The sequence below is a fragment of the Pseudomonas sp. 10-1B genome, from assembly GCF_000935045.1.
GTDB lineage: Bacteria > Pseudomonadota > Gammaproteobacteria > Pseudomonadales > Pseudomonadaceae > Aquipseudomonas.
Genome location: NZ_JYKS01000005.1, coordinates 224,643 through 278,260 on the forward strand (window position 1 = coordinate 224,643; position 53,618 = coordinate 278,260).

At 60.0% G+C, this 53,618-nt stretch carries 47 protein-coding genes, 4 tRNA genes and 3 pseudogenes (1 of these 54 only partly in view); 23 read left to right on the plus strand and 31 right to left on the minus strand.

Features of this window, described 5'->3' with window-relative positions:
* From TZ03_RS04775 to TZ03_RS04785, 3 genes are all read left to right on the plus strand, one after another.
* Positions 1–353 carry the 3' portion of a MarR family winged helix-turn-helix transcriptional regulator gene (locus TZ03_RS04775; RefSeq protein WP_051096057.1) on the plus strand. It extends 214 nt beyond the left edge of the window, so 353 of the gene's 567 nt are visible here — the last part of the coding sequence; its start codon lies off the left edge, out of view; its stop codon occupies positions 351–353.
* Positions 350–1,051: an MOSC domain-containing protein gene (locus TZ03_RS04780; RefSeq protein ID WP_051096058.1), complete on the plus strand. Its 702-nt coding sequence runs from the start codon at positions 350–352 to the stop codon at positions 1,049–1,051. Before TZ03_RS04775 ends, TZ03_RS04780 begins: the two co-directional genes overlap by 4 nt.
* A gap of 130 nt (positions 1,052–1,181) precedes the next feature.
* On the plus strand, positions 1,182–2,138 hold the full coding sequence (locus tag TZ03_RS04785) for a helix-turn-helix domain-containing protein (protein ID WP_051096059.1): 957 nt from the start codon (positions 1,182–1,184) through the stop codon (positions 2,136–2,138).
* 22 nt (positions 2,139–2,160) lie between these two features.
* Here the strand turns inward: TZ03_RS04785 and TZ03_RS31920 are convergent.
* Positions 2,161–2,511: pseudogene (locus tag TZ03_RS31920) on the minus strand (helix-turn-helix domain-containing protein); the annotation flags it as partial.
* A 220-nt stretch (positions 2,512–2,731) separates the two neighbouring features.
* Here TZ03_RS31920 and TZ03_RS04790 point away from each other — a divergent pair.
* The 7 genes from TZ03_RS04790 (at position 2,732) to TZ03_RS04820 (ending at position 10,522) form a co-directional block, all read left to right on the plus strand.
* Positions 2,732–3,811: an SMP-30/gluconolactonase/LRE family protein gene (locus TZ03_RS04790; protein ID WP_152645371.1), complete on the plus strand. Its 1,080-nt coding sequence runs from the start codon at positions 2,732–2,734 to the stop codon at positions 3,809–3,811.
* A 155-nt stretch (positions 3,812–3,966) separates the two neighbouring features.
* Complete coding sequence (locus TZ03_RS04795) at positions 3,967–4,791, plus strand: alpha/beta fold hydrolase (RefSeq protein WP_051096061.1); 825 nt, start codon at positions 3,967–3,969, stop codon at positions 4,789–4,791.
* 53 nt (positions 4,792–4,844) lie between these two features.
* On the plus strand, positions 4,845–5,414 hold the full coding sequence (locus tag TZ03_RS04800; RefSeq protein WP_051096062.1) for a cysteine hydrolase family protein: 570 nt from the start codon (positions 4,845–4,847) through the stop codon (positions 5,412–5,414).
* Complete coding sequence (locus TZ03_RS04805; protein WP_053388402.1) at positions 5,411–6,148, plus strand: hypothetical protein; 738 nt, start codon at positions 5,411–5,413, stop codon at positions 6,146–6,148. Before TZ03_RS04800 ends, TZ03_RS04805 begins: the two co-directional genes overlap by 4 nt.
* A 52-nt stretch (positions 6,149–6,200) precedes the next feature.
* A complete protein-coding gene (locus TZ03_RS04810; RefSeq protein WP_051096134.1) occupies positions 6,201–6,812 on the plus strand; it encodes an isochorismatase family cysteine hydrolase in 612 nt (203 codons plus the stop codon).
* 12 nt (positions 6,813–6,824) lie between these two features.
* Entirely contained in the window at positions 6,825–8,267 is a 1,443-nt protein-coding gene (locus TZ03_RS04815) for a catalase (RefSeq protein WP_051096063.1), read from the plus strand.
* A 560-nt stretch (positions 8,268–8,827) separates the two neighbouring features.
* A complete protein-coding gene (locus TZ03_RS04820) occupies positions 8,828–10,522 on the plus strand; it encodes a DUF262 domain-containing protein (RefSeq protein WP_051096064.1) in 1,695 nt (564 codons plus the stop codon).
* 584 nt (positions 10,523–11,106) lie between these two features.
* On the opposite strand, the gene TZ03_RS04825 is transcribed toward TZ03_RS04820, so the two are convergent.
* Complete coding sequence (locus TZ03_RS04825) at positions 11,107–12,813, minus strand: ATP-binding protein (protein ID WP_051096065.1); 1,707 nt, start codon at positions 12,811–12,813, stop codon at positions 11,107–11,109.
* Positions 12,814–12,816: 3 nt separating this feature from the next.
* Positions 12,817–14,055, minus strand: coding sequence for an SIR2 family protein (locus TZ03_RS04830; protein WP_051096066.1), 1,239 nt, complete (start codon positions 14,053–14,055; stop codon positions 12,817–12,819).
* Positions 14,056–14,519: 464 nt separating this feature from the next.
* Between TZ03_RS04830 and TZ03_RS28340 the strand changes: the two are divergent.
* A pseudogene (locus TZ03_RS28340) lies at positions 14,520–14,747 on the plus strand (IS5/IS1182 family transposase); the annotation flags it as partial.
* Here the strand turns inward: TZ03_RS28340 and TZ03_RS29745 are convergent.
* Together TZ03_RS29745 and TZ03_RS04845 are read right to left on the minus strand one after the other, a co-directional pair.
* Positions 14,715–16,160 (minus strand): hypothetical protein, encoded by a 1,446-nt coding sequence (locus TZ03_RS29745; protein ID WP_051096068.1) that lies wholly within the window; start codon positions 16,158–16,160, stop codon positions 14,715–14,717. The pseudogene TZ03_RS28340 and the gene TZ03_RS29745 overlap by 33 nt on opposite strands.
* A 6-nt stretch (positions 16,161–16,166) precedes the next feature.
* Positions 16,167–17,240 carry a nucleoid-associated protein gene (locus TZ03_RS04845; RefSeq protein WP_051096069.1) on the minus strand — a complete coding sequence of 358 codons (1,074 nt, stop codon included), beginning with the start codon at positions 17,238–17,240 and terminating at the stop codon, positions 16,167–16,169.
* A gap of 371 nt (positions 17,241–17,611) precedes the next feature.
* Here TZ03_RS04845 and TZ03_RS04850 point away from each other — a divergent pair, with 371 nt between their 5' ends.
* Positions 17,612–19,192 (plus strand): recombinase family protein, encoded by a 1,581-nt coding sequence (locus TZ03_RS04850; RefSeq protein WP_051096070.1) that lies wholly within the window; start codon positions 17,612–17,614, stop codon positions 19,190–19,192.
* Between the two features lie 963 nt (positions 19,193–20,155).
* Here TZ03_RS04850 and TZ03_RS28345 read toward each other — a convergent pair.
* The 5 genes and pseudogenes from TZ03_RS28345 to TZ03_RS04870 form a co-directional block, all read right to left on the minus strand.
* Positions 20,156–20,440, minus strand: coding sequence for a hypothetical protein (locus TZ03_RS28345; RefSeq protein ID WP_082056543.1), 285 nt, complete (start codon positions 20,438–20,440; stop codon positions 20,156–20,158).
* Positions 20,437–21,417: an integrase domain-containing protein gene (locus tag TZ03_RS04855; protein ID WP_051096135.1), complete on the minus strand. Its 981-nt coding sequence runs from the start codon at positions 21,415–21,417 to the stop codon at positions 20,437–20,439. The genes TZ03_RS28345 and TZ03_RS04855 overlap by 4 nt, the downstream gene beginning before the upstream one ends.
* A 903-nt stretch (positions 21,418–22,320) precedes the next feature.
* Positions 22,321–23,645 (minus strand): annotated as a pseudogene (locus TZ03_RS04860) (tyrosine-type recombinase/integrase).
* A gap of 164 nt (positions 23,646–23,809) precedes the next feature.
* Positions 23,810–23,885: transfer RNA gene (locus TZ03_RS04865), tRNA-Thr, on the minus strand.
* Positions 23,886–23,955: 70 nt separating this feature from the next.
* On the minus strand, positions 23,956–24,366 hold the full coding sequence (locus tag TZ03_RS04870) for a pilin (protein ID WP_051096071.1): 411 nt from the start codon (positions 24,364–24,366) through the stop codon (positions 23,956–23,958).
* A gap of 214 nt (positions 24,367–24,580) precedes the next feature.
* Here TZ03_RS04870 and TZ03_RS04875 point away from each other — a divergent pair, with 214 nt between their 5' ends.
* The 4 genes from TZ03_RS04875 to yacG are packed head-to-tail and all read left to right on the plus strand — an operon-like array spanning position 24,581 to position 27,478.
* The gene (locus TZ03_RS04875; protein ID WP_051096072.1) at positions 24,581–25,789 is read left to right on the plus strand and encodes a type II secretion system F family protein; all 1,209 of its coding nucleotides are present in this window, start codon (positions 24,581–24,583) and stop codon (positions 25,787–25,789) included.
* A gap of 2 nt (positions 25,790–25,791) precedes the next feature.
* Positions 25,792–26,658, plus strand: coding sequence for a prepilin peptidase (locus TZ03_RS04880; protein WP_051096073.1), 867 nt, complete (start codon positions 25,792–25,794; stop codon positions 26,656–26,658).
* Complete coding sequence (gene coaE / locus TZ03_RS04885; RefSeq protein WP_051096074.1) at positions 26,658–27,281, plus strand: dephospho-CoA kinase; 624 nt, start codon at positions 26,658–26,660, stop codon at positions 27,279–27,281. Before TZ03_RS04880 ends, coaE begins: the two co-directional genes overlap by 1 nt.
* Positions 27,278–27,478 (plus strand): DNA gyrase inhibitor YacG, encoded by a 201-nt coding sequence (gene yacG, locus TZ03_RS04890; RefSeq protein ID WP_016484797.1) that lies wholly within the window; start codon positions 27,278–27,280, stop codon positions 27,476–27,478. Before coaE ends, yacG begins: the two co-directional genes overlap by 4 nt.
* Before the next feature lie 117 nt (positions 27,479–27,595).
* Here yacG and TZ03_RS04895 read toward each other — a convergent pair whose 3' ends face one another.
* Positions 27,596–28,279 (minus strand): energy-coupling factor ABC transporter permease, encoded by a 684-nt coding sequence (locus TZ03_RS04895; RefSeq protein WP_051096075.1) that lies wholly within the window; start codon positions 28,277–28,279, stop codon positions 27,596–27,598.
* A gap of 97 nt (positions 28,280–28,376) precedes the next feature.
* On the opposite strand from TZ03_RS04895, the gene TZ03_RS04900 reads away from it, so the two are divergent.
* The 3 genes from TZ03_RS04900 to TZ03_RS04910 all read left to right on the plus strand — a co-directional run bounded on the left by TZ03_RS04900 (position 28,377) and on the right by TZ03_RS04910 (position 30,692).
* Positions 28,377–29,006 (plus strand): DUF1780 domain-containing protein, encoded by a 630-nt coding sequence (locus TZ03_RS04900; RefSeq protein ID WP_013970766.1) that lies wholly within the window; start codon positions 28,377–28,379, stop codon positions 29,004–29,006.
* Positions 29,007–29,138: 132 nt separating this feature from the next.
* Entirely contained in the window at positions 29,139–29,312 is a 174-nt protein-coding gene (locus TZ03_RS04905) for a DUF3094 domain-containing protein (RefSeq protein WP_008091951.1), read from the plus strand.
* Positions 29,313–29,396: 84 nt separating this feature from the next.
* Entirely contained in the window at positions 29,397–30,692 is a 1,296-nt protein-coding gene (locus TZ03_RS04910) for an NAD(P)/FAD-dependent oxidoreductase (RefSeq protein WP_051096077.1), read from the plus strand.
* 234 nt (positions 30,693–30,926) lie between these two features.
* Here the strand turns inward: TZ03_RS04910 and TZ03_RS04915 are convergent.
* The 6 genes from TZ03_RS04915 to rluD form a co-directional block, all read right to left on the minus strand.
* Positions 30,927–31,002, minus strand: a tRNA-Lys gene (locus tag TZ03_RS04915).
* Between the two features lie 6 nt (positions 31,003–31,008).
* Positions 31,009–31,085: transfer RNA gene (locus tag TZ03_RS04920), tRNA-Pro, on the minus strand.
* A gap of 4 nt (positions 31,086–31,089) precedes the next feature.
* Positions 31,090–31,165: transfer RNA gene (locus tag TZ03_RS04925), tRNA-Asn, on the minus strand.
* A gap of 387 nt (positions 31,166–31,552) precedes the next feature.
* Positions 31,553–34,117 carry an ATP-dependent chaperone ClpB gene (clpB, locus tag TZ03_RS04930; protein ID WP_051096079.1) on the minus strand — a complete coding sequence of 855 codons (2,565 nt, stop codon included), beginning with the start codon at positions 34,115–34,117 and terminating at the stop codon, positions 31,553–31,555.
* Positions 34,118–34,368: 251 nt separating this feature from the next.
* Positions 34,369–35,109, minus strand: coding sequence for a peptidoglycan editing factor PgeF (pgeF, locus tag TZ03_RS04935; RefSeq protein ID WP_051096081.1), 741 nt, complete (start codon positions 35,107–35,109; stop codon positions 34,369–34,371).
* Positions 35,106–36,068, minus strand: coding sequence for a 23S rRNA pseudouridine(1911/1915/1917) synthase RluD (gene rluD / locus TZ03_RS04940; RefSeq protein WP_051096142.1), 963 nt, complete (start codon positions 36,066–36,068; stop codon positions 35,106–35,108). Before rluD ends, pgeF begins: the two co-directional genes overlap by 4 nt.
* Positions 36,069–36,215: 147 nt before the next feature.
* Between rluD and TZ03_RS04945 the strand changes: the two genes are divergently transcribed.
* A complete protein-coding gene (locus TZ03_RS04945; protein WP_051096083.1) occupies positions 36,216–37,235 on the plus strand; it encodes an outer membrane protein assembly factor BamD in 1,020 nt (339 codons plus the stop codon).
* A 94-nt stretch (positions 37,236–37,329) separates the two neighbouring features.
* A complete protein-coding gene (locus TZ03_RS04950; RefSeq protein ID WP_051096085.1) occupies positions 37,330–37,560 on the plus strand; it encodes a PP0621 family protein in 231 nt (76 codons plus the stop codon).
* 348 nt (positions 37,561–37,908) lie between these two features.
* On the opposite strand, the gene thiO is transcribed toward TZ03_RS04950, so the two are convergent.
* From thiO to TZ03_RS04975, 5 genes are read right to left on the minus strand one after another with little or no spacing between them, the layout of a single operon-like run.
* A complete protein-coding gene (gene thiO, locus TZ03_RS04955; protein ID WP_051096087.1) occupies positions 37,909–39,006 on the minus strand; it encodes a glycine oxidase ThiO in 1,098 nt (365 codons plus the stop codon).
* Positions 39,007–39,060: 54 nt separating this feature from the next.
* Entirely contained in the window at positions 39,061–39,450 is a 390-nt protein-coding gene (locus tag TZ03_RS04960; protein ID WP_051096089.1) for a type IV pilin protein, read from the minus strand.
* 1 nt (position 39,451) lies between these two features.
* Complete coding sequence (locus TZ03_RS04965) at positions 39,452–39,916, minus strand: hypothetical protein (protein ID WP_051096091.1); 465 nt, start codon at positions 39,914–39,916, stop codon at positions 39,452–39,454.
* Positions 39,913–40,557: a PilW family protein gene (locus TZ03_RS04970; RefSeq protein ID WP_051096093.1), complete on the minus strand. Its 645-nt coding sequence runs from the start codon at positions 40,555–40,557 to the stop codon at positions 39,913–39,915. Before TZ03_RS04970 ends, TZ03_RS04965 begins: the two co-directional genes overlap by 4 nt.
* On the minus strand, positions 40,554–40,736 hold the full coding sequence (locus tag TZ03_RS04975) for a prepilin-type N-terminal cleavage/methylation domain-containing protein (protein ID WP_051096095.1): 183 nt from the start codon (positions 40,734–40,736) through the stop codon (positions 40,554–40,556). The genes TZ03_RS04970 and TZ03_RS04975 overlap by 4 nt, the downstream gene beginning before the upstream one ends.
* A 109-nt stretch (positions 40,737–40,845) precedes the next feature.
* Here TZ03_RS04975 and TZ03_RS04980 point away from each other — a divergent pair, with 109 nt between their 5' ends.
* Positions 40,846–41,334 carry a GspH/FimT family protein gene (locus TZ03_RS04980; RefSeq protein WP_051096096.1) on the plus strand — a complete coding sequence of 163 codons (489 nt, stop codon included), beginning with the start codon at positions 40,846–40,848 and terminating at the stop codon, positions 41,332–41,334.
* 438 nt (positions 41,335–41,772) lie between these two features.
* Here the strand turns inward: TZ03_RS04980 and ispH are convergent, their stop codons facing one another.
* From ispH to murJ, 6 genes are all read right to left on the minus strand, one after another.
* Entirely contained in the window at positions 41,773–42,720 is a 948-nt protein-coding gene (ispH, locus tag TZ03_RS04985; protein ID WP_051096102.1) for a 4-hydroxy-3-methylbut-2-enyl diphosphate reductase, read from the minus strand.
* A 14-nt stretch (positions 42,721–42,734) separates the two neighbouring features.
* Positions 42,735–43,172 carry an FKBP-type peptidyl-prolyl cis-trans isomerase gene (fkpB, locus tag TZ03_RS04990; RefSeq protein WP_003247607.1) on the minus strand — a complete coding sequence of 146 codons (438 nt, stop codon included), beginning with the start codon at positions 43,170–43,172 and terminating at the stop codon, positions 42,735–42,737.
* Positions 43,165–43,680: a signal peptidase II gene (gene lspA, locus TZ03_RS04995; protein ID WP_051096104.1), complete on the minus strand. Its 516-nt coding sequence runs from the start codon at positions 43,678–43,680 to the stop codon at positions 43,165–43,167. Before lspA ends, fkpB begins: the two co-directional genes overlap by 8 nt.
* Positions 43,673–46,504: an isoleucine--tRNA ligase gene (ileS, locus tag TZ03_RS05000; RefSeq protein ID WP_051096106.1), complete on the minus strand. Its 2,832-nt coding sequence runs from the start codon at positions 46,502–46,504 to the stop codon at positions 43,673–43,675. Before ileS ends, lspA begins: the two co-directional genes overlap by 8 nt.
* Positions 46,501–47,451, minus strand: a complete 951-nt coding sequence (ribF, locus tag TZ03_RS05005) for a bifunctional riboflavin kinase/FAD synthetase (RefSeq protein WP_051096108.1) — start codon at positions 47,449–47,451, stop codon at positions 46,501–46,503. Before ribF ends, ileS begins: the two co-directional genes overlap by 4 nt.
* A 118-nt stretch (positions 47,452–47,569) precedes the next feature.
* Positions 47,570–49,108 carry a murein biosynthesis integral membrane protein MurJ gene (gene murJ, locus TZ03_RS05010; RefSeq protein WP_051096110.1) on the minus strand — a complete coding sequence of 513 codons (1,539 nt, stop codon included), beginning with the start codon at positions 49,106–49,108 and terminating at the stop codon, positions 47,570–47,572.
* 250 nt (positions 49,109–49,358) lie between these two features.
* Here murJ and rpsT point away from each other — a divergent pair, with 250 nt between their 5' ends.
* Entirely contained in the window at positions 49,359–49,637 is a 279-nt protein-coding gene (rpsT, locus tag TZ03_RS05015; RefSeq protein WP_003247625.1) for a 30S ribosomal protein S20, read from the plus strand.
* Positions 49,638–49,872: 235 nt separating this feature from the next.
* Here the strand turns inward: rpsT and TZ03_RS05020 are convergent, their stop codons facing one another.
* The 3 genes from TZ03_RS05020 to TZ03_RS05030 are packed head-to-tail and all read right to left on the minus strand — an operon-like array spanning position 49,873 to position 53,435.
* Positions 49,873–52,173 carry a PqiB family protein gene (locus tag TZ03_RS05020; protein ID WP_051096112.1) on the minus strand — a complete coding sequence of 767 codons (2,301 nt, stop codon included), beginning with the start codon at positions 52,171–52,173 and terminating at the stop codon, positions 49,873–49,875.
* Complete coding sequence (locus TZ03_RS05025) at positions 52,166–52,789, minus strand: paraquat-inducible protein A (protein WP_051096115.1); 624 nt, start codon at positions 52,787–52,789, stop codon at positions 52,166–52,168. The genes TZ03_RS05020 and TZ03_RS05025 overlap by 8 nt, the downstream gene beginning before the upstream one ends.
* The gene (locus TZ03_RS05030) at positions 52,776–53,435 is read right to left on the minus strand and encodes a paraquat-inducible protein A (RefSeq protein WP_051096116.1); all 660 of its coding nucleotides are present in this window, start codon (positions 53,433–53,435) and stop codon (positions 52,776–52,778) included. The genes TZ03_RS05025 and TZ03_RS05030 overlap by 14 nt, the downstream gene beginning before the upstream one ends.
* Between the last annotated feature and the right edge of the window lie 183 nt (positions 53,436–53,618).

Sequence of the window (53,618 nt, forward strand, 5' to 3'; positions counted from 1 at the left end):
TGGAGGCCAAGGGCCTGATCGAGAAGCGGCAAGACCCGCTGGATCGACGCAGCGTGCATTTGCAGCTGACCGCGCCGGCGCGGTCATTGCTGGAGGCGGTAGCGCCGCCGCAGTTCCTGACCACCGCACTGGCGGGCATGGGCGAGCGGGCGCAGGCGTTGGAGCTATTATTCGGTGACCTGTTGCGGCAGATCCAGCGTGACGAAGATGTGCCGGGGTTCGGCCTGTGCAAGACCTGCCGCTTTCACCAACAGCGCGATGGCCTGCCGTTCTGTGGTCTGACCCAGGAGCCGCTGCAGAGCAGCGATATTGAACTGATCTGCCGTGAACACCTTGCAACGGAGGCCACATGAATCTGCCCGTGCTTTACCTCGACACACTGCTCACCGGCCGCGCGCAAGACTTCACTCGCCCGGGTTCACGCAGTGCCATTGCCAAGTCGCCCCGTGAAGAAGAACTATGCATTACCGCCTTCGGACTGGCGGGCGATGAACAGGGTGATCTACGGGTGCATGGCGGCGTCGACAAGGCCATACATCATTACCCACGCGAACACTACGCGAACTGGGCCACCGAACTGGGCGAGCATCCTTTGCTCACAAGGGCGGGTGCCTTTGGCGAGAACTTCAGTACTACGGGCTGGACCGAGGAAGACGTGCACCTGGGTGATCGTATCCGCGCCGGCACGGCGCTGCTGGAGGTGTCCCAGGGACGCATGCCGTGCTGGAAACTCAGCGACCGCTTCGGCATCAAGGATCTGGCCCTGCGCGTGCAGCAGTCCGGGCGTACCGGGTGGTACTATCGGGTGTTGGAAGAGGGGAAGGTAGCAGCAGGCTGCAGGCTGCAACTGGTCGAACGCCTTCATGGCAACTGGTCGCTTGCGCGGCTGGCCGAGGTGCTGTTCGACAGACAGGTCGAGCCGGGCCTGTTGCGCGAGTGCTTGACCCTGCCGCTGACCCCGTCCTGGCGTCGCAACCTGGAGCGGCGATTGGATAAGAGCGAGGTCGAGGACTGGAATCCGCGCCTTCAAGGCAAGGACAGCTACCCTTAGCCGGAAGTGGCATACCAAAGTCGCATACCGGCCAACGGCTTTCTAAATAGCACAAATATGCAAGAGCTGAAGCGCAGAGCCGGCCACCGTCGATGCTCAACAATCACCTAGCCGGTTTTCCGGGGGTTCCATGAGCGGACTCATATGCCCTGATTTCGACGAATTTGAAGAGGCGCTGTATGGCGTGGCGGGCCGCTATGTACTCCGCACCCGACAACAACGCAACTGGCGCCTTGAGGTAGTTGACCTCGACGGCGTGGCGCTGATGTTTGGTTGTGAAGGAGCAGGCACTGTGTACAGCGGCATAGGTCTGAGTGGCTTCTTCAATATATTCCTGCCCCTGAGCCGACATGAGTCCACCGTGGTGGATGGCAAGCGCATGGACAGGCATCGGCTTGGCTGGATGGTGCCGGAGGCAATGTTCCACATCGATGCCATGCAACCGGGCAGCTGGATGACAGTGGCAATGTCTTGTGAGCTGGTTCTGGCATGGGCACAACTGCATGAGGACGAATTCGACCCAAGTATTCTCCTGCGAAATCTTGTGGTGGTTGCTCAGTACGATTTGAAGCCGCTGATCAGTCTGGCCCTGCGTCTACGCAGGATCGATCAGCAAGTGCCAGAGCAGCTTGATGCTCCGCAGGCGAAGCAGGCTGCCCGCCAAGAGATGCTTGATCTGGTTTTCCATAGCATGTTTCCGCTGAGGCGGGCACAGGCCAGCCAGGCCGGACACCAGCGGATCTTGAGGCAGGCGCTGGAACTATTGGAAATGGCGCAAGATTCTCCAATACACGTCAGCGATCTTTGCCGCGCCACTCATGCTTCGGAGCGTACTCTGCGCAATGTCTTTACCCGCTATCTCGGTGTCAGCCCGCATCGCTATCTGATGACTCATCGCCTCCAGGCTATACGCCGCGCCATGCTACGTGCCGCCCCGGACACCACCATCAGCGAAATATGCGGGATGTACGGTGTTTGGGACTTCGGCCGCTTTGCCGGCCTGTACCAGAACTACTTCGGCGAGCTGCCGTCGCAGACAAGGCGCCATCGCTATGCGCCACAAGCTGATGTGGCGCTTCCTGACTGATATTGCGCAGCAACGTGGTGCGCGGGGTTTCTCCAAACAACCTCCGATACTGAGCTGCCATCCGGCCACAGTCGCTGAAACCGAATGCGCGGGCGATTGAGGCAACAGTGTCAGTCTGCGGATCGGCTATCGACAATGCTGCCCGCAGCAGATGTAGCCGTCTCAGGGCCAGGTAGCGTGTGGGCGATACCCCAAGAACGCTTGTAAAAGCGTTGCGCAGCGTCCGCTGGCTTACCCCGACACGGCGGCTCAACTCACCGATTGAAAGCATTACCTCGTTACTTCTCGGCAACTCAGCTACTGCCTTCAGCCAAAGAGCCTTGTACTTGGCATGCAGAGTTAAACGGTTGGTGCGTATGGCTGGTTTAGACATGGCAGTAACCAGAGTCTGCTTTCATCGCACAGGTTCTACCGATGAAAGTGGAGGCGCTACGTAAATCAGGAAAATCGCGACGCCGTGAAAATTGCCGATTTTACGTAGCAGCTTGCCGACGCTGAGATCAGGATCTGCTCAGCGCTTTACTTACTCCGTCTGCGGCGTATCTGACGTAGCACCAAAGCGCATACGACGCGTCACTGCGAGCGGAGGCGTTATGGGGCTTATCAGGTATGTGGTAGTTGCGTTTATCTGCAGCGCAGGCGTGCTGCAGGCGCAGCCACTGGAAATGACGGTTCGGCACTTCGCGCTGTTGCCGCAAGATGTGCGCTACCCCGAAGGGCTCGCCGTAGCGCCGGATAGTGGCGAGGTGTATGTCGGCACCTTCGATGCGCGTATGCCTGCCGAGCAGCGCAACAATCAGGTCTTGCGTCTTTCTGCCGAGGGCAAGTTGCTCGCCCGCAAGCCCTTTGGTACCACGCCGCTGACCGGGTTGGCGGTGGCCGCAGGGCACCTGTACATCCTCAATTTTGGCGCAGGCAGCCTGCAGCGCTTGCCGCTCGATTTCGACTCGAACAGTACGGTCGAAACCGTGGTGACCTTTTCTGCCCTCAATCCGCCAGCTCCTGGCCCGCGACAGATAAACAATCCCGATGGTAGCCAGGACCACATCACATTCGGCGCCAGCGGTATGCCCGCGCCCAACGGCATGGTGTTCGACAGGGCAGGCAACCTCTATGTATCTGACTCGTTTCAGGGCGCAATCCTGCGCATCGCCAAGGCGACGCGCTGCCGGCCGTGCAAGGTGGAAGTGTTTATGCGCGATCCGTTGCTGGCCACCAGCGGCTTTCTGCCGTTCGGCGCCAATGGCCTGGCCTTCAATGCTGACGAGTCGCTGCTCTACATCAACAACGCTGGCGATGGCCGAGTGCTGCGCATGCGCATGCCGGACGGCGCTCCGAAAGTACTGGCGGAGAGCCTGCCCGGTGCTGACGGCCTGCTGTTTCACCAGGGGTTGTTATGGGTGACGGCCAACCAGGTCGACCAGGTGGTCGCGCTGAGCGAGCGTGGCCTGCCGCTGGTCAGGGTCGCCGGTTTCGCTGGCCTGGCCGCAGACGGCAGCCCGCGTGGCCTGCTGTTTCCCGCCAGCACGGCCATCCAGGGCAAGCGGATGCTGGTCACCAACCTGGCACTGCCGCTCACCGAGGCTTCCGGAGACGAGTGGGAAGAGCGCGTCACGCGCTGGAATCTCGTGCAATTCAGCCTGCCCACCGAGCTACCCGGAGAAGACCGATGACATCCAGACCAGACCAAAGCCCCGATCCGCAACGCAGGGCGCTGTTGATCGGCTCTGCAGCAACAGTTGTGGCGCTTGCGATACCGCTTGGTGGCTGCATGAGCAGCGAATCAGTGGCGACGGTTCCACCACCCGACGATGGAGAGAGAAAAACCATGGGCACCATTACTACGCGTGACGGCACGCAGATCTACTACAAGGACTGGGGCACAGGCCCGGTCGTGGTGCTCAGCCACGGCTGGCCGTTGAACTCGGACAGCTGGGAAGCGCAGATGCTATTTCTGGCCAGCAACGGCTATCGGGTGATCGCCCATGACCGGCGTGGTCACGGGCGCTCCAGCCAGCCGTGGAGCGGCAATGAGATGGATACCTACGCCGACGACCTGGCCCAATTGCTGGAGCACCTCGACGTGCGCGGCGCCTCGTTGTTCGGTTTCTCCACCGGCGGTGGCGAGGTGGCGCGCTACATCGGCCGCCACGGCACCTCGCGGGTGGCCAAGGCCGGCCTGATCGCCGCGGTGCCGCCACTGATGGTGCAGACCGAGGCCAATCCAGGCGGCCTACCGATCTCGGTGTTCGACGGCATTCGCGCGGCCTCCATCGCCGACCGTTCGCAGCTCTACAAGGACGTCGCCAGCGGCCCGTTCTTCGGCTACAACCGGCCGGGCGCCAAGCCTTCCCAAGGCGTGATCGACGCGTTCTGGATGCAGGGCATGCTGGCCGGACACAAGAACGCCTACGACTGCATCAAGGCGTTCTCCGAGACCGACTTCACCGCAGACTTGAAGAAGTTCGACGTGCCAACCCTGATCCTGCACGGCGACGACGATCAGATCGTGCCGGTGGACGCGGCGGCGCGTGCCTCTGCCAAGCTGGTACCGCACGCCAAGCTGGTGATCTACCCCGGCGCGCCGCACGGCATCACCGACACCCACAAGGAAAAACTCAGCGAAGACATGCTGGCGTTCCTGCGCAGCTAAGCACTCATGCGCCCGCCGAACTCTCGGCAGGCCACAGCGAAAGGAGAGACGAGATGAGCGGCAAGAAAGCATTGATCGTGGTGGACATTCAGAACGACTACTTCCCCGGCGGTTTGTGGACCCTGAGCCAAGTCGAGGCAGCTGCAGCCAAGGCCGCCGAGGTGATCGCGGCGTTTCGCGACAGCGGTGACCTGGTAGTGCATATCCGCCACGAGTTCACCAGTCAGGATGCCCCCTTCTTCCGTCCGGACAGTGAGGGGGCACAGATCCATCCCAGCGTGATCAACCAGCCGGGCGAGCCAGTGGTGCTGAAGCACTACATCAACTCGTTCCGCGAGACAGACCTGAAGCCGATCCTCGACCAGGCAGGAGTGAGCGAGGTGGTGGTGGTCGGCAACATGAGCCACATGTGCGTGGATGGCATCACCCGTGCCTCGGTCGACTTCGGCTACCAGACCACCGTGCTACACGACGCCTGTGCCACCCTCGACCTGGAGTTCGATGGCGTGAAGGTACCGGCGGCCCACGTGCATGCGGCCTTCATGGCGGCGTTGAAGTTCGGCTATGCGCCAGTGATCTCCACCGCCGAATACCTCGGCCAGCACGCGAGGGATACGATGTGAAGCGTACTCTGGTGTTCGCGCTTGTCGGCGCGTTCGCCACACCGGTTCTGGCCCACGAGCCCGGCGGCATCCATAGCGACCGGAGCGCGAAGGTCGAGGCGGCCTTCGATCTTGTGCGCACGCGGGTGTCGCGAGATGGCGAGATGCTGGTGTTCGAGCAACTGGTCGACGGCGCGGCCGGCAGCCGTATGCCGTCCCCCAAAGGCAGCTTCGCTGGCGCCGAGGTGTACAGCTACGTCTGGCCCTCCAGCCTGGACAGCGGCGCGGTCGGTTTCGAGCAGGCCTCGGGCATCCTCGCCCTGGCGCTGACCTCGCACCCGGATTTCGACGATACGCCGCAGCTCGACGAAAACGGTGACGGCAAGAAGGACAACGACGGTGGCCTGTGGCACTCGCACTGGATGGTACTGACCAAGGATGCGACCTGCGGCCCGTCTGGGCTCAAGGTGCGCGACATTCCCGAGGGCGCCAAGCCCAAGCTGCCGACGACCTGGCCCGGTGCGCCGATCTACATCGACTCGCCCGGCTACGACCTCAGCGTGAAGAAGAATGCCGCGCAGATCCGCGTGCCGCTGAAGGCCGTCGGCTTCCCCGAGAGCTTCAACTACGACGGGGTGACCGCCGCACTGCAGGTCAACGCCGACTTGCACAACCCGCTGCTATGCGTGTCCAGCGTGTGGGATGTGGCCTCGGGTGACCTGAGTCTACCGGCCACCTGGAAAGCCACAGACTAATGATCAGGTGCGCGGACCCACGGCGATGCTGCGCCCGATGGTGGAGAACGTCATGAGCTACTCGAAACAAGACACCGGCCTACTGCTGGTCGACCCCTACAACGACTTCCTCAGCGAGGGCGGCAAACTCACCGGGCTGGCTAAGCCGGTGGCCGACCGTCTCGGCACGCTGGCCAATCTGCGTGCGGTGGTGACTGCCGCGCGCCGGGCTGGCATCCGCGTATTCTATGTGCCGCATCACCGTGCGCGGCCCGATGATTTCCAGGCCTGGCTGCATCCCAGTCCTTATCAACTGGGTGCGGCACGGGCTCAGGTGTTCGCGCTCGGCAGCTGGGGAGGGGAATGGCACCCTGACTTCAAGCCCCAGGCTGGGGATGTGCTGGTGCAAGAGCACTGGGGCGGTAGCGGCTTCGCCAATACCGACCTGGACCTGCAGCTCAAACAGCACGGAGTGCGCCAGGTCATCATCATTGGCCTGCTGGCCAACACTTGTATAGAGGCTACTTCGCGCTTCGCCGCCGAGTTGGGTTACCACGTGACGCTGGTACGCGATGCCACCGCAGCCTTCTCCGAGGAAGCGCTACATGCCGCCCATGAAATCAATGGGCCAACCTTTGCGCACGCCATTATCACCACCGCCGAGCTGCTCGGCGAACTGGTTTGAGGAGCAACCGTGATGTCCGAGAAAAAACTGACCAACGCCGTCGGCGCCCCCGTCGTCGACAACAACAATACCCAGACCGCCGGCCCGCGCGGCCCAGCCCTGCTGCAGGACGTGTGGTTCCTGGAGAAGCTTGCCCACTTCGACCGCGAGGTGATCCCCGAGCGGCGCATGCACGCCAAAGGTTCCGGCGCCTACGGTAGCTTCACCGTCACCCATGACATCAGCCGCTACACCAAGGCAGCGCTGTTCTCCCAGGTGGGCAAGCAGACCGACATCTTCGTGCGATTTTCCACCGTCGCTGGCGAGCGCGGCGCGGCGGATGCCGAACGCGATATCCGCGGCTTCGCCGTGAAGTTCTATACCGAACAGGGCAACTGGGATCTGGTGGGCAACAACACCCCGGTGTTTTTCCTGCGCGACCCGCTGAATTTTCCTGACCTCAACCACGCCGTGAAGCGCGACCCGCGCACCGGTATGCGCAGCGCGCAGAACAATTGGGACTTCTGGACCAACCTGCCAGAGGCCCTGCACCAGGTCACCATCGTCATGAGCGACCGTGGCGTGCCGGATGGCTACCGGCACATGCATGGCTTTGGCAGCCACACCTTCAGCTTTATCAACGCCGCCAACGAACGGTACTGGGTGAAATTCACCTGGAAGACCCAGCAGGGCATCCGCAACCTCAGCGATGCCGAGGCCGGCCAGATAGTGGCCGCCGACCGCGAGAGTAGCCAACGCGATTTGTACGACAACATTGAGCAGGGCAATTTCCCGCGTTGGACCTTCTATGTCCAGATCATGCCGGAGAATGAAGCAGGTCAATACCACATCAACCCCTTCGACCTGACCAAGGTGTGGCCGCACAAGGACTACCCGCTGATTGAGGTCGGCGTGCTGGAGCTCAACCGCAACCCGGAGAACGTCTTCGCCGAGGTCGAGCAGGCTGCGTTCAATCCGGCCCACGTGGTGCCAGGCATCGGTTTCTCGCCGGACAAGATGCTGCAGGGGCGGCTGTTCTCCTACGGCGATGCGCAGCGCTATCGGCTCGGCGTCAACCACACGCACATCCCGGTCAATGCGCCGCGCTGCCCGTTCCACAGCTACCACCGTGACGGCCAGATGCGCGTCGATGGCAATCAGGGCTCACGCCTCGCCTACCAGCCCAACAGCTACGGCGAGTGGACCGAGCAACCGGAGCACGCGGAACCGCCGCTGACCCTGGAAGGCGCTGCCGACCACTGGAATCACCGGGTCGATGATGACTACTACTCGCAGCCCGGCGCGCTTTTCCGGCTGATGTCGCCAGCGCAGCAGCAGGCGTTGTTCGATAACACGGCGCGAGCAATCAGGGGGGCTAATCAAGAGGTTATCGAGCGGCATATTAGCAATTGCAGCAAAGCTGATCCGGCTTATGGGGCTGGCGTTGCAGTCGCAGTCGAACGTCTCGGCCGTTGAGGCCGTTACTTTTTTGCAATGCAGCGGTCCGGACAGCCACTCCCGGGCTCGGGGAACAGTAATACGAGCCATAAGGGTAAACCTCTTTGTCGAATCGGATTAATCGCCAACGACCCGCTAAAACGGCTGGCAGCTGTCGGATTTCGACGGCCCCCCCGTAAAACCCGGCAGAAGGCGGGTTTTACGGGGGTTCCAGAGATTTTGGTAGCCTTCGCTGGAACCTGAACTGGTGCGGAGACAGACGGACGGTTGTTGGTAGTGAGGGCTCGGTTTTAGTAGGGCTGGAATTTGGTGGATTTTTCGATGTACCTCAAAGGTTATCTATAAAAAAATCAGCTATTTATGGCTTTCGGTGGAATCGAATCGGGAATTTTTGGGCTGTTTAAATTGGTACACAGCGAGAGCAGGAGATTGCATACCGCTTGGCCATTGAGCCCTAACCGCGAAGCCCTGGGGATGCTGATGGGGCCAAGCAAAATAAATGTAGTGCCCAAGCATGCAAAAAAGCACCACTCAAGCGATGATGAGGCAAAACGCCACCACCCATAAGGACATACCTCTTGGAAGCCTCTTCAACCATTCGCAACATGCTGGCCAACAACCGCATCGTCGTGCCCACATATCAACGCGCTTATGCCTGGGATACGCCAGCTGAAGGTTCAACCCGCGTCAGTCAGACAGCGGTATTTCTATCCGACCTGGAAGCCTATCGCAGCAGCAACTCCCGCAGCCCTTATTACTTTGGCCATTTCCTATTTGAGCAGACACAGGGAGAGTACCGGGTAATTGACGGCCAGCAGCGCCTGACCACGATCACGCTGTTTCTAGCTGCATTGTTCGCATGCCTACAAGCCAAGCGCGCACTCACCGAAGATGAGCAGGACTGCTACAAAGACATGATCAAGCGGGAAAGTCAGATCCGCTTCAAGACGGTCGGTTACGACAACCAGACCTTTGTCGATTATGTGATCAACCAGTCCAGAACCGTCGCCCCTGCTTCGCTGACCACATCTGCCCAGCGGCTCATCAATGCTTTCGACTTCTTCAAAAAGAAGCTGGGTTCTCAGCCTGAAGCCTTCCTGACCGACATGCTGCGAATCGTGTCCCAGGCATCATGCAGTACACACCCAGTGCGGGACGAGGCTGAAGCCATCCAGATGTTCATCTTCCAGAACAACCGCGGCAAGCGCCCATCCAACCTTGAGGTGGTTAAGGCGCAGTTCATGTATGCCATCCATCTTCACAGCGAAGATCAAGAAGCGCGGGACAACCTGATCGAAGAGATCCAGAACCGCTTCGAAACCATCTACAAGTCGATCTCGGCAATTGATTACCGCATCAATGAAGACGACGTGCTGCAGCACACCTTGCGCGTTCACTTCAATTCGCTGTGGGAAAGCGGTGCGCTGGACCGGATTGAGAAAATGCTTACAGCAGAGTCGCCTCTTGAGTTTGTGAAAGACTTCACCAGCTCACTGGCCATCAGTTTCGAACATTTAACGGCATTTTTCGGCGCTGACGAGCGAAGCAGTTTTCCGATTCACTCACTGGTGAGCTTGGGCGGAATCGGGATTGTACTGCCATTTATTCTCAAGGCCTACCGCTTTGGTCTTCCTCTCCCGGACAAGAACCAGCTTTGTGTTGTCTTTGAAAGCCTGATCATCCGACATCGCCTGATTGGCACTCGTGCGGATATCACATCCCGCATTAATGATACTTACGAGGCATTTACCAGTGACGCACCGGCGATAGGGCCTATCCTTGAGAACATCGAGCGTCTCAAGACTGTAGGCAGTGGGTGGTGGGCATATTGGAACAATGAAAAACTGGCAGAGGCTCTAGAATGGGGTATCAGACACTCCACCGCTAGGCACCTGCTATGGAAATACGAAGTACACCTGGAAGGACAAGGTCAGCGCGGTTATGAGCCGCGGCGTAATGACGACATCAAGCGTCCAGAACTGGAGCACATCGCCCCAACCACCGAGCCCACAGCTAGTCCTCATGGTTACGGCGCCTACGACGAAACCTTCAAGAGCGAATACCTGAACTGCCTCGGCAATTACCTTCTGGTGTCAAAGTCCCACAACTGCGCAGTGGGAAACATTCCATTTTCCGAAAAGTTGGAAACATACCAGCACAACTTCCAACAACGGGAAATAGCAAAATTTGTCAGCGCAGGTAGTATTTGGGACCAAAATGCAATCCAGATCCGGCACGATAAAATCGTCGCAACACTGATGGCTGAGCTTTAAGTAAACTAAACTCTGCCCTCAGTCATAAAAATCATGACTGAGGGCATGTCATGGTGGAAAGACACCGCCCCCAAACACACCCCTGATTAATGGGGATTTTGTTGGTTTCCGACAGAGGCTTATGGAAATGAAAAACCGGCTAGAAGGCCGGTTTAGAGTATTTCCAAAATATTCAGCGGAATGCAGTGGAGTTGGATGTGGTGCGGAGACAGCGGACGGTTGTTGGCCGTGAGGGCCCGGTTTCCGTGGGGCTGGAATTTGGTGGATTTTTTGGTGTGTCTCATAGGATATCTACAAGCCAATCAGCTACTTATGGCTTTCAGTGGAATCGAATCGGAACTTGCAGAGGATCCAATGAGAGCTACGCCCACCCGCTTTGAAAGATAGGTGAGGAACGACAGAAAACGACCCATTGCTGCCCTTCAGGAAGGGCAGCTAACGGCCAAAAGCGGACGTTTACTTAGGCCCGATTTTGGGTTACCGAGGCATCTACGAAGCCTGGGACGATTCAGGTTGGTGCTCCACCACTCAAAGCTCCAGCGCTTCCTAGCCGACGGCGGGGAATCCTACAGTGCCTGGCTCGATTACCACAGATCTTGGAAGCTGGGCCCATCGGACATTGGTGGTTGAGAGGGTCGACCAATTTGAATGGTCACCGGAATCGGAAAATCTACCCCCACCATTGCAACTTCACCCTGCTTTAGGTTTGGCAGGAATGCAGCCGCTGAACGATCGATCTCCCCACATGCACGCTCGACAACTTCTCTATCTCGATCATTGGTCAGTCGATGCACTAGAAGAGTGCCCATCTGGCTCAATACACCTTCGGTAATGTCCCTAGGTCGTTGAGTTGCGAGGCAGATGTTCAATCCGTACTTACGGCCCTCTTTGGCAATCAGTTCAAATGCATCGAGATTCTGAAGGTCGTCCTCGTTACCGAGGGTCTTGCCGAGGAAGTTATGAGCTTCATCGAGAATCACTACCAATGGGCTCCGGCGGAACGCTTCACTTCTGGCACGTTGCAGGAGCAGTCGTCCTATTGCATTGGCAATTACTTCCCGTGCATTAAATTCATAACCGATGGAGCTCAGGCAAATCCTGAACAGACGTTTATCACCCTCCAAGAAAGCATCAAGGTTATCAACAAGACTCGGTAGGTCGACTGCAGGGCTGAAAACGCAGCTGAGTGAGCGGGAGCTCATCACACTCATAATCCGGGTCATGAGCGAGGAACAGTACGAAAGCTCATTGCTCGCGCCCCCCCAGCGATCCATTTTATCTGCGCCGGCATCCGGATAGCAGCATTCTTGGACAACCTGCTGAACGAGGTGCCTAGGCTCGAATGGTTGGCTGGGGTTACCGACCAAGCTAGCGTTGTTGTCGCGTCTCATCGCTTCTCGGTAGGTGTTCTTAGATTGGCTGACCTTGCGCACAATTCCCCTAGGGAACAGATCTGGTGCAAGTGCCGCTAGCCGTAAACTTTTAATCGCTTCCCTAAGCTTTGGCCCTTGGGTCTTTCCTGAAGGCTGGAACAAGGCAATAAAGTCGGTTTCCGCAAAACTTGTGGGAGGGATGGCGACTTCAATCGACTCTGCGCTTCGATGTATAGGTTCACCTAGGTGGCAATGAACGGTGTCGGCCCCGTTCAGCGATCGATACTCTCCAGTAGCATCGATCAATACGAGCTTGCATGAGAATTTTCGGCATTCTTGAATCAACTTGGATGTTGTCCAGCTCTTGCCGCCACCTGTCGAGCCCAAAACTGCGCAGTGTCGGCCGAATAGCTTCTCTGGGGTGACCGCGATTGGGAACCCGTTATCACCCGCAACATGTCCTAGATCCAGAGTGACGCGTGGCACTTCTGCGTCTACTCCTGCAGAAGTCAACACCGGGATTTGGGATATGAACTCACCAGGAGCGGAGTAGACTCGATCACCTAGCCGAGGATAAGAGCTGACTCCGGCTGTGATCTTAAGGGTGTGAGGGTTTACCGAACCCAATAGGCGAATGAACCCAATAGCGTCGATCTGACGAATCCCTGCAAAATCTTGAGAGATTTCAGTGCGATCGCGGTCGGGAAGATTGACCTCCGTGATACGCCCCAGCAGTACTGTCTGCTGGCCCTCGATCAAGACAAGTTCGCCTACTTCACCCTTGCCATAGCGATTTTTTCCTAGATAGTGCCCGCTTACCTCGCCCGCATGGGCAAGGTTTGTTTTGATGAGTTGAGCACTGACACTAGATACCACCCCTATTTTCAGGGTGCTGGCCAATATTCCGTCCAGTGCCATCGATTAGGCCCCTCCCTTTACACGTCTCACGGCGTTTGCTAACTGCTCTGCAGGCGAAGCGGTACGCAGATGTGGGATGTGGCTGACCATGTCACCGAATGAGCCGCTGACGAAATGGATATCGAAGCCTTCCATCGCAAGGTCATGGAATTTTCCCCAATAGGGGCTTGAACCATGTTGGCCGCGATTGTGTAGGTGAGTGATGCCCTGAAAATCACAGAGGATGAGTTTGAGGCTTGGGTTGGACTGAATCGCAGAGTAGATGGGCTCGGAGAGGTGATCATCGTTGAAGCCGAAACCCGCAATAATTAAGCAGCTATTGGGCTGTCGCAAAAACTCCAAAAACCTTGATAGGAGCTCAAGGTGTGGCTGTAGGAATGCTTGCTGATATTTTCCCTTTGCCGGATAGATCAAACAGGCATTCTCTGGGGCGGGAGCAGCATGCTCGTAAATCTCTGTACCTTCACGACTCCAGCTTACGGAGCCATGAAGCTTCAGGAGGTGGTAAATACCCTCTGTAAATTCGTGGCTGTCCGCCTCCCGTCGCACGATGTCATAGGTGAAGTGCTTTCCATCGAATCTGCGCTTTCGGGTGTACGAGAAGCCATCAATGGTAACCATCCCTAGATCAGACGCAGCGGTTTCAAAGCACATGTCGTAGTTCGTAGTGAATACCCTTAGTCGAGGATCTCTAACCCTGCGCCTCGCCAACTTCTGCAACAGATTCCTGTACGCTGAGATGTCGGAATTATCGCTGTTCATAAACTCCGAGCAGGCGTGAAGAATCAAGGCTTTCACATCGTTAACAAATGCGCTGACTCCCGCGTCGCTGTTGAACGCCAAGTAGGCGTCGCACTGGGACAAAAAGTGCTCGATGTTTGGGTTGTTTCTCTCAAGATAACGGACGGTATCTGCGACTTGTGCAGCGCGTTCGGAGAGCCTGTTTTGCTCCTCTGGGCACATCGCTCGTTGCCATAACTCCCACATGCTCGGGCCGCCGACGGCGCCAAGCGAAGTACCGCTTCCCGCAAAGAATCCTAGGTTCGGGATTTGAAGTGCGGACGCAAACATGGCCGAAAGCGCGGCTTTATTGGCGCGCACTTGTTCATCATCAGCTTCATCTGTTGACTTCAGTGCCGTGAAGGCCTCCTCAGTCAACGGCAGCCACTCGGCGGCACCTGGCGAGAGGTAAGCCTGTTGCCCCTTAAGTTTGTCGTTGAGTGGGACTACTTCGTCTGTCATGACACGATCCTTTGTCTATGGCTAACCGCATCTATCCGAGTCGAGCGATAAGCCGAAGGGGCTGAAGATGGGGACGCTGTATGGGAAGAATTGATGGGCGTCATAGTGCCATGATGCAATCACTCGAGGAAGCTGCGTTGCATGGCATGCACCGAGCGCTGAGGTGGCGGAATTGGGGAGCCAGACAGGTGCGATCTCTACGGTCTCTAGCTTCGTCACAGTGCCCATCAGCATACTTCCGCCGGTAGCTCTAGTCAGGCAATACAGCCCGCTGCGCGGGACCGTGCAGAAAGTGCCAGTACCGCGCAGACGGTCGCCGGTGTCGCCTAACATCTGCTGTGAGTGTGCAAGGTGTTGGTGCTGGTCAAATCGCCCCAAATTTCGTAGACAGTAATCTAGGTTGGATCACAAAAGGGGACGGACTTATTTTTCAGCAGAAGCTTCAAAAATAAATCCGTCCCCTTTTGATGCGCCAGTTTGCTCGACTGACGCTCAGCGCGCCGATTCCCGAAGACACGACGATCATGAATTTCCGGCACCTGCTGGAGAAGCATCAGCTCGCGGCAGGGATTCTGGAAACCATCAACAACTACCTGCAAGACAAAGGCCTGTCGTTGCGCCAGGGCACGATTGTCGAAGCCACCATCATCCACCAGCCCTTATTGAGCCAGGAGCAGCTCGATGACAAAAGGCAAGTTCCACGTAATTATGACCAGGCATGCATATATAAAGCCCATAATACCCATAGCCACAAATAGCGTTATACGACGCCTATCTATTGGCGTAAGAAATCGCACCTGCTTATCAGCCTGAGATGAGTAGTGCTGCAATACGTCGAGCCACGTTTTGCTCTCGCTGTAGGCAAGATTAGCATCACGCAGATTAGAGCTAAACTGCAAGATACAAGACAGCACCAAATATCCTGCCAGGAATTTTACTAGCAATGCCAACTCTGAACTTTCAAGCAGCATGTTAATATTTTTCTGATCAAACTTACCAATGAAAGAAAACCCAATAAAAACCAGAACACCAAGAATATCTCGGGTTAATGCACTCACAAGATCCCGGACTTTTGCTGCATATAAGTCGGCTTGCGACTTCATGTCCTTCATGAGTTCGCGGACCTCCTTATGATAAGCATCCTTACGGTCCAGAATCACAAAGGTATAGCTATCGCGAGCTTGCTGAAGGGCTACTTCAAGATACTTCTCTACTCCCGAAAGCAGAGTTTGTCCGTGCTCGATGTCTATTGACAATCGGTCCATGACAAGTCTAAGACGAGTTTCAGGGCGTTCCTCGTAAACCCAACAAACGGCTTCTGTGAGTCGCGATAACGTATCAGCGCTCACAGCCTGCATCTCATCATAAAGGGGCAACGAAAGTCGCTTGGTCCCACGAAGTGTCGCATCATAGCCATTGCCGGTGTTCTTCAGCTCCTGGACTAAGCATGCTGCTATGACGCACGCACTCAGTCGTACTAACGGCTTCGCTTCGGAGCTGTCAAGATTTCCCCAGCTCAACGCATACGCACTCGGGCAAACCCGAAGAGGCTTCACTGCATTGGTATGGATTAGACCGTGTACATCCGACTGGTTAGGAAGTTTATTGATCGGAGTTTTGGGCGTTTCACTGGCTGGGGGTAGTACCCAAAGCAGAGGGCCTCCAAACGCAGCAGTCAAGCCATTGACTCGTACCGTAGTTGGGCAGGATAAGTCAGGATCATTGCCGCTAGGATATTGGAAGGGGTCGATGTGCTCTAACCACTGATGAAAGCTTTCGACGGAGAAGAAAAACAGGGTGGACTCGTTGTCCCTGGCACGCATTTTTTGGGCAAGTGTCGACTTGCCCAGCACCGTCCTCCAGGGCTCGTCATCGAATGTGGTCGTGGACAATTCTGCAGCATCTACCGCTTCACCAGAGATCATAATTGTGGGCACATCAATGCCCAGTTGCCGAGCTAGCTCATCAACCTGCTGAAGAATCGCCTTGACGTCCCCACTCAGCGAATCACCCTCTACGGTCAGCCGAAAGCTCTCGTCAATGAACTGCAACGAATGACTACGCAGCTCGCTGATCGCATCAAGTAGGTTCGCTACAGCAGTCATGATTCCTCAACCTTTGGCATCCAGCCGATTCGTTACGATAGTGACTCGGGAACGACCACCGCCCAGTGGCTCGATCTGCATGCCCATAGCCTCGGGCGTGCCTTCAAAGGAAATGGTAACCCCTTCGTAGGTTAGGTAGACCTGCTTGCGCTCGCTTTTACGCAGTGATCCCGCTTGAGGGCGGAATTGTTGTCCTGCCACTCCACCTTCGGCAAGCGCATCTCGCAGCGACCTCACAAGCTCTGCCTTCCGGTTGGCATCCTCGTCACGCACAACTGCGTTCAGGTACTCGTCCGTGTCAAAGGTGTCATGATCACTCAGGTAGTTGAGCGATCGACCGAGAAAAGTGTTCAGGTCCTCCCCAGGAGGGAGCTGCTCTGCTGTCAGCTTTTTTGCCCACTTGCGCACTTGCACGTGGGCAGCCCGAGTGAGTACTGAGTCTTGCTGGCGCTCCGTCACCCCCAAGAAACCCCGAAAATAATCACCCAGCCCTGGTCTTTGTACGCGGTCGAAGGCTAGCACATCCCATGCGAATTGATCTGAGACGTCAATCAGGGCACTTTTCTGGATCGCATTTTTGCTCTCATTAAGAGAGTTTTGCACCTCATTGATGACGGCGACTCTTCGACCGTCCTTCTCCTCGTAGCTATAAGTGAACGAGGGTTGCTTGTCCATTTTCACGACGAAGACCAGCTGCCGCCAGTCATGCGCGGTAGCCAAGTACTTCACCACAGACACGATGAACACGCCGGCAGCCATATGCCCCTTATGGCGCCCTGAAAAATCAGTAGTGATCTGGCGTGAAAATTCAATGAACCTATGGGGCTCGTCAAGCAGCTGCTGACATTTCTCTTTCAGATGCACGGCGTCCTGCTTGAACACGTATTGCGTGCCCTCAGCGATTTCTCGGAGCCGATCTAGGAAGAAGACCTTTTGCTTAGCTTGAAGCTCGACCTCATCGAGAAACACAACATCTTCATCCACCTCAGCATCTGGCTCGATGATGTGGAAGATAAAGCTGACAATTTCTAGGCTCTCACGCTGTGCCTGGCTCAGCACGCCATCCAGTGGTGCAGCCATGTTGCAACTCCTTTTTAGTCTACTTACCAATCACCAGGTTGCTTCGCAGCGCCCCCTATCGGACCAACCGCTCCATCGAGAGCACCGATCCTGCTCGCCAATGTACCGCAAAAAATGGCGGAATGGCTCATTGCCATTACCGATGGGCGCACGATCTGACTATGTTCGAGTAAGCAGCATTGCCTACGGAGACGACTGTGATCGAGAACCATCGGAAGCAGCCAAAAGTTAGCGATCAGTGCAGTTCAACATCATGAGCCAATGCGGATCGGGCCAGGCATCGATTGGTAGTAAAAAACCAGATAACAGCAATTTTCAATGTAACCCTGAAAGCCTGATACTATCGCCGCTCAGCTCCCGAGGTGCAGCCCATGAAACAAGCAATATCTTACGTTCGCTTCTCCAACCGTCGTAAAAAAGGCGCCGGCGCTGTGGAATGGCGGGAAAAGATGATTGCAGAATGGCTAAAGTCGCACACTGATTACGTGCTAGGCACCATCACTTTCCGAGAGCTAGCCAAAAGTGACTTCTCTGGAGATTACCTAGAGAACGGTGGTGGCTTCGGAGAATTGCTACTCGCAATCCAACAAGGGGCAATCAATGCCGGGGACGTCGTTCTCGTCGAGGCTCTCGACCGTGCAGGACGGCTTGAAGCACTAGATATGATCCAGATGTTTATCATCCCCATCCTAAACGCTGGCGTCACGATCATCACGCTTGACGACAACGTTACGTATACCAAGCAGTCGATCGGCGGGCCACACCTCTTCCTATTGGCGGCCAGGATCCAAGCCGCACACCAACAGTCAGAGTCGCTTTCGAGACGTGTGACACATTCCTACACCAAGCGACGTGAGGAAGCCAAGGAAGGTGTCACACCGAAGCGCATGACGCCGGCATGGCTCAACAGCGATGGCTCAGTGCGTGAAGATGTAGCCGCACGAGTCAAAGAGGCATTCGAGTTGTATGTCTCGGGCATGGGTAAATCCACCATCGCCAAGAGGATGCGTGCATCTGGTGTTGAGCGGCTTGCCAAATGCAGCGGGCCTACTGTGGAAGGCTGGCTGCGGAACGAAGCAGCGATCGGTCGGTGGAGTGGCCACAGCGTTTACCCCCCGATTATCGATCCCGCGTTGTACTACAAGGCCCAGATCCACGCAGAGAAGATGAAGACACAACGCCCGATGAAAACGGCTAAGCACTTCCTGGTCGGCTTAGTGAAGTGCGGTTCATGCGGGAACAATTTCATCATGCAACACAAGGACGGTAAGCCCCATGCCTTGCGTTGCCGCGTTCGTCAAAATCTGAAGGGCTGCGACAACTCGCACATGGTGCCTAAACCAGTCATCGAGGCAATTTACCGCTGGACGTCAACCAACGCCGCTTGGGAGGCACTCACACAGCAGCAGATGAGCGTGAATGAAAAGGAGATCGTTAGCAAGGAGGCAGAGCTCGCCGCTCTCACAAACAGAATAAATGAGATCGCAGATTTAGTTGCCGATATGGGCACTGTGCCCGAGCTAGTGGATCGGTTGATAGCGATGAACGCGAGCCGTGAGGCGCTTGAAAACGAGCTGACAATACTCCGCAAAACCGAGGACTCGACATTCACGTTGCACTGGAGCCAAGCAGCCAAGGTGGAGGACTTGAAGAGGGATGATCCGCAACGCCTTGCCGCCATGCTACGTAGCGTTGGCTATGAGATCACTGTGAATATCGATGGAACGATCACCACAACCGGCTCAGGACGTTTCATCTATCGATACGGCGGCGTCGACCGTACCAGCGGCATGTATAAGGTGATGCGGGGAGATAAGATGCAGCTTGTACACAAGCGTTCAAATGATGTGTTTTCAGATGAGCATGACGAGTGGTATGGCGACGTTGAAAGGCCAGCTAAATCGGTGTGGATGGAAGATAACTACAAGGATCTACAGGATCAACACAAGTAACCCTGAGGAGTCTCAATTTTACGATAGGGTGTGAAATCGTAAAAATCTGCACGATTGGAGCATGATGCTGAAAAAGTGTGCAAACCACTTGCCGCAAGGGCTACAGCGAATACCCCCCATTCACTCACAAAGTACCCACAAGTTATCCACAGGCGCTCACCTTGCAAAGCACCTAAGACCTCATTATCTTGTACCCCAGAAAAGCAAAACCCCCATATCTTGGGGGCTGTAGAGGGAAAAGCTTGCGAGTGGTCACGCGAAGTTTGGCGACAGAACGTGTCCACCCGCACCACCCCCGATACGCGCATTTCTAAGAACGCATGAATCTGGGCAGGCGGTCATTAAGCCAAGAGCGTGACCGTCACGTCAATACACTTTATGTGTACTCGTCGTCACGCCCAGAGGATTGCACACACTGCAAATCCTCAAGAGGGCCTTATCTACCATGCGTAGACGCCATCCTCGCCGTTCGTCGGCACCCATAGCCAAAACTGTGTTCGTGCACGCCTATCCACGCTACCGCTTCGGTCGCTGGGAGCATGTCTGCCAGCACTATCGTAGCGCCCCCCATCAGCTCACGCTCGATCTCTAGCAACTCAACCTGGCCATACCCGCTCGGGTATGGCCACTCCACAGACATTGCCTACTACGGGGTGCCCTATGGCAGAGAAAGTGACTTGCGATGTGTGCGGCTCAATTTACAGTCTCCAAGCAATCAAGATCCCAGTGAGAGACAAAGACAGCATAGAATGCTTCGTCTGCGACAGTCGTCTAAAGAGTTGGAACGGATCGAAGATGTGGTCGGCAGAGCTACTGGAACGCAACGAGAATCACAAACCCACTACGTCTGATTGAGCGCGCAACGATGAAGGGTGGTTATCGCATGTATCGTTGTGGCCACCTCATCGACGGTAAGGCGCACATAACGAGTACACAGCAGGGTTGCTGACTCAGCGCGATTACTCAGTCAATTGGCGATCCGAATACCCATATTTTTTGCAATCGACTAACCAGCAGCCGCACGGTCAGCAAGTAGTAGTAACGCGTTGCCTCGCTGCGGTTACCGAGGTGATGATCGAGAAACCAGGCCACATGCTTTCTCTGCCAACTCCAAGGAGTTCCTAGCTGCCAACGCTTTGTAATCTCAGCCTGCATGATTTTCGCCTGTCGCACATGACGTTGCCGAGTTGAGTGCGAGCCGACCAGTACTCCAGCCAAGAACAACTCCATGTCGAATGGCTTGCTCATAACTGCCCCCCTATATAGGCAGCGACCACATCTATCCGACCGTGACCCAGCTCATGGCTGATTTGCCTTCGAGCCTCACGATCTAGGTTCCTTTCTACCTGACAACATTGGCCTCGGTTGATGGGGGCGATCTGTTGGGTGAGCTGCCCATACCGTTCACATGCATACGCTGCCCGTAGTTCATGAAAGCCTTTGAGATTGTGTGCATGAAGGATGTCCCGTGCAGGGCGGATGATTTCTTGCAGAACATTCAGGTAGCTTTCGTTGGGCGCAATCAGGTTGTGGCTACCCGCAGGCGACACCTGCCGTGCAAACCCAAGTGCATCTTGAACATGGTCGTCCACCGGGATCCATCGTGGCGCCGAGGCGCCAGCGCGGCCGCCTTTGGTGCCATCCTGAATATTGATCTTGCCTAGGTTGTTAGCCTCACGGCTTAGCCGTGACAGGTCAGCCAAGATGGCCTCACGCAAGCGCATACCGGTGGCTCGCGCCAACAGAGCGATGGCGGCGGCCCGTTGCTGATGATTGCGGCAAAGCGCATTGACGATCTCTTTAACCTGTTCGCGGTCTTGGCCCTGCGGTACCGCCTGGCGAACCCCGGTGCGCTGCATACCCAACGCCTCGCTCGGACTTGGTAACTTGACGCACTGATCATCGCGAAGCGCCGCCATGGTTCTGTTAACGCTGGATAGCCGGTTTTGTGCGGTGCTGACGGCGAGATCACCGCACCCAACCAGGTCACGCAGATAAGCCGCATAGTCGGCCAACACCTTTCGATCAATGTGCCGCGCATCATTGATACCGGGCCCTTGTTCGGAGCGGCACCATTTCACGAATGCCTGCCACCGGTCACATTGCGCCTTGACCGTGCCGTAGTGGCCACCGCCGAACATGTCTTGCAGCGCCTGCGGTCCTGCGTAGCTCAGTTGCCTGCCGTAGCCGAAATTGCGGCCATCGCGTCTACCCACCAATGCCATGCCGGTCACCCCATCGTTCGCTCTCCGATCCTCGCCCCACGTCATCCCGCCAAGAATGCTGAGTGTTATCAGGGATCAAGGCCCCTGCGACCTGTGGGGATATCCTCTAACGCGGGACTGGCGGCTCCTTACGACCGGGAGCAAGGGCATCTCATGATCTTGCCTCCTGAGCACCGTTACCGGTGGGCGGGTGGAGGCAGCACTGGCTGACGAGACCAGCGCCTGAAGATCCTGAATCTGGTGAACGCAGCGGTGCGATGACCGGGGCATGCCTGACTGTCAGTCAGGTGCAGTCCATTCCCTGGTCTGCGGCACCATCATCTGCAGCGCTGTTGCTGGTGACATCGGCGTTTGTCACGCCGATTGTCACGAGAGGAGTTGCCGCAAAGCCAAGTGCGGTGAGGGCTGCGGCAGTGTTAGAAGCGCCCGTCTCTTTCCAGGTGAAAGAGACGGGCGCAGGTTGGCGCAAGAATCGACCACGCGGATAGGTTGCTGCAGGGCAGCGAAGTAGGAAGTGTTGTCTGGCGCACGAGGGCCAAGATGTGAAGTAGGCATCCATCACCGGGGAGGTGACCTGGCGAGCTGCCGGACGCGAATCGCCATTTGGGGGGAGAACCACCGCGGGAGCGGCGTGACCTTGAAGGTTCGGGTCACCTGGGGTGCTGTCATCGACAGCGCTTGCACGGCCAGTTCTACGCCTGTGGATAAACCCGGTCAAGGGTCGAAATCCAGCTCTCTTGGAGACGTGAAAAGCGGTTATCCAATCGGTGGAATTCCGTGGTGCACCCCGGACAACGTCGTGGCTTTTAGCTCTTCAAAGTAAGGTCCATCCAAACAGGGCGGCTTTGCAGCCCTGCTTGGATGGACCCGCGTGAAAGAGCAGCCAGCGCCGATCTTGCAGGCTCACCCGCGATTGAATGCGCCATGACCATTTGGCAAGGCTGTGACGTTGTCGCCTACCGGATAGGCAAACTCATGCGGGGTGACATGGCCCGATCTGTTGGCGTCGATGTAGTTACTCCACCACGCCATGATCAACCGACGCTGCTCCAGAAATTGGGCCTTGTGGATGTATGCGGCGCGCACGCGGTTACGCTCCTGATGGCTCATCTGCCGCTCAATCGCCGCATCCGTCCATAGCCCTGATTCGAGTAAGGCACTACAAGCCATGGTTCTGAAACCATGTCCACAAACGTCCTTGGTGGTGTCGTATCCCATGTTGCGCAGCACCTGGTTAACCGTATTCTCCGACAAGGGTTTCCAGTACCTGTGATCACCGGGCAACACGAGTTCAGAGAACCGATTCAAGCTGCGCAGCCGTTCAAGGATCTCGATGACTTGAGGCGACAGCGGCACTATCTGAATGTCTCCACTCATCTTGGTCCCGCGCGTGGAATAGCGGACGCCTTCAATCGGCTTACGGGTATCGGGGATCTCCCACATCGCACGTTGCCGAACTCATCCCACCGGGCGAAGCGCAGTTCGCTGGAGCGCACGAACACATGCAGCGTCAGCAGCACTGCGAGCCGGGTCAGCTCGCGACCAGTGTAATTGTCGAGTCGGCTCAACAATTCAGGAAGGCGATTCAGCGAGAGTGCAGGACGGTGCACGCTGCGCGGCGCTTGAATCGAGCCAGCCAGATCGAGCGCCGGGTTTTGAGTGATCTGCCGCGCCCGCTTCGCACCCCGCATGATCGTGGAGAGATAGTTCTGCACACGTAGCGCTACATCCATAGTGCCGCGATCCTTGATTCGCTGGGTGACCTCAAGCAGATCGTGGGTGTCGAGTTCAGCGATAGGCCGCTGACCTATCAGTGGGAACACATGGGTGCGCAACCTGCTCAGCACCGTCTTGGCGTGCCCCTCAGTCCAACGCCGAGACATTTCGACGTGCCACTCCAGGGCGACGGTTTCAAACAGAAGACTCGCCCGCTGAGCTGCGATCTTGGCCTTCTGCTTTTCTTCCATCGGATCAAGGTTGTCGAGCAACAGAGCCTTGGCCTCATCGCGCTTGGTCCTCGCAACGGCCAATGAAACGATGGGGTACTTGCCGATGATCAGCGTGCCTTCCTTGCCGTTGGGTTTGAAATACCGCAGCCGCCAAGTCTTCGAGCCACAGGGCGCGACGTACAGGTACATGCCCCCGCCGTCGAACAGTTTGTAGGCGCGATCACGCGGCTTGGCCGTGCGGCATTTGAGGTCGCTGAGCAGAGTGGCTAGGCGCGGCATAGGGGTACGTTCTCCATTCAGGAAAGACGCTGTACCCCAAAAATACCCCCGGTTATTGGGGATATTGTTGGTTCCCGACGGAGGGTCGTGGAAATGAAAAACCGGCCAGAAGGCCGGTTTAGAGGGCTTCCAAAGCATTCAGCGGAATGCAGTGGAGCTGGATGTGGTGCCGGAGACAGGAATCGAACCTGCGACCTTCGCGTTACGAGTGCGCTGCTCTACCGACTGAGCTACACCGGCGTGTAGCGCAACGTACCACTGCCGCACCCGTTACGCAAACCCCTGTTTCCCCTGGCTTATTACCCCAGCCTCAAGGCGCCTTGCACCCTTTCGGCGCCAGGTCTTCCTCGATGTCGGTGGTGCAGCCCCACCCACCCGGCGTGCGGGCCAGGGTCAGGGCCTTGCCCAGCACATTGGCCGGGGCATCCACCAACGTGCAAACGATGCTCCCGGTGCCATCCGCCGCCTTGCCGTTGGCGGTGATCGCACAGTGCGCGGTCGCCGGCCGGCCACCCAGCGCGGCCACGTCCGCTACATCCTTCCCGTCATTCAACCGTAGATCCATCGCGGTCTTCAGCGCGCTGATTTCCAGCAACCCGGCCGCCGCCTTCGAGCGTGACTGGTGGTTGGTGTACATCGGTAAGGCGATGGTCGCCAGAATGCCGATGATCGCGACAACGATCATCAGTTCGATCAGGGTGATACCGCGTTGCCCTTTCATGAACATTTTCCTTTTTGATACGCATACGTATTGAGGTCAGGCTCGCCCCAACTGGCAGCGGCGCAGTAGGCCTGAACAGACACCTTTTGTCACCCCTGCCGGCTTGGGGGTCATCGTCGCTGAACTACTCTAGTGAGCATCACGGACGCGCGCCCTTCCAAGGACGCGGCAAGCTGTTTCGAAGCTTGTCGCACGGGTAAAAAAGGACCTTTGCATGACCTCATCGACACTCCTCTACAACTGGCATGGCACCGATGCCAACGGCACACCGGTCAGTGGCCAAACGCCCGGGCGCAGCCCGGCCTATGTCCGTGCTGGGCTGATCCGCCAGGGCATCAAAGTGGCCAGCTTGCGGCCTGCCGGCGGGCTGACCTGGCGCTGGCCAAAACGGCGGGCGCAAGCCGACCCGGCGGGGTTCAGCCGGCAGTTGGCGACGTTGCTCAAAGCAGGGGTACCGCTGCTGCAGGCGTTCGAGGTGATGGGGCGCAGTGGCTGCGATGCAGCACAGGCGGCGTTGCTGGATAGATTGAAACAGGATGTGGCCTCGGGCCTGGGGCTGGCGGATGCGTTGCAGCGGCATCCGGGGTGGTTCGACGCGTTGTACTGCAACCTGGTGCGGGTCGGTGAGCAATCCGGCACGCTCGACCGGCAACTGGAACAGCTGGCGACCATGCTGGAACAGCGTCAGGCCCTGCACAAGAAGGTGCGCAAGGCGATGATCTACCCGCTGCTGCTGTTGCTGACCGGGCTGGGGGTATCGGCGATTTTGTTGCTGGAGGTGATTCCGCGGTTCGAGCAGTTGTTCGCGGGCTTCGATACAGCGTTGCCGGCGCTCACTCAATGGGTAATCGACTTGTCCACAGGCCTGGGGCGATCCGCGCCGCTGTTGCTGGTGATGGGGGCGGTGTTGGGTTTTGCCGGGCGCCAGCTGTACAGGCAGCATGCGCCTGCGCGCCTGTGGATATCTCGACGGGTGTTGAGCCTGCCGGTGTTCGGCAAGTTGCTGGGCCAGGCGGCGCTGGCGCGTTTTGCGCGCAGCCTGGCAACGTCGTACGCCGCCGGGGTACCGTTGCTGGATGCGCTGGGTACGGTGGCCACGGTCTGTGGTGGCGACCTGCATGAGCAGGCGGTGTTGCGGCTGCGCCAGGGCATGGCCAATGGGCAAGGGCTGAACCAGGCGATGGCCAGTGAAGCGCTGTTTCCACCACTACTGGTGCAACTGACCGCCATCGGTGAATCCAGCGGCACGCTGGACCAGATGCTGGAAAAGGCCGCCAGCCACTACGAAGAACAGGTCAGCCAATCGCTGGACCAGTTGACCAGCCTGCTGGAGCCAGCCATCGTGCTGATCCTGGGCTTGCTGGTAGGCGGCCTGGTAGTGGCGATGTACCTGCCGATCTTCCAGTTGGGTAGCTTGATCTGAACATGACTTCATGGACTTTCCTGGCTGAGCAGCCAGCGTACTTCCTCACCCTGGCCACAGTGCTCGGGCTGCTGGTGGGCAGTTTTCTCAACGTGCTGGTGTACCGCCTGCCGATCATGCTGGAGCGGCAATGGCAACGTGAAGCGCAGGAGGTGCTGGGGCTGCCGAGCACGCAGCACGAGCGTTTCGACCTGTGCCTGCCGGCCTCGCGCTGCCCGCAATGTGCGCATCAGATTCGGGCATGGGAAAACATTCCAGTAGTCAGCTACCTGGCCCTGCGCGGGCGTTGCTCATCCTGCAAAACCCGCATCAGCCCACGCTACCCATTGGTGGAGGTGGCCTGTGCGCTGCTGTCGCTGGTGGTGGCCTGGCGCTTCGGCGTCTCGGCCCAAGCCTTGCTGGCACTGCCGCTGACTTGGTGCCTGCTGGCGCTAAGCCTGATCGATGCCAAGCACCAGTTGTTGCCGGATGTGCTGGTGCTGCCGATGTTGTGGCTGGGGCTGATCGTGAATGCCTTCGGCATCTACGCGCCGCTGACCGATGCGCTGTGGGGCGCCGTGGCCGGGTACCTCAGCCTGTGGACGGTGTACTGGGTGTTCAAGCTGGTCACCGGCAAGGACGGCATGGGCTACGGCGACTTCAAGCTGATGGCGCTGATCGGGGCCTGGGGCGGCTGGCAGGTGCTGCCGTTGACACTGCTGTTGTCATCGCTGGTCGGGGCACTGGTCGGCCTGTGCCTGCTGCGTTTACGCCGGCATGCCATGGGCACGGCCATCCCGTTCGGCCCTTATCTGGCGATTGCGGGGTGGATTGCCGTGCTCTGGGGTGATGAAATATACGTCTCTTACATGCAACAGTTTGGATACTGATGACCACTGCGGCCTTCACCCCCTGGATTCTCGGCCTGACCGGCGGCATCGGTAGCGGCAAGAGCGCCGCTGCCGAGCGCTTCGTCGAGCTTGGCGTGCACCTGGTCGATGCCGACCAGGCGGCACGCTGGGTAGTCGAACCTGGCCGCCCGGCCCTGACCAGCATCGTCGAGCGCTTCGGCCCTGGCGTACTGCAGGCGGACGGCCAACTCGATCGTGCGGCCCTGCGCCAGCTGATCTTCGCCGACCCGGCGCAGCGCAAATGGCTGGAACAATTGCTGCACCCACTGATCGGGCAGGAAATTTTCAGCTACCTGGCCAAGGCGGAGTCACCTTATGCGATATATGTGTCGCCGCTGTTGATCGAGTCGGGCCAGTACCAAAAAACCCAGCGCGTGCTGGTGATCGACGCGCCGCAGGAACTGCAGGTGGCGCGCACCTTGGCGCGTGACAACACCAGTGCCGAGCAGGTGCAGGCGATTCTCAAGGCCCAGCTGGCCCGTGAGGAACGCCTGCGCCATGCCGATGATGTGCTGGTCAATGACAGTGGCTTGGCTGCGCTGCATGAGCAGATCGACCGTCTGCACCACTTTTACCTGACTTTACGAGGAGGCCAGCCATGAGCCAGCCATTGACCGTCGATTGCCCGACCTGTGGCGCACCTGTGGAATGGAACGAAAAAAGCGCGTTCCGACCGTTTTGTTCGGACCGCTGCAAACTGATCGACCTGGGTGCGTGGGCGGCTGAAGAGCACAAGATTCCGGGGGCGGAAGAGTCCGAGGATGAGCTGTATTCCGGGGACCTGGAGCCGCGGCACTGAGCTGATTGCAAGGTGGCTGTGCCGCCCTTTTTGCGGGTAAACCCGCTCCCACAGGGGCCTCACCGTTTCAGTGGGAGCGGGTTTACCCGCGAAAGGCCCGGAACAGCCAACACAAAATCACCGCTCATCGTCCTTCCAGGGCGCCTGCAAATACCGCGTGCGGTTGAATGTTTCCAGCCACTCCGGGCAAAACACCACCAGCGCACTGATCACCATGCCGTTGATGAACGCCTCGGGGAACATCATCAGCCACAGGTAGCCGACAAAGTCGCTGAGCCATTCCGGCATGGCAAAGCGCCCGTCCAGCCACAACAAGCCCAGCCCGGCCACCAGGCAGGCCAGCACCGTCAGCGCTGCGGGGAAGAACCCTGAACAGAAGATATACACGAACAGGTTACGCGGCTGAGCCCGCTCGACCAGCAGCGCGCACGCCTCGGTAATCAGCACCGGCAAACCAACCAGCAACAAGCCATTCACCCCCAGCGCCGCCAGGTCCTGGCGCCCCAGCAGCAGCAAGCCGACCTGGGCCATGCACCCACCCAGTACCGCCAGCGGCCAGTCCAGCAACAGCGTGACCGCCGTCATGCCAATGAAGTGGTACGACACGCCGGTATCGAAATCACGCCTGACCAGCCACAGAGCAAACAGGCAGAACACCGTGCCAAACAACAGATGCTGGCGGCGCCGGTCGGTGAACAGTTCCACCCAGCGGGCGCGGCTGGCCGCCCAGATCAGCAACGGCACGTAACCAAGCCAGCCAAGCGTAAGGGTGGTGCCGGACAACACCTGCGCGCTGATCACCTGCGAATGCCCCTGTCACTGTTGTGGATTAAAGCCAGTCTACACCCATTCAAATTCAGCATCTTATCGTCATGGTTTAGCGGCTAAGCTTGTCTGCATGGATGACTCAGACTACTTGCGCCTGCTTACCATCCAGGCCGAACAAGCTAATGCCTTTCTCTCCAATGCACGCAAATGGGAGCGTGAGCGTTGGGTGTGCCAGCGCCTGCTGCAAGGGCTGAACATCCCCTACCGCAGCGAGGACTTCACCCCAGCCGGCCAAGAGCCACCAGACGTGCTGTTTCGCGACGCGGCCTTCGAGGTGTTTTTCGTACTCGACGAGGGCCGCCGGCTGAACGATGAGTGGCGCGAAGAGCTGCAGCGCCGGCGCAGCGCGTTTTCCCTGGCGCAGCTGGTACGCCGCGAAGCACGTCCACGGCGCATCAGCGCCACCGAGTTGCTCGGGCGCCTGGCGCCTACCTTGCGCAAGAAGGCACACAACTACCGGGAACGCGGGCTGGAGCTGAACGAACTGGACATCATCGCCTTCGCCAGCCTCAAGCGCGAAGTGCTCGACCTCAATACCCACTTCCCGCCGCCCACCGAATACCTGCGCCAGGGCTGGAGGTCGTTGTCGCTGGTCGGGCCGACGTTTGCCCGGGTGCTGTTCGCCCACCCCGACGCGCCGGATTTCCTGCGTGGCAACCTGGGCCGCAGCATTGTTTTCGACGTGGGCATCAGTCTTTGATCCAGTGCACCGAGTGTTTGCGATGGCGTACACTCGGCGCCAGAGATAGAAAGCATTATCATTTGTCTCAAGCGCCTGCGCGAACGCTGTAGCGTTTGCGCAGTCACAAACGTCTACCTGACGAGGCCCACCATGACCAGCCGCCTGAACCCGGAAGATCAGCGTCGTGTCGATGAGTATCTGCGAGCCCCCCAGCACCAAGTCGAGCGCAGGCCCTTCCGGCCGTGGTTGCTCCTTGTGCTGGTGCTGGCCGTGACCATCGGGTTGGGTCTCATCAGCCGCCTGCTCAGTGGACTGGTGCTATGAGCTGCTTCGCGCTCGCCCTCCCCTCATGCAGTTTGCGGCCGGCCCACAGGGCCACGAATTCCGTAAACCTTATGAGATATCCCCATGACTCATCGCATCGTGATTGTCGGCGGCGGCGCCGGCGGCCTGGAACTGGCGACCCGCCTGGGTAAAAGCCTGGGCAAGCGCAAGCAGGCCGAGATCACCCTGGTCGACGCCAACCTCACGCACATCTGGAAGCCGCTGCTGCACGAAGTGGCTGCCGGCTCGCTGAACTCCTCGGAAGACGAACTGAACTACGTGGCCCAGGCCAAGTGGAACCATTTCAATTTCCAGTTGGGGCGCATGAGTGGCCTGGACCGTGAGGGCAAGCAGATTCAACTGGCAGCCACCCTCGACGAAGAGGGCCGCGAGCTGCTGCCTGCGCGCACCCTGGGTTACGACACCCTGGTCATCGCCGTGGGCTCCAACACCAACGACTTCGGCACCCTGGGCGCGGCGCAGCACTGCCTGTTCCTGGACACCCGCAAACAGGCCGAGCGCTTCCACCAGCAGTTGCTCAACCACTACCTGCGCGCCCATGCCGGCGACGTGGCCAGCGAGCAAATCAGCGTAGCCATCGTCGGCGCCGGTGCCACTGGCGTGGAACTGGCGGCCGAACTGCACCATGCAGCCCACGAGCTGGCGGCCTATGGCCTGGACCGCATCCAGCCCAAGGACATGCACATCACCATTATCGAGGCGGGCCCGCGCGTGCTGCCGGCATTGCCCGAGCGCATCAGCGTGCCGGTGCACAAGACGCTGGAAAAACTCGGCGTGAAGGTGATGACCAATGCTGCGGTCAGTGAAGTGACCGAAGACGGCCTGAAAACCAAGGACGGTGAAGTGATCCAGGCCAGCCTGAAGGTGTGGGCGGCCGGTATCCGTGCTCCGGGCTTCCTCAAGGACATCGATGGCCTGGAAACCAACCGCATCAACCAACTGGTAGTGCGCCCTACCCTGCAGACCACCCGCGATGACAACATCTTCGCCTTCGGTGACTGCGCCGCCTGCCCGCAACCGGGCAGCGACCGCAGCGTGCCGCCACGGGCCCAGGCGGCGCACCAGCAGGCTTCGATGCTGGCGCAGAGCCTGAAGGCGCGCTTGGAGAACAAGCCACTGCCAACTTATGAGTACAAGGACTACGGCTCGCTGGTATCGCTGTCGCGTTTCTCGGCGGTGGGCAACCTGATGGGTAACCTGATGGGCAGCGTGAAGCTGGAAGGCTGGCTGGCGCGGATGTTCTATGTGTCGCTGTACCGCATGCACCAGATGGCGCTGTACGGGTTCTTCCGCACCGCGTTGATGATGCTGGGTAGCAAGATTGGTCGGGGTACCGAGCCGCGCCTGAAGCTGCACTGACAGGCCCTCAATGGAGGTTGCCTGTACTGGCCTCATCGCCGGCAAGCCGACTCCCACAGCGACTGCACAAGACTCGAGTCTATGGAGCTCCCTGTGGGAGCCGGCTTGCCGGCGCGATAGGGCCGGTAGCCCTCCCACAAAGCTGTCGCCGAGATGCACCGAAAGGTGCATTTTTTGCGGGATAAGTTCAAGGCAAAAGAAAAAGGGCATCTCATTCGAGATGCCCTTTTTACATGGTGGGTCGTGTAGGATTCGAACCTACGACCAATTGGTTAAAAGCCAACTGCTCTACCAACTGAGCTAACGACCCGGAAAATGGTCGGGGTGAGGGGATTCGAACTCCTGACATCCTGCTCCCAAAGCAGGCGCGCTACCGGACTGCGCTACACCCCGAGATTGGCTCCGCGACCTGGACTCGAACCAGGGACCCAATGATTAACAGTCATTTGCTCTACCGACTGAGCTATCGCGGAACTGAACTTCGGTACATCTTTACAACTTCGAAGCTTGTGTTAGCTTCGTTCTCTTTAGCTATCCGCTTTCGCGTTGTCGCTGCTGAGGCCGGCTATTCTACATTCTTCGTTTTGCTTGTCAACCACTTTTTTTCGTTCAACTTACTGATTTGTAAGTTGTTTTGCGGTCACCGATGTTGCTGGTGATTCGCTTAGTGCCTGACAACGCGGCGTATATTAGGGGCACTTGGATTTTGATGCAAGCAAAAATTTCAAAATTTTCAGCAAGTTATCCAGGAGTGCCGGAAAGCCCCAGATTTGCTGGGGTCGTACTGGTCTCTTCGCGGGTGAACCCGCTCCCACAGAGTAAAAAAAGCCCCGCAGGTGCGGGGCTCATGGTGAAACAAATTAACTGAAGACGATTTCGTCGCCTTCCACCTTGGCGGTAATCGCCGTCCCCGGCAAGAACTTGCCCGCCAGGATCAACTGCGCCAGCGGGTTCTCGATCCAGCGCTGGATCGCCCGCTTCAGCGGCCGTGCGCCATACACCGGGTCGTAACCCACGGCAATCAGCTTGTCCAACGCCTCCGGGCTCAGGCTCAGCGACAGTTCGCGCTCCAGCAAGCGACTGCGCAGGCGGCCCAGCTGGATTTCGGTAATACCGGCAATCTGCTCGCGGCCGAGTGGTTCGAACACCACCACTTCGTCAATCCGGTTGATGAACTCTGGACGGAAGTGCGAACCCACCGCATCCATCACCGCCGCACGCTGCGCCTCGCGGTCACCCACCAGTTCCTGGATCTGCGCCGAGCCCAGGTTGGAGGTCATCACGATCACGGTGTTGCGGAAGTCCACGGTGCGCCCGTGGCTGTCGGTCAGGCGGCCGTCTTCCAGCACCTGCAGCAGCACGTTGAACACATCCGGGTGAGCCTTCTCCACCTCGTCCAGCAGCACCACCGAGTAAGGCTTGCGCCGTACCGCCTCGGTCAGGTAGCCGCCCTCTTCATACCCTACATAGCCTGGTGGGGCACCGATCAGGCGAGCCACGGAGTGTTTCTCCATGAACTCCGACATGTCGATGCGCACCATCGCCTCTTCGGTGTCGAACAGGAACTCGGCCAGCGCCTTGCACAGCTCGGTCTTGCCCACACCGGTCGGGCCAAGGAACAGGAACGAGCCACTGGGCCGGTTCGGGTCGGACAGCCCGGCACGCGAACGGCGCACGGCGTTGGCCACGGCGGTTACCGCCTCGCCCTGGCCGATCACGCGCTGGTGCAGCAGCTCTTCCATCTTCAGCAGCTTCTCGCGCTCGCCTTCGAGCATCTTGGCCACCGGGATGCCAGTCCACTTGGACACCACTTCGGCAATTTCTTCCTCGGTAACCTTGTTGCGCAGCAACTGGTTTTCGGTCTTGCCGTGCTGGTCGACCATCTGCAGGCTGCGCTCCAGGTCCGGGATCACCCCGTACTGCAGCTCGGCCATGCGGCTCAGGTCGCCTTTACGACGAGCGGTCTCCAGTTCCTGGCGGGCCTGCTCGATCTTTTGCTGGATCTGCGCCGAACCCTGCACTTCGGCCTTCTCGGAAGCCCAGATTTCTTCCAGGTCGGCGTACTCACGCTCCAGCCGCTCGATTTCCTCGGTCAGTTTCTCCAGGCGTTTTTTCGCCGCTTCGTCTTCTTCCTTCTTCAGCGCCTGGGACTCCACCTTCAGTTGGATCAGGCGGCGGTCGAGGCGGTCGAGCACTTCCGGCTTGGAATCGATCTCCATGCGAATGCGGCTGGCCGCTTCGTCGATCAGGTCGATGGCCTTGTCCGGCAGCTGACGGTCAGTGATGTAGCGGTGGCTGAGCTTGGCCGCGGCAATGATGGCGCCGTCGGTGATGGCCACCTTGTGGTGCACTTCATAACGCTCTTTCAGGCCACGCAGGATGGCGATAGTGTCTTCCTCGCTCGGCTCCTCGACCAGCACCTTCTGGAAGCGGCGCTCCAGGGCGGCGTCCTTCTCGATGAACTGGCGGTACTCGTTGAGCGTGGTCGCACCCACACAATGCAGCTCGCCACGTGCCAGGGCCGGCTTGAGCATGTTGCCGGCGTCCATGGCGCCCTCGCCTTTGCCGGCGCCGACCATGGTGTGCAGTTCGTCGATGAACAGGATGATCTGGCCTTCCTGCTTGGACAGCTCGTTCAGCAGCGCCTTCAGGCGCTCTTCGAACTCGCCACGGTACTTGGCACCGGCGATCAGCGCGCCCATGTCCAGCGCCAGCAGGCGTTTGCCTTTCAGGCCGTCGGGCACCTCGCCATTGATGATGCGCTGGGCCAGGCCTTCGGCGATGGCGGTCTTGCCCACGCCAGGTTCACCGATCAGTACCGGGTTGTTCTTGGTACGGCGTTGCAGCACCTGCACGGTGCGGCGGATTTCGTCGTCACGGCCGATCACCGGGTCCAGCTTGCCCTCTTCGGCACGCTTGGTCAGGTCGACGGTGTACTTGTCCAGCGCCTGGCGCGATTCCTCGGCGTTGGCGTCGTTCACCGCGGCGCCGCCGCGCAGGTTGTTGATGGCGTTTTCCAGGGCCTTCTTGCTCACGCCCTGGCCCAGCAGCAACTTGCCGAGCTTGCTGTTCTCGTCCATGGCGGCCAGCAGCACCAGCTCGCTGGAAATGAACTGGTCGCCCTTCTGCTGGGCCAGGCGATCGGCCTGGTTGAGCAGGCGCGCCAGGTCCTGCGACATGTTCACGTCGCCGGTGGGGTTCTGGATTTTCGGTAGCTGGTCGAGCTCCTTCACCAGCGCCTGGCGCAGGCTGTTGATGTCGAAGCCCACCTGCATCAGCAGCGGCTTGATCGAACCGCCCTGCTGCTCGAGCAGTGCTTGCATCAGGTGCACGGGCTCGATGGCAGGGTGGTCCATGCCGACGGCCAGGGATTGGGCATCGGATAATGCAAGCTGCAGCTTGCTGGTCAAACGGTCTATTCGCATGGGGGTACCTTCCTTTAAAGGGCAGGTCGGAGCGATGGACAGCGCCTGTTTTATGAAGAACCTGCCTGAGATGACCTTATAGATAAGGCTGATTCTGGAAGATTCAAGCGTAGCGGGGTTGACGGGAGTCAACCTGTTGGATTAGTGCTGGGGCCATTCGCGGGCAAGCCCGCTCCCACAGATGCACCACAGGTTCGAAGATGGTGATTTACCTGTAGGAGCGGGTTTACCCGCGAAGGGGCCGCTACAGGCTAGCGCGACTCCAGCCACACCAGGGAAGCGAAGCGCCCACCCTGCGGGGTACGGCGATAGGAGAAGAACCGTTCATCGCTGACCGTGCACCAGCCACCACCATAAACGGCAGTCACGCCACGAGCCGCCAGGCGAATGCGCGCCAGTTCATAGATGTCGGCCATCAGCTTGCCCGGCCGTTCGCCGTCGACGAAAGCCCGAGCCGCTTCGGGGTGCACCGCGGTAAAGGCATCACGCACTTCCAGCCCCACTTCGAAGGCTTGCGGGCCAATGGCCGGCCCCAACCACACCAGCACCTCGTCAGGCGGCAGTGCCAGGCGGTCCAGGGTGGCTTCCAGCACACCACCGGCCAACCCGCGCCAGCCGGCATGCGCAGCCGCCACACGGGTGCCGGCCCTGTCGCAGAACAACGCAGGCAGGCAATCGGCGGTCATCACGGCGCAGGCGATGCCTGGCTGGTCGGTCCAACTGGCGTCGGCCTCGGCCACCACGGCCGGGTCGGCATCCGCCACCACCAGCCCATGCACCTGCTTGAGCCAGGCCGGCTGGATGGCGAACTGGTCGCTCAGGCGACGGCGGTTCTCGGCCACCGCGGCAGGGTCATCCCCTACATGGTCGCCAAGGTTGAAAGTTTCATAGGGCGGCAGGCTGACGCCGCCCTGGCGGGTGGTGACACAGGCGCGAACCGAGGCCGGGGCCGGCCAGTCAGGAAACAGCAGCGACTGCGTCAGACCACTCATCCGATAAAGCTCTCGCGGTCGTGGCTCAACAGCGACAGCAACCAGACGAAGTCATCCGGCAGCGCCGATTCCCACTCCATGCGCTCGCCGGTAGTCGGGTGTACCAGCGCCAGGAAGCGGGCGTGCAGGGCCTGGCGCGGGAAGGTCTTCACCGCCTCGACCATGGTCGGGCTCGCAGCCGGCGGAATGCGGAAGCGCCCGCCATAGGTTTGGTCGCCAACCAACGGGTAGCCGACGTGGGCCATGTGCACACGGATCTGGTGGGTACGGCCGGTTTCCAGTTTCACTCGTACGTGGGTGTGCGAGCGGAAGCGCTTGAGCACCCGGTAATGGCTGACCGCCGGCTTGCCGCCGTCGGTTACCGCCATGCGCTGGCGCATGCCGCCGTGGCGGCCGATGGGCGCATCGATCTTGCCACCAGCAGTTACCACGCCAACCACTATGCATTCATAGATGCGGCTGACCGTACGCTTCTGCAACTGGTCGACCAGAGCGGTTTGCGCCTGTAGCGTCTTGGCCACCACCATCAGGCCGGTGGTGTCCTTGTCCAGGCGATGCACGATGCCGGCGCGCGGTACGTTGATGATGTCGGGCACATGGTGCAGCAAGGCGTTCAGCAAGGTGCCGCTGGCATGCCCGGCAGCCGGGTGCACCACCAGGCCGGCAGGCTTGTTGATCACCAGGATCTGGTCGTCTTCATAGACGATGTCCAGCGCGATGTCCTCGGCCTCCCACTCGCCCTGGGCCTCTTGCTCGGCCTCCAGGGCCAGCACAGCGCCACCATGGACGGTGTCGCGCGGGCGCAGGACAGCGCCATCGACCGTCAGACGGCCTTCTTTGATCCACGTAGTCAGCCGCGAGCGCGAATACTCGTCGAACAATTGGGCGGCGACCTGGTCGAGGCGTTGACCGCCCAGTTCGGACGGTACCTCTGCGCTAAGTTGAATGATCTCGGACATGCTCGATTCGGCGGGCGCACAGCCTTTGGTTTCGGCTGCGAGCTTGTGGTTAAATACGGCTTCTTTTGTCCCGGGGTTGGCCGGGGCGCTCATCATAACAGGACGGCACCGCCCAAGACAGCGGCCGTCAAAGGGACGCAAGCCGCCATGCAAGTGAAACACCTGCTGCTGATCGCCATCCTCGGGCTCACCGCGGCCTGTTCCTCCAATAAGGAAGTCATTGACGAGAACCTCAGCGAAGCCGAGCTGTACCAGCAGGCGCAAGCTGACCTGGACAACTCCAGCTACACCAGTGCCGTGAACAAACTCAAGGCCCTGGAATCGCGCTACCCGTTCGGCCGCTATGCCGACCAGGCACAGCTCGAGCTGATCTACGCCAACTACAAGAACTCCGAGCCCGAGGCTGCCAAGTCGGCCGCCGAGCGCTTCATCCGCCTGCACCCGCAGCACCCGAACGTCGACTATGCCTACTACCTCAAGGGCCTGACCTCGTTCGACCAGGACCGTGGCCTGCTGGCGCGCTTCCTGCCGCTGGACATGACCAAGCGTGACCCGGGTGCCGCCCGTGACTCGTACAACGAGTTCGCCCAGCTGACCAGCCGTTTCCCCAACAGCCGCTACGCACCAGACGCCAAGCAGCGCATGATCTACCTGCGCAACCTGCTGGCCTCGTACGAAATCCACGTGGCCGATTACTACCTGGGCCGCCAGGCTTATGTAGCCGCCGCCAACCGTGGCCGCTACGTGGTGGAAAACTTCCAGGAAACCCCATCGGTGGGCGACGGCCTGGCGGTGATGGTCGAGTCGTACCAGAAGCTGCACCTGGACGAACTGGCCGCCACCAGCCTGGAAACCCTCAAGCTCAACTACCCGGACCACCCGAGCCTGGTCGACGGCCAATTCCAGCCCAAGCAGACCGAATCTGACGGCCGCGGCTGGCTGTCCAAGGCCACCCTGGGCCTGATCGAAACCGACACCCCGCTGCCGCCGGGCGAAACCCGCGCCAACCAGGACGTGGTCAAGCAGTTCCAGGACGCCCGCGACGAGATGCCGCAAGAACTGCTGCCGAAAGACGAGAACGGCGACCCGATCGTGCCGGAAGGGCCGAAAGAAGCCGAGAAAGACCGCTCCTGGTTCAGCTACATGACCTTTGGTCTGTTCGACTGATCCACAGCGGAACGAGAAAGGGAGACCCTGGGTCTCCCTTTTTTATTGGCCGCGCCCTAGACTGTTGACTTCTTCAATAGACAAGCTGGACACCATGGTTCGCCTACTTTTCTGGATCGCCCTGATCGCCGCCGCGTTCTGGCTGTGGCGCAAATTCAAAGCCAGCCAGCAGTCGCACCCAGAGCAAAAACTCGATGCGCCGCTGAAGATGGTGCGCTGCGCCCATTGTGGCGTGCACCTGCCCAACGACCGGGCGCTACAGCAGGGCAATGAGTGGTACTGCAGCCAGGCACACCTGCAGCAAGGCCCTGGCCGCCAAGACTGATCCAGCACCTCTTGAACCCCATCGCCGGCAAGCCAGCTCCCACAGGTACCCCGCAGGCCGTGAGCCTTGTGCAGTACCTGTGGGAGCAAGGCCCCGGCCGCCAAGGCTGAATCCAGCACCTCTTGAACCCCATCGCTGGCAAGCCAGCTCCCACAGATACACCGCAGGCCGTGAGCCTTGTGCAACCTGTGGGAGCAAGGCCCCGGCCGCCAAGGCTGAATCCAGCACCTCTTGAACCCCATCGCTGGCAAGCCAGCTCCCACAGGTACACCACAGGGCCTGAGGCTGTAGGTGAACCTGTGGGAGCTGGCTTGCCGGCGATAGGGCCGCAAAGCGGCCCCGGCAATCTCAGCCCAACCGCCCTGCTGGCGCATAGGGCGCCGGGTCGATGATCGGCTCGGCACCGGTCAGCAAATCGGTAAACAGCTGGCACGAAGCCGGCGCCAGCACCAGCCCGTTACGGTAATGCCCGCAGTTCAACCACAACCCTTCATGCCCCGGCACTGGCCCAATGTAAGGAATACCCTCCGGCGACCCCGGTCGCAGCCCGGCCCAGTGCGCCACCACCGTGGCCCCTTGCAGCTCAGGCAACAATTCCACCGCCGACGCCTTCAAACTCTCCAATGCCTCACCGGTCGGGGTCTTGTCGTACCCGGCATGCTCCAGCGTACTGCCCACCAGAATGTGCCCATCACGCCGCGGGATCGCATACCTCCCCTTGGCCAGCACCATGCTCGGCAGGAAGTCTTCGGCACACTTGAACAGGATCATCTGGCCCTTCACCGGCTCCACCGGCAGCTCGAGGCCCAGTGTACGCAGCAGGTCGCCACTCCAGGCGCCGGCACTAAGCACCACCTCATCCGCAGCCAGCACGCCGTCGGCCGTCTGCACACCGGTCACACGCCCATCCTGCTGGACGAAGCCGGTGATCTGGCAGTGTTCACGCAAGGTCACGTTTGGCAACGCCAGCAGCGCTGCCTTCAGCGATTTCACCAGGCGCGGGTTGCGCACGTTGGCCACGCCGGCCATGTAGATGGCGTGCTTGAAACCCGGCCCCAGCACCGGCACCGCGTCATACGCCGCCGATATATCCACGGCACGCAGCGGCCGCTGCTCACGCTCGGCCCAGGCCAGCGCTTCGGCTTCGTCGTCCAGGTCGAGCCAGTACAGGCCGGTGGTGTGCACTTCGGGGTCGATGCCGGTGCTGGCGAACAAGCGCTCGCCCAGCTGTGGATAAAAGTCCTGCGACCAGTGTGCCAGGGCGGTCACTGCCGGGCTGTAGCGCCATGGGTACAGTGGCGAAACGATGCCGCCACCGGCCCAGGACGACTCACGGCCAACCTCGCCTTGATCGCATACCACCACCTGGCCGACCTTGGCCGCCAGGTTGAACGCCGTCAGCAGGCCGATCACCCCGCCGCCGACCACCACTACTTGCTTGCTCATCTGTCGATCCAACACCTGAAGTAAAACCGCGATGCACCGGGCATCATTCAACCTTCAGCTCCCCCAGCAGTGCGCGCTGTGTTCAGCGGCACCCGGATTGCTCTGCACACCGGCCTGGTCGAGCTGGAAATCACCACAGCCATCCTGCGCCATCAGCCCATGCGGCAGCCGCCGGGCGCGCAACGTGAAGGTGTCGCTGTCGCGCCGGGCCTGCAGGCTGTAATAGCGGTTACCGTCGGGCAAGGCCGGGTCGCCCTCGGCGTATTGGCCGGTGCGCACGCGGTGACGCTCCAGGCGCAAGGCGGCATCATGCAGCAGGCCAACCACTTCGCTGCGTGCGGCTCGCCGAAGCTGGTCGCTGTAACTGGGGTAGGCAATGGCTGCCAGAATGCCGGTCACGGCCAGCACAATCAACAACTCGATCAGGCTCAAGCCTTGCTGCATGTCAGTCTCCTCTCAGTCTTTGCCGCCAGGTGAGGCGCTGGATTGTGTCGCCGGCCACGGCGTAGACCGCTTCCAAGACATGCCGTGATTGGGCCCGCTTGCTGACGGCGGTAATTCGGAACAGGGTGACCGGCTGCCCTTCGGGCATGTGCGCAGCGCGTTCGCTGACGCCCAGATTCTGTAGATGGAAATAGCCGGCCTGGGTGGTTTGCCACCGTCCAACCAGATCGTGCGGTCGGGCTGGCGGCAGGCACGCGTCACAAGGATCAAGGGGAGCCCGTTCGAGTTCGCGTTCCGCGGCCTGCAAGGCGGCCTCGGCCTCTTCCAGCGCCAGCAGGCCATCGCTCAGGTAGCCGGTCATGCGCGTTTCCACCAGCGCGTCGCGCAGGGCGGATGCGGCGAGCAGGCCTAACAACATGCTCAGGACCAAGGCTAGTAGAAGAACCACACCACGCTGGCGGCTCATGAAGCGGGTACCGGGTTGCGGATTGCGACGCTCAACTCATGACGCTGCTGAAGTTTGAGCGTGGGTTCGTAAAGCGTCAGGATGATATCCACCCGCTCCCCCTCTGCCATCTGCACGCGCTCGAGAAGCATCGCCTGCACATTCTCAACCAACGGCTGGGGATTGTTTTTTCCGCGTTTGAACCTCAGCGTATTGCCTTGGAGCTGGTAGACATATCTGCTGACCGGGTACATCAGTGGGTACCCGGCCTGGCGCTCTGCATCCACAGAGGCTTTTTTGAGGCAATCGGTCTGCAGAAACCAGTCAGGTGCTCCAGCTTGCCCAGGCAACTCTGCCACGACCAGACTGAGAGTGGATGCTTCGATCACCAAGGGGCGAGCGAATACCTGTTGCACAGTCGGGTCATCGAAATCGGCAGGTTTCAAACGCAAGCAACCGAACATCCCGGCCATGCGTATATCCTGAGCCATGCGCAGCAACGCCTGCCGCGCCTCGTCCTGCATGCGTATCGCAGTACTTTGTAGGCGCCAAGTCTTGTGGGCCGATGTGAACAGCTGACTAGCCGCCGTCAGCAGCATCAACCCGACACCCAGCGCCAACGTCAACTCAAGCAAGCCAAAACCATGTTGGGTACGCCTCATCGACGCCCCCGTTCATGCTCACTGTGCGCCGCCATTGCCGCCTGCCCATCGCGGCGCGCACTGTCCATGGCTTGCAAGGCCTGCAGTTGCAGCCCCGCGGCGGCGAACATACCCACGGCCACGACCGCCACCGCCAACAACACTTCCAGGAGCGTCATGCCCCTTTGTCTTGCGTGCATCCCTGCACCTCCTGCGACTTTTCCCGTTATTGCCTTCAACTTGGGCGACTGGACCTCTTGTCCACCCACCGGGAAGCTATAGCCAAGCACTTCCTGGGAGGAATGCACGGTGAAGCAACGCGGCGCAACACTGATACAAATGTTGTCGGCCTTGGCCGTGGCGGTGTTGCTGACACAGCTCGGCATGCCGGCCTACGCCAGGATGAGCGATGACCTACACAGGGCGGCAGCGGCCCGTGATCTGGCCCAGGCGCTGCGCAGTGCGCGCAGCCATGCGCTGTTGCAGGGTCAGCCGGTGCTGGTGCAGGCGTTGGACGGTGACTGGGGGAAGGGTTGGCGGGTGGCGCTGGAGCATAGCCAGCAGGTGCTGCGTGAGCAGCGGCTGGCACGGCCCCTGAAAATCGTCAGCAATCGCGGAGCGCAGTTCAAGTTCAGTGCGCAGGGGGTGCCGATGAACCTGGGTAATGGTTGGCTCGCGTTAACCTTGGAAGTGTGCGAGCGCTCAGCTGCCACCAGCCGTCATCAAGTGGTGATGGCATCGTCGGGAAGAGTCAACTTGCTTGCAGAGGATCGCAACAATACTCAATGTGCATCCTGATAGCCTTGAGTCGACCTTGCTGGCCCTATCGCCGGCAAGCCAGCTCCCACAGGAATAACACTGCCTTCAAGGCTTGTATTGTACCTGTGAGACCTAGCTGGTCTCATCTCCAGCAAGCAATCTTCTACATGGGTAACACTGCCTTCAGGGCTTGTGTTGTACCTGTGAGAGCTGGCTGGCCTCATCTCCAGCAACAATCTTCTACATGGGTAACACTGCCTTCAGGGCTTGTGTTGTACCTGTGAGACCTGGCTGGCCTCATCTCCAGCAACAATCTTCTACAGGGGTAACACTGCCTTCAGGGCTTGTGTTGTACCTGTGAGACCTGGCTGGTCTCATCTCCAGCAACAATCTTCTACAGGGGTAACACTGCCTTCTGGGCTTGTGTTGTACCTGTGGGAGCTGGCTTGCCGGCGATGAGGCCAGTACTGGCTTACATCAGATCAGCGAACGAACCCGCAGCTCTTTGGGCATCGAGAAGGTGATGTTCTCTGCCCGCCCATCCAGTTCTTCAGCGCCAGTGGCGCCCCAGGCCTTGAGCTGCTCGATCACACCGCGCACCAGCACTTCGGGGGCCGAAGCGCCGGCGGTGATGCCGATACGCGCCGCCTGGTCGAACCAGCCACGTTGCAGGTCCTCGGCACCGTCAATCAGGTAGGCCGGGGTGCCCATGCGCTCGGCCAGCTCGCGCAGGCGGTTGGAGTTGGAGCTGTTCGGGCTGCCGACCACCAACACCACATCGCACTCGCCCGCCAGTTGCTTGACCGCGTCCTGGCGGTTCTGGGTGGCGTAGCAGATATCGTCCTTGCGTGGGCCACCAATGTTCGGGAAGCGCGCACGCAGGGCGTCGATGACGCGGCTGGTGTCGTCCATCGACAGCGTGGTCTGGGTCACGAAAGCCAAGTGATCGGGGTCACGCACCTGCAGTTGAGCGACATCGTCTTCGTCTTCGACGAGGTAGATGGCGCCGCCGTTGCTGGCGTCATACTGGCCCATGGTGCCTTCGACTTCCGGGTGCCCTTCGTGGCCGATGAGAATGCACTCACGGCCATCGCGGCTGTACTTGGCCACCTCGATATGCACCTTGGTCACCAGTGGGCAGGTGGCATCGAACACTTTCAGGCCACGGCCAGCGGCTTCCTGGCGCACGGCCTGGGAAACACCATGGGCACTGAAGATGACGATGACATCGTCCGGCACCTGGTCCAGTTCTTCGACGAAGATTGCGCCACGGTTGCGCAGGTCTTCCACCACGAACTTGTTGTGCACCACTTCGTGCCGCACATAGATCGGCGGGCCGAAGACTTCCAGCGCGCGGTTGACGATCTCGATCGCCCGGTCGACCCCCGCGCAGAAGCCGCGAGGGTTGGCGAGTTTGATTTGCATGCTCGGCTCCAGGCTTACAGGGCCTTCACCTCGAGGATCTCCACCTCGAAGGTCAGGGTCTTGCCAGCCAGTGGGTGATTGAAGTCGATGGTCACCTGGTCGTCATCGAACGCCTTGACCACACCTGGCAGCTCGGTGTTGGCGGCGTCGTTGAAGATGATCAGCAGCCCTTCGGACAGCTCCATGCCCTCGAAGTTAGACCGCGGCATGACTTGTACGTTTTGCGGGTTGGGCTGGCCGAAGGCGTTCTCCGGGGCCACGACCACGGTACGCTTGTCGCCGGCCTTGAAACCGAACAGCGCGTTTTCAAAACCTGGCAGCAGGTTGCCATCGCCAACCTTGAAGGTGGCCGGGGCCTTGTCGAACGTGCTGTCGACGGTGTCGCCGTTTTCCAGGTGCAGCGCGAAGTGCAGGGTGACTTCGGTGTTCTGGCCGATACGGGTGTCAGTCATGGACCGGATCCTCGGACTTCTTGCTCTTGAACATGTCCAGCGCCAGCATCACCGCACCAACGGTGATGGCGCTGTCGGCCAGGTTGAAGGCCGGGAAGTAATGGCGGTTCTGCCAGTGCACCAGGATGAAGTCGACCACATGGCCCAGCACGACGCGGTCGTACAGGTTGCCGATCGCGCCACCCAGCACCAGCGCCAGCGCCACGGCCAGCCAGGTCTCGTTGCGCCCCAGGCGCTTGAGCCATACCACCAGCACGGCACTGACCACCACGGCGATCAGGGCGAACAGCCAGCGCTGCCAGCCTGCGCCATCAGCGAGGAAGCTGAATGCGGCACCGGTGTTGTAGGCCAGGGTCCAGCTGAAATAGTCAGGAATGACCACAATCTGCTGGTACATGGTCAGTGCGTTGTTGAAGTACAGCTTGGTGGCCTGGTCGAGGACCAGGACCAGCAAGCTCAGCCAAAGCCATGCAAGGCGCCCGAAGCGCCCCGCCGCAGGGTTAGGCATAGTGGCGCACCTCACCTGAACCGCTCAGGTTGTCGACGCAACGGCTGCAGATTTCCGGGTGCTCCGGGTGGCTGCCGACGTCTACACGGAAGTGCCAGCAACGGCCGCATTTGGCGTGGCCGGACTTGACCACTTTCAGCTTGAGGCCTTCGACTTCGGTGGCCACGGCTTCGGCCGGCGCCTGCACGAACGGCACCACGCTGGCCGCCGAGGTGATCAGCACGAAGCGCAGTTCGTCGCCCAGCTTGCCCAGGTCGGTGCTCAGGGCTTCGTCGGCATACAGGGTGACTTCGGCCTGCAGGTTGCCGCCGATGACCTTGGCGGTACGCTGGTTTTCCAGCTCCTTGTTGACCGATGCCTTCACCGCCATCACGCGGTCCCAGTAGGCGCGGTCCAGCTCGGTGCCTTCCGGCAGCTCGCTCAGGCCTTGGTACCAGCCATTGAGCATCACCGACTCGTTGCGCTCGCCCGGCAGGTACTGCCAGATTTCGTCGGCGGTGAACGCCAGGATCGGCGCGATCCAGCGCACCAGCGCCTCGCTGATGTGGTACAGCGCAGTCTGGCAGGAGCGGCGGGCGACACTGTTGGCGCCGGTGGTGTACTGGCGGTCCTTGATGATGTCGAGGTAGAAGCCACCCAGCTCCTGCACGCAGAAGTTGTGTACCTTGGAGTAGACGTTCCAGAAACGGTACTCGCTGTAGTGCTCTTCCAGCTCGCGTTGCAGCAGCAGGGTACGGTCCACCGCCCAGCGGTCCAGTGCCAGCATGTCCTCCGGGGCCAGCAGGTCGCGGGCCGGGTCGAAGCCGGACAGGTTGGAAAGCAGGAAGCGCGCGGTGTTGCGGATACGCCGGTAGGCGTCGGCGCTACGCTGCAGAATCTGCTCGGAAACGGCCATTTCACCGGAATAGTCGGTGGCGGCAACCCACAGGCGCAGGATGTCGGCACCCAGGGTGTTGTTGACCTTTTCCGGCTCGATGGTGTTACCCAGCGACTTGGACATCTTGCGGCCGTTCTCGTCCACGGTGAAGCCGTGGGTCAGCAGCTCGCGGTACGGCGCGTGGCCGTCGATGGCACAACCGGTCAGCAAGGAAGAGTGGAACCAGCCGCGGTGCTGGTCGGAACCTTCCAGGTACAGGTCGGCGCGCGGGCCGGTGGCGTGGCCGATGTCGTGCGAGCCACGCAGTACGTGCCAGTGGGTGGTGCCCGAGTCGAACCAGACGTCGAGGGTGTCGGCGATCTTGTCGTACTGGTCGGCCTCAGCGCCCAGCAGTTCGGCGGCGTCCAGCTTGAACCAGGCCTCGATGCCTTGCTGTTCGACGCGCTTGGCCACTTCTTCCATCAGCTCGACGGTGCGCGGGTGCAGCTCGCCGGTCTGCTTGTGCAGGAAGAACGGGATCGGCACGCCCCAGTTGCGCTGACGCGAGATGCACCAGTCCGGGCGGTTGGCGATCATCGCGTGCAGGCGCGCCTGGCCCCAGGCCGGGACGAACTTGGTCTCTTCGATGGCCTTGAGGGCGCGCTCACGCAGCGGCTCGCCAGTGCTTGGCTGCTTGTCCATGCCGACGAACCACTGCGCGGTGGCGCGGTAGATCAGCGGGGTCTTGTGGCGCCAGCAGTGCATGTAGCTGTGGCTGATGGTTTCGGTATGCATCAGCGCACCGACGTCGCTCAGCTTGTCGACGATGGCCGGGTTGGCCTTCCAGATGAACTGGCCGCCGAAGAACGGCAGCGACTCGACGTACACACCGTTGCTCTGCACCGGGGTGAGGATGTCGTCGTTGACCATGCCGTAGCGCTTGCAAGTGATGAAGTCGTCTTCACCGTAGGCTGGCGAGGAGTGAACCACGCCGGTACCGGCGCCCAACTCGACGTAGTCGGCCAGGTAGACCGGCGACAGGCGGTCGTAGAACGGGTGGCGGAAGTTGATCAGCTCCAGCGCCGAACCCTGGGCAGTGGCGACCACCGCGCCTTCCAGGTTGTAGCGCTTGAGGCACGACTCGACCAGCTCTTCGGCCAGCACCAGCAAGCGCTCGCCGGTGTCGACCAGGGCGTACTTGAACTCCGGGTGGATGTTCAGCGCCTGGTTGGCCGGGATGGTCCACGGGGTGGTGGTCCAGATCACGATGGCAGCTGGCTTGGCCAGCGAAGCCAGGCCAAAGGCGGCGGCCAGCTTGGCCTCGTCGGCCACTGGGAAGGCCACGTCGATGGTCTGCGATTTCTTGTCGGCGTACTCGACTTCGGCCTCGGCCAACGCCGAACCGCAATCGAAGCACCAGTTCACCGGCTTGAGACCCTTGAACACGAAGCCTTGCTTGACCATCTCGGCCAGGGCGCGGATTTCACCGGCCTCGTTGGCGAAGTCCATGGTCTTGTACGGGTTGCCCCAGTCACCCAGCACGCCCAGGCGGATGAACTCGGTCTTCTGCCCTTCGATCTGCTCGGCGGCGTACTCGCGGCACAGTTCGCGGGTGCGGTCGGCGGACAGGTGCTTGCCGTGGGTGACCTCGACCTTGTGCTCGATCGGCAGGCCATGGCAGTCCCAGCCCGGCACGTACGGCGCATCGAAGCCGGCCAGGGTCTTGGAACGGACGATCATGTCCTTGAGGATCTTGTTCAGCGCATGACCGATGTGAATCTTGCCGTTGGCATAGGGCGGGCCGTCGTGCAGGACGAACTTGGGACGGTCCTTGCCAATTTCGCGCAGCTTCTGGTACAGGCCAATGCTGTCCCAGCGCTGCAGGATCTGCGGTTCGCGCTGAGGCAGGCCGGCCTTCATGGGGAAGGCGGTGTCCGGAAGGTTAAGCGTGGCTTTGTAGTCGGTCATTTCAGGCTCTTCGTTAGCGGTTGAGCGTGCCAATGTGCACGTGCGGCGGCGATATCCGCATCGATCGCCGACTTCAGCGCCTCCAGGGAGGCGAATCGCTGCTCTTCGCGCAGCTTGTGGTGGAACTCCACCGTCAGGCGCCGGCCGTAAAGGTCGCCGGCATAGTCCAGAAGATGAATCTCCAGGTGCGGGCGCCCGTCACCGGCAACGGTGGGGCGCACGCCGATATTGCCGACACCCGGCCAGGCCTTGCCGTCGATCTCGATGCTGGCCAGGTAGACCCCGGACAGCGGCACGCGGCGGCGCTTGAGCTGGATGTTGGCGGTAGGTGTGCCGAGCTGACGGGCCAGCTTCTGGCCATGCAGCACGCGGCCGGTGATGCGATACGGGCGGCCCAGCAGGTGCTCGGCCAGCTCGAAGTCGCCTTCGCACAGGGCCTTGCGCACTTCGGTGCTGCTGACCCGCAGGCCGTCCTGAATCACCGTGTTGGCGGCCTCGACGGTGAAGCCATACTGCTTGCCGGCGTCGACCAGAAAGGCGAAGTCGCCGGAGCGGTCACAGCCAAAGCGGAAGTCATCGCCCACTTCAAGGTGGCGCACACCCAGGCCATCGATCAGGATGGCCTTGACGAACGCATCGGCGCTGAGCGTGCTCAGGCGCTGGTTGAACGCCAGGCACAGCACCTGGTCGATGCCTTCGGCAGCCAGCAGCTCGATCTTGTCCCGCAGGCGCGCCAGGCGGGCCGGCGCGGTATCGGGGGCGAAGTACTCGCGTGGTTGTGGTTCGAAGATCACCACGCAGGTCGGCAGGCCCAAGGCCTGGCCGCGCTCGCGCAGGCGCGCCAGGATCGCCTGGTGGCCGCGGTGAACCCCGTCGAAGTTGCCAATGGTGGCGACACAGCCCCGGTGCTCGGGGCGCAGGTTGTGAAGACCTCGAACCAGCTGCATAACGCGCTTCTTGCTCATAAAGTGGCCGATTATAACCACACCCGGGCGCCGGTGACAGGCAGCAGCGCCCAAGGGCGGCGTGGAATACGAAAAACCGACGCCTGACCCGCCCGATGCCTCAGTGCAAGGCCTTGCGGGCGAAATGCCGGGGCCGGAAGCCGCACAGGTACAGGCAACCGAAATAGGTCACGACACCCGCCAGGATCAGCGCCCCCAGGCGCACCAGGCGCTCGAGCATGTTGCCCTGTTCCCAGGCCGGCAGGTAGTGCATGCCGGCCAGTAGTACCGCCGACATCAGCCCTACCCCAAGCACCAGCTTGAGCAGGAACATCGCCCAGCCCGGCTGCGGCTGGAACAACTGCTGGCTGCGCAGCTTCCAGAACAGCAGGCCGGCATTCAGGCAGGCTCCCAGGCTGATCGCCAGAGCCAGGCCGGCATGCGCGAGCGGGCCAACCAGGGCCAGGTTGAACAGCTGGGTGCAGACCAGGGTGAAGATCGCGATCTTCACTGGCGTACGGATATTCTGCTGCGCATAGAAGCCGGGTGCCAGTACCTTGACCAGAATGATCGCCAGCAAACCGACCGAATAGGCGATCAACGCCCGCTGGGTCATGGCCGCATCGACGGCACTGAACTTGCCGTACTGGAACAGCGCCACGGTCAGCGGCTCGGCGAGGATGGCCAGGGCCAGGGTGCAGGGCAGTACCAGCAGGAAGCACAGGCGCAGGCCCCAGTCGAGGATCCGCGAGTACTCCTCACGGTCCTTGTTGGCGTAGGTCTTGGCCAGGGTCGGCAGCAAGATGGTGCCCAAGGCCACGCCCAGCACACCCGAGGGCAGCTCCATGAGGCGGTCGGCGTAGTACATCCACGACACCGAGCCGGCCACCAGGAAGGAGGCGAAGATGGTGTTGATGATCAGCGAGATCTGGCTCACCGACACCCCGAGGATCGCCGGCAGCATCTGCTTGAGCACCCGCCACACGCCCGCATCGCGCAGGTTCAGGCGCGGCAGCACGAGCATGCCGATTTTCTTCAGCGCTGGCAGCTGGTACAGCAACTGCGCCAGGCCACCGGCCAGCACGCCCCAGGCCAGGGCCATGATCGGTGGGTCGAAGTACGGCGTGAGCAGCACGGCGAAGGCGATCATCGCCACGTTCAGCAGGGTCGGGGTGAAGGCCGGCACCGAGAAACGGTTCCAGGTATTGAGGATCGCCCCGGCCAGCGACGACAACGAGATCAGCAATATATAAGGAAAGGTCACGCGCAACAGGGCGGTGGTCAGCTCGTATTTTTCGGCGCTGTTGACGAAGCCCGGGGCCGTTACCCACACCACCCATGGCGCTGCGAGTATGCCGATGGCGGTAACCACCGCCAGCACCAGGGTCAGCAAGCCGCTGACATAGGCAATGAAGGTACGGGTGGCCTCCTCGCCTTGCTGGGTCTTGTATTCGGCAAGGATCGGCACGAAGGCCTGGGAAAACGCACCTTCAGCGAAGATGCGCCGCAACAGGTTGGGCAGCTTGAAGGCGATGAAGAAGGCATCGGTGGCGATGCCGGCGCCGAAAATACGCGCCAGGATGGTGTCGCGGACAAAGCCCAGCACCCGCGAAATCATGGTGATCGAGCTTACCGCAGCCAGGGATTTGAGCAGGTTCATCGAAAAGATTCACGCCAAGGGCAGAGGACGCTGCCAGACAGCGTCCGAATGTGCGATACTCCCGCGCCTTCGCAGGGGAGCCAAAAATTCCCGAGTTTACAGGTCGCGCAGCAGAAAGGAATCTTTCCATCCTGTTGGCGCACCGCTCGGCGGAACCTTGCAGGTGGCCTTGACATCCGCTCGACTGATCGGCATGATTCGCGGCCTATTTTGTTTGCTATTTACCTAAAGTCTTTCGAGGAGCTCGACGGTGGCCAACACACCTTCCGCCAAGAAACGTGCAAAACAGGCTGAGAAGCGTCGCAGCCACAACGCCAGCCTGCGTTCCATGGTCCGCACCTACATCAAGAATGTAGTTAAAGCCATTGACGCAAAAGACGCTGAAAAAGCACAAGCCGCTTACGTTCTGGCTGTACCTGTAATCGACCGTATGGCCGACAAGGGCATCATCCACAAGAACAAGGCTGCTCGTCACAAAGGCCGTCTGAATGGCCACATCAAGGCGCTGAAAGAAGCTGCAGCTGCCTAAGCGACGCGCTAGTCGAAAAACCGACCCTAGGGTCGGTTTTTTGTTGCCTGCGATTTATGTTTGCGGGTGCGGCCCTACATGGGAATGGACATCTGTGGAAGCAACTGTCTTGTATTGCCTGGACTGGCCTCATCGCCGGCAAGCCGGCTCCCACAGGTACTGCACAGGGCTTGAGGCCTATGCGGCCGCTCCCACAAAAAAAAGCAGGGCCGCACTTGGCGGCCCCGCTTATTCATCACTTGGCTATCTGAATCTTCGGCGCCCACTGCAGCCACTCATCCTCCGCCTTGTCGAACAAGGCAAAGGTCTGCTGCGGCCGCGCCGGGTTGCCCATCTGCTCACCATCCGGCGTGGCAAAGGCGATACCGCCATCGACCAGGGTCTCCAGCGACTCCGTACGCACCGTGGCGCCCTTGAACAGGCCCCAGTCGAAACCGAAGCCACTGCTGTTCCAGAAGCGGCTACCACTGCGCACCAAGGTGGCATAGCGCGGCTCGATCAGGATATGGATCAGCACGCGATCAGCACTCTGGCCCAACTCGAAGCCGGTCACCTTGCCCACCGCAACCTCACGATAGGTCACCGGCACACCCGGCTTGATCGAGCCCCGGCGGGGGGCGCTGAGCGTCAATGGCAGGCCGACCTCCGGCCCTGCCACTTGCGGGGCATCGGCCAAGGCGATGAAGTCACGCTGCGGGCCACGGTCCTTGGCGGCCGGCTGCACTTCCAGATACTGCCCGCCGACCAGCGTATCGAGGTTCTCAGTACGCACCAGGCCGAAGGCTGGCTTGACCACCCAGAACTGCGTACCGACACGAGCGATACGATCCGCCGCTTCGGTAATGCGAGCCCGCAGCAACACTGCCTGCAGGTCGCCGGTCAGGTCGACGCTCTCGATACTGCCGACATCCAGGCCGCGGAAGCGGATCGCCGTACCCGGTTTCAGGCCATCGGCACGGTCCACGCGAATGGTGATCAAGGTGCCGGCACGGTTGACCGACTCCTGGCTGTCATGCAGACGGAAGCGCGGAATGTGCCGCTTGAGCGCCACATCGGGCCGTGGCGTGTCGAACGCGATACCACCGGCCATCAGCGTTTGCAGTGACTCACTCTTGATCTTGATGCCCGACAGGCCGCCCGTCAGGGTAATACCGCTGACGTTCCAGAAGCGCGACGAACCATTGACCAGCTTTTCGTATTCCTTCTCGATATGCACACCGATCAGGATGCGGTTGCTATTGCGGGCGAACTGGTAGCTCTGCACGCTCCCCACTTTCACTTGGCGGTACATCACCGGGCTGCCGACTTCCAGCGAACCGAGGGTGTCGGCGAACAACACCAGGTGCAGGCCCGGGGCCTTGAGGTCGAGCGGCGGCGCCTTGGCACGCGCCTCGAACTCACGCTCCGGCCTTGCCCCCTTCTCACCGGGGCGAATGGCGATGTAGTTGCCTTTGACCAACGCTTCCAGGCCAGTGATGCCTGCCAGGGAAATCGACGGCTTGACCACCCAGAACTGGGTACCCTCGACCAGGTAGTCTTCGGCCAAGGGGTCCAGCGTCAGCTCGGCCGATGCACTGGCCAGGTTGTCTTCCATTTTCAGGGTTTTCAGGGACCCTACCTGGATGCCCTTGTACATGACCGGCGTGCGGCCTGCCTGCAGGCCCTCATAGTCGCTCAGCTTCACCTTGACCCGGATACCAGCCTGGGCGGCGTCGAAATCTTCATACAGGCGGAATGGCAGGCTCGGGTCGGTGGGTGGGCTGTCCTTGCGGTACTCCGGCGTGGCAAATGCAATACCCCCGGCAACAATGCTGGACAGCGACTCGCTGCGTACCTTCACCCCCGAGAGCGAAGCATCGATGCTGACACCGCTGGCGTTCCAGAAACGCGTGTGCTTGCGCACCAGGCTGGCATAGGCCGGCTCGATGAAGACTTTGACCTCGACAGTGCTCTGGTCCTCGGACAGGCGATAGCTTTTCACCCGACCAACCCGGATCTGCTTGTAGAACACCGGGCTGTCACGGTTGAGCGAACCCAGGCGATCAGCCTTGAGGGTCAGGTGCAGACCCGGCTCGGCGTCCGACAGCGGCGGCGCCACTTTCAAAGCGGTAAAGTGCTTGGTGCGCTCCCCCTCACCCGGGCTGACGGCGATGTAGTTACCTGAAACCAGTGTTTCAAGGCCGGAAATACCCGCCAGGCTGACACTCGGCTTCACCAGCCAGAAGCGCGTGCCTTTGGTCAGGTGGGGCTCGGCGGCCTTGTTCATCTCGATGGTGGCGATTACCCCCTGGTCTTCGCCCTTGGCGTCGAGCACCAGGCTCTTGACCTTGCCAACCGGCATACCCTTGTAAATAACCTCGGTCTTGTTGGCGACGATACCCTCGCCGGACTCGAAGCGGACTTCAATCTCCACGCCGGCATCACGGTAAGCCTGCCACGCGAGCCAGCCACCGATCATCAACGCGATCAAAGGCAGGATCCAGATAGCCGACCAGTTCGATGCTGGGCGGGTTTTAGCCGTTGGCAGGTCACTCATGGTCGTCATCCGACTCCGTGTTATCCCAAATCAGTCGGGGATCGAAAGTTAAAGCGGCAAGCATTGTCAGAATCACCACAGTTGCGAAGGCGACAGCGCCCAGATTGGCTTCGACACTGGCTATCCGGCCGAAATTCACCACCGCCACCAGAATGGCGATGACGAAGATATCGAGCATGGACCAGCGCCCAATGAATTCGATGAAGCGGTACATCAATATCCGTTGCCGCGCCGAAAGTGGCTGCCGACGCTGAACGGAGTACAACAACAAGCCGATGCCCACCAGCTTGAAGGTGGGCACCAGGATACTGGCAATGAACACCACGGCAGCGATAGGCACCATGCCATGCTTTAGCAGGGTAATGACGCCGGACATGATCGTGTCGGGGCTGCCTTGGCCGAGGGTGCTCACGGTCATGATCGGCAATATGTTGGCCGGGATGTACAGGATCGACGCGGCAATCAGCAGTGCCCAGGTACGCACGATACTGTTCGGGCGGCGGGCATGCACGATGGCGCCGCAGCGTGTGCAGGTTTGCGAAGTGCTGCCTGGCTCTTGCCTGTTCAGCTCGTGACATTCATTGCAGACAAGAATGCCTGCATCAATCGCCCGCATGCAGGTCCTCCCCCGATAGCGCACTCCAGATCTGATGCGGTGACATCACCACCTCCAGCCACACTTGGATCAACAACAGACTGATGAAGCAGAACAGCCCCAGGCCCACGGTCAGTTCGGCCAGATCCACCAGCTTGACGATGGCCACCAGCACCCCCATGAAATAGACCTCGAGCATGCCCCAGTCACGCAAGTGGTGATAGATACGGTAAAACAGCAGGCCATAGGCACGCCCGACGTTCAGACGGATGCTCAACAGCACGGTCAGCTGACATAGCAGCTTGGCCAAGGGAATGGCCATGCTGCACAGGAACACCACCACGGCCACGCCGCGCATTTGCGAGTTGTACAGGCCTAGCACGCCACTCCAGACAGTGTCGTCTGATGTTTGGCCAAACAGGTGCAACTGCATGATTGGCAGGAAATTGGCCGGCACGAATAGCAATAGGGCGGTCAGGACGAGGGCCAGACTGCGGTTGACCACATTGTGCCGGTGAGCATAGAGCTCGTAGCCGCAACGCGGGCACTGGGCTTTTTCATCATGCTGGAGCACGGGTTTGCGCAGCAGCAGGTCGCATTCGTGGCAGGCGACAAGCTCGTCCAGCGGTAGCTGGGCCAGGGGTTCAGGTTCGACAGGATTGGGCATAAAGCGCTTCTGAATAGGTGCGTGGGCCTATTCTAGTGTTCTGGCTCGAATTGTGGGAGGTACCGTAACAGCCTACGCGCTCCTACAGGGGACCGCGAAATACCGGAGATTGGCTTCTGGGCCACAAAGACAAAACCCCTACCTGCATGTGCAGATAGGGGTTTTGCGAAATGAATCTTGACG

What these genes read in the sequence shown, in the direction of transcription:
- pgeF (WP_051096081.1), bottom strand. Translation starts at nt 35,109, where the DNA reads ATGAGTGGTCTGACGCAGTCGCTGCTGTTTCCTGACTGGCCGGCCCCG.
- murJ (WP_051096110.1), bottom strand. Translation starts at nt 49,108, where the DNA reads ATGAACCTGCTCAAATCCCTGGCTGCGGTAAGCTCGATCACCATGATT.
- TZ03_RS04785 (WP_051096059.1), top strand. Translation starts at nt 1,182, where the DNA reads ATGAGCGGACTCATATGCCCTGATTTCGACGAATTTGAAGAGGCGCTG.
- yacG (WP_016484797.1), top strand. Translation starts at nt 27,278, where the DNA reads ATGAGCCAGCCATTGACCGTCGATTGCCCGACCTGTGGCGCACCTGTG.
- TZ03_RS04910 (WP_051096077.1), top strand. Translation starts at nt 29,397, where the DNA reads ATGACTCATCGCATCGTGATTGTCGGCGGCGGCGCCGGCGGCCTGGAA.
- TZ03_RS04950 (WP_051096085.1), top strand. Translation starts at nt 37,330, where the DNA reads ATGGTTCGCCTACTTTTCTGGATCGCCCTGATCGCCGCCGCGTTCTGG.
- TZ03_RS04970 (WP_051096093.1), bottom strand. Translation starts at nt 40,557, where the DNA reads ATGAGGCGTACCCAACATGGTTTTGGCTTGCTTGAGTTGACGTTGGCG.
- fkpB (WP_003247607.1), bottom strand. Translation starts at nt 43,172, where the DNA reads ATGACTGACACCCGTATCGGCCAGAACACCGAAGTCACCCTGCACTTC.
- ispH (WP_051096102.1), bottom strand. Translation starts at nt 42,720, where the DNA reads ATGCAAATCAAACTCGCCAACCCTCGCGGCTTCTGCGCGGGGGTCGAC.
- TZ03_RS04875 (WP_051096072.1), top strand. Translation starts at nt 24,581, where the DNA reads ATGACCTCATCGACACTCCTCTACAACTGGCATGGCACCGATGCCAAC.
- TZ03_RS04845 (WP_051096069.1), bottom strand. Translation starts at nt 17,240, where the DNA reads ATGGCTGCACCACTGGATGGCGTGCTGAGCCAGGCACAGCGTGAGAGC.
- TZ03_RS04870 (WP_051096071.1), bottom strand. Translation starts at nt 24,366, where the DNA reads ATGAAAGGGCAACGCGGTATCACCCTGATCGAACTGATGATCGTTGTC.
- rluD (WP_051096142.1), bottom strand. Translation starts at nt 36,068, where the DNA reads ATGTCCGAGATCATTCAACTTAGCGCAGAGGTACCGTCCGAACTGGGC.
- TZ03_RS29745 (WP_051096068.1), bottom strand. Translation starts at nt 16,160, where the DNA reads ATGACTGCTGTAGCGAACCTACTTGATGCGATCAGCGAGCTGCGTAGT.
- coaE (WP_051096074.1), top strand. Translation starts at nt 26,658, where the DNA reads ATGACCACTGCGGCCTTCACCCCCTGGATTCTCGGCCTGACCGGCGGC.
- clpB (WP_051096079.1), bottom strand. Translation starts at nt 34,117, where the DNA reads ATGCGAATAGACCGTTTGACCAGCAAGCTGCAGCTTGCATTATCCGAT.
- TZ03_RS04850 (WP_051096070.1), top strand. Translation starts at nt 17,612, where the DNA reads ATGAAACAAGCAATATCTTACGTTCGCTTCTCCAACCGTCGTAAAAAA.
- ileS (WP_051096106.1), bottom strand. Translation starts at nt 46,504, where the DNA reads ATGACCGACTACAAAGCCACGCTTAACCTTCCGGACACCGCCTTCCCC.
- TZ03_RS04830 (WP_051096066.1), bottom strand. Translation starts at nt 14,055, where the DNA reads ATGACAGACGAAGTAGTCCCACTCAACGACAAACTTAAGGGGCAACAG.
- thiO (WP_051096087.1), bottom strand. Translation starts at nt 39,006, where the DNA reads ATGAGCAAGCAAGTAGTGGTGGTCGGCGGCGGGGTGATCGGCCTGCTG.
- TZ03_RS04880 (WP_051096073.1), top strand. Translation starts at nt 25,792, where the DNA reads ATGACTTCATGGACTTTCCTGGCTGAGCAGCCAGCGTACTTCCTCACC.
- TZ03_RS04795 (WP_051096061.1), top strand. Translation starts at nt 3,967, where the DNA reads ATGGGCACCATTACTACGCGTGACGGCACGCAGATCTACTACAAGGAC.
- lspA (WP_051096104.1), bottom strand. Translation starts at nt 43,680, where the DNA reads ATGCCTAACCCTGCGGCGGGGCGCTTCGGGCGCCTTGCATGGCTTTGG.
- TZ03_RS04945 (WP_051096083.1), top strand. Translation starts at nt 36,216, where the DNA reads ATGCAAGTGAAACACCTGCTGCTGATCGCCATCCTCGGGCTCACCGCG.
- TZ03_RS04900 (WP_013970766.1), top strand. Translation starts at nt 28,377, where the DNA reads ATGGATGACTCAGACTACTTGCGCCTGCTTACCATCCAGGCCGAACAA.
- TZ03_RS04975 (WP_051096095.1), bottom strand. Translation starts at nt 40,736, where the DNA reads ATGCACGCAAGACAAAGGGGCATGACGCTCCTGGAAGTGTTGTTGGCG.
- TZ03_RS05025 (WP_051096115.1), bottom strand. Translation starts at nt 52,789, where the DNA reads ATGCGGGCGATTGATGCAGGCATTCTTGTCTGCAATGAATGTCACGAG.
- TZ03_RS04780 (WP_051096058.1), top strand. Translation starts at nt 350, where the DNA reads ATGAATCTGCCCGTGCTTTACCTCGACACACTGCTCACCGGCCGCGCG.
- TZ03_RS04965 (WP_051096091.1), bottom strand. Translation starts at nt 39,916, where the DNA reads ATGAGCCGCCAGCGTGGTGTGGTTCTTCTACTAGCCTTGGTCCTGAGC.
- TZ03_RS04790 (WP_152645371.1), top strand. Translation starts at nt 2,732, where the DNA reads ATGGGGCTTATCAGGTATGTGGTAGTTGCGTTTATCTGCAGCGCAGGC.
- TZ03_RS04960 (WP_051096089.1), bottom strand. Translation starts at nt 39,450, where the DNA reads ATGCAGCAAGGCTTGAGCCTGATCGAGTTGTTGATTGTGCTGGCCGTG.
- TZ03_RS04855 (WP_051096135.1), bottom strand. Translation starts at nt 21,417, where the DNA reads ATGGCATTGGTGGGTAGACGCGATGGCCGCAATTTCGGCTACGGCAGG.
- TZ03_RS04810 (WP_051096134.1), top strand. Translation starts at nt 6,201, where the DNA reads ATGAGCTACTCGAAACAAGACACCGGCCTACTGCTGGTCGACCCCTAC.
- TZ03_RS04825 (WP_051096065.1), bottom strand. Translation starts at nt 12,813, where the DNA reads ATGGCACTGGACGGAATATTGGCCAGCACCCTGAAAATAGGGGTGGTA.
- TZ03_RS05030 (WP_051096116.1), bottom strand. Translation starts at nt 53,435, where the DNA reads ATGCCCAATCCTGTCGAACCTGAACCCCTGGCCCAGCTACCGCTGGAC.
- TZ03_RS05020 (WP_051096112.1), bottom strand. Translation starts at nt 52,173, where the DNA reads ATGAGTGACCTGCCAACGGCTAAAACCCGCCCAGCATCGAACTGGTCG.
- TZ03_RS04800 (WP_051096062.1), top strand. Translation starts at nt 4,845, where the DNA reads ATGAGCGGCAAGAAAGCATTGATCGTGGTGGACATTCAGAACGACTAC.
- ribF (WP_051096108.1), bottom strand. Translation starts at nt 47,451, where the DNA reads ATGCAGCTGGTTCGAGGTCTTCACAACCTGCGCCCCGAGCACCGGGGC.
- TZ03_RS04815 (WP_051096063.1), top strand. Translation starts at nt 6,825, where the DNA reads ATGTCCGAGAAAAAACTGACCAACGCCGTCGGCGCCCCCGTCGTCGAC.
- TZ03_RS28345 (WP_082056543.1), bottom strand. Translation starts at nt 20,440, where the DNA reads ATGAGCAAGCCATTCGACATGGAGTTGTTCTTGGCTGGAGTACTGGTC.
- TZ03_RS04905 (WP_008091951.1), top strand. Translation starts at nt 29,139, where the DNA reads ATGACCAGCCGCCTGAACCCGGAAGATCAGCGTCGTGTCGATGAGTAT.